At 33.1% G+C, this 53,366-nt stretch carries 45 protein-coding genes, 2 tRNA genes, 2 rRNA genes and 3 pseudogenes; 25 read left to right on the top strand and 27 right to left on the bottom strand.

Features of this window, described 5'->3' with window-relative positions:
- Positions 1 to 90, bottom strand: a pseudogene (locus BIY23_RS05585) (Rpn family recombination-promoting nuclease/putative transposase); the annotation flags it as partial.
- Positions 91 to 227: 137 nt separating this feature from the next.
- Here BIY23_RS05585 and BIY23_RS04410 point away from each other — a divergent pair.
- Positions 228 to 917 (top strand): TerC family protein, encoded by a 690-nt coding sequence (locus BIY23_RS04410; RefSeq protein WP_070065316.1) that lies wholly within the window; start codon positions 228 to 230, stop codon positions 915 to 917.
- A gap of 586 nt (positions 918 to 1,503) precedes the next feature.
- Here BIY23_RS04410 and BIY23_RS04400 read toward each other — a convergent pair.
- The 5 genes from BIY23_RS04400 to BIY23_RS04380 form a co-directional block, all read right to left on the bottom strand.
- A complete protein-coding gene (locus BIY23_RS04400; RefSeq protein WP_081326568.1) occupies positions 1,504 to 2,214 on the bottom strand; it encodes an exopolysaccharide biosynthesis protein in 711 nt (236 codons plus the stop codon).
- A gap of 32 nt (positions 2,215 to 2,246) precedes the next feature.
- A complete protein-coding gene (tatA, locus tag BIY23_RS04395; protein WP_070065314.1) occupies positions 2,247 to 2,414 on the bottom strand; it encodes a twin-arginine translocase TatA in 168 nt (55 codons plus the stop codon).
- A 72-nt stretch (positions 2,415 to 2,486) separates the two neighbouring features.
- Positions 2,487 to 2,933, bottom strand: a complete 447-nt coding sequence (gene ssb / locus BIY23_RS04390; protein ID WP_070065313.1) for a single-stranded DNA-binding protein — start codon at positions 2,931 to 2,933, stop codon at positions 2,487 to 2,489.
- A 79-nt stretch (positions 2,934 to 3,012) separates the two neighbouring features.
- Entirely contained in the window at positions 3,013 to 3,426 is a 414-nt protein-coding gene (ndk, locus tag BIY23_RS04385) for a nucleoside-diphosphate kinase (RefSeq protein WP_070065312.1), read from the bottom strand.
- A gap of 322 nt (positions 3,427 to 3,748) precedes the next feature.
- Positions 3,749 to 3,967 (bottom strand): hypothetical protein, encoded by a 219-nt coding sequence (locus BIY23_RS04380; protein ID WP_070065311.1) that lies wholly within the window; start codon positions 3,965 to 3,967, stop codon positions 3,749 to 3,751.
- A 297-nt stretch (positions 3,968 to 4,264) separates the two neighbouring features.
- On the opposite strand from BIY23_RS04380, the gene BIY23_RS04375 reads away from it, so the two are divergent.
- Both BIY23_RS04375 and hemH read left to right on the top strand, forming a co-directional pair.
- Complete coding sequence (locus BIY23_RS04375) at positions 4,265 to 4,846, top strand: hypothetical protein (RefSeq protein WP_222523874.1); 582 nt, start codon at positions 4,265 to 4,267, stop codon at positions 4,844 to 4,846.
- Complete coding sequence (gene hemH / locus BIY23_RS04370) at positions 4,839 to 5,780, top strand: ferrochelatase (RefSeq protein ID WP_070065309.1); 942 nt, start codon at positions 4,839 to 4,841, stop codon at positions 5,778 to 5,780. The genes BIY23_RS04375 and hemH overlap by 8 nt, the downstream gene beginning before the upstream one ends.
- 171 nt (positions 5,781 to 5,951) lie before the next feature.
- Here hemH and secA read toward each other — a convergent pair whose 3' ends face one another.
- Positions 5,952 to 8,585, bottom strand: coding sequence for a preprotein translocase subunit SecA (gene secA, locus BIY23_RS04365; protein ID WP_070065308.1), 2,634 nt, complete (start codon positions 8,583 to 8,585; stop codon positions 5,952 to 5,954).
- A 77-nt stretch (positions 8,586 to 8,662) separates the two neighbouring features.
- Here secA and nuoE point away from each other — a divergent pair, with 77 nt between their 5' ends.
- From nuoE to carB, 4 genes are all read left to right on the top strand, one after another.
- Positions 8,663 to 9,169 (top strand): NADH-quinone oxidoreductase subunit NuoE, encoded by a 507-nt coding sequence (gene nuoE, locus BIY23_RS04360; protein ID WP_070065307.1) that lies wholly within the window; start codon positions 8,663 to 8,665, stop codon positions 9,167 to 9,169.
- Complete coding sequence (gene tgt, locus BIY23_RS04355) at positions 9,162 to 10,331, top strand: tRNA guanosine(34) transglycosylase Tgt (RefSeq protein WP_070065306.1); 1,170 nt, start codon at positions 9,162 to 9,164, stop codon at positions 10,329 to 10,331. Before nuoE ends, tgt begins: the two co-directional genes overlap by 8 nt.
- Positions 10,332 to 10,396: 65 nt before the next feature.
- Positions 10,397 to 12,331 carry an ankyrin repeat domain-containing protein gene (locus tag BIY23_RS04350; protein ID WP_070065305.1) on the top strand — a complete coding sequence of 645 codons (1,935 nt, stop codon included), beginning with the start codon at positions 10,397 to 10,399 and terminating at the stop codon, positions 12,329 to 12,331.
- Between the two features lie 154 nt (positions 12,332 to 12,485).
- A complete protein-coding gene (gene carB, locus BIY23_RS04345; RefSeq protein ID WP_070065304.1) occupies positions 12,486 to 15,749 on the top strand; it encodes a carbamoyl-phosphate synthase large subunit in 3,264 nt (1,087 codons plus the stop codon).
- Here carB and rho read toward each other — a convergent pair.
- From rho to BIY23_RS04325, 4 genes are all read right to left on the bottom strand, one after another.
- A complete protein-coding gene (gene rho / locus BIY23_RS04340; RefSeq protein WP_070065303.1) occupies positions 15,746 to 17,158 on the bottom strand; it encodes a transcription termination factor Rho in 1,413 nt (470 codons plus the stop codon). The genes carB and rho overlap by 4 nt on opposite strands.
- A gap of 118 nt (positions 17,159 to 17,276) precedes the next feature.
- Positions 17,277 to 17,891, bottom strand: coding sequence for a cell cycle transcriptional regulator TrcR (locus tag BIY23_RS04335; protein WP_070065302.1), 615 nt, complete (start codon positions 17,889 to 17,891; stop codon positions 17,277 to 17,279).
- A gap of 132 nt (positions 17,892 to 18,023) precedes the next feature.
- Positions 18,024 to 18,130, bottom strand: a 5S ribosomal RNA gene (rrf, locus tag BIY23_RS04330).
- A gap of 56 nt (positions 18,131 to 18,186) precedes the next feature.
- Positions 18,187 to 20,976: ribosomal RNA gene (locus BIY23_RS04325) — 23S ribosomal RNA — on the bottom strand.
- A gap of 310 nt (positions 20,977 to 21,286) precedes the next feature.
- On the opposite strand from BIY23_RS04325, the gene BIY23_RS04320 reads away from it, so the two are divergent.
- The 5 genes from BIY23_RS04320 (at position 21,287) to BIY23_RS04300 (ending at position 28,045) form a co-directional block, all read left to right on the top strand.
- Positions 21,287 to 22,348 carry a methyltransferase domain-containing protein gene (locus tag BIY23_RS04320; RefSeq protein WP_070065301.1) on the top strand — a complete coding sequence of 354 codons (1,062 nt, stop codon included), beginning with the start codon at positions 21,287 to 21,289 and terminating at the stop codon, positions 22,346 to 22,348.
- Positions 22,349 to 22,388: 40 nt separating this feature from the next.
- The gene (locus BIY23_RS04315; protein WP_070065300.1) at positions 22,389 to 24,173 is read left to right on the top strand and encodes a ribonucleoside-diphosphate reductase subunit alpha; all 1,785 of its coding nucleotides are present in this window, start codon (positions 22,389 to 22,391) and stop codon (positions 24,171 to 24,173) included.
- Between the two features lie 322 nt (positions 24,174 to 24,495).
- Positions 24,496 to 25,761 (top strand): APC family permease, encoded by a 1,266-nt coding sequence (locus BIY23_RS04310; RefSeq protein ID WP_070065299.1) that lies wholly within the window; start codon positions 24,496 to 24,498, stop codon positions 25,759 to 25,761.
- Between the two features lie 52 nt (positions 25,762 to 25,813).
- Complete coding sequence (gene guaA, locus BIY23_RS04305) at positions 25,814 to 27,385, top strand: glutamine-hydrolyzing GMP synthase (RefSeq protein ID WP_070065298.1); 1,572 nt, start codon at positions 25,814 to 25,816, stop codon at positions 27,383 to 27,385.
- A 72-nt stretch (positions 27,386 to 27,457) separates the two neighbouring features.
- Positions 27,458 to 28,045, top strand: coding sequence for a hypothetical protein (locus BIY23_RS04300; RefSeq protein ID WP_070065297.1), 588 nt, complete (start codon positions 27,458 to 27,460; stop codon positions 28,043 to 28,045).
- A gap of 76 nt (positions 28,046 to 28,121) precedes the next feature.
- On the opposite strand, the gene BIY23_RS04295 is transcribed toward BIY23_RS04300, so the two are convergent.
- From BIY23_RS04295 to trxA, 4 genes are all read right to left on the bottom strand, one after another.
- Positions 28,122 to 29,315, bottom strand: coding sequence for a pyridoxal phosphate-dependent aminotransferase (locus BIY23_RS04295; protein ID WP_070065319.1), 1,194 nt, complete (start codon positions 29,313 to 29,315; stop codon positions 28,122 to 28,124).
- A gap of 140 nt (positions 29,316 to 29,455) precedes the next feature.
- Positions 29,456 to 31,870 (bottom strand): type I DNA topoisomerase, encoded by a 2,415-nt coding sequence (gene topA, locus BIY23_RS04290; protein WP_070065296.1) that lies wholly within the window; start codon positions 31,868 to 31,870, stop codon positions 29,456 to 29,458.
- A 99-nt stretch (positions 31,871 to 31,969) separates the two neighbouring features.
- Positions 31,970 to 32,043: transfer RNA gene (locus tag BIY23_RS04285), tRNA-Ile, on the bottom strand.
- Positions 32,044 to 32,048: 5 nt separating this feature from the next.
- On the bottom strand, positions 32,049 to 32,366 hold the full coding sequence (trxA, locus tag BIY23_RS04280) for a thioredoxin (RefSeq protein WP_070065295.1): 318 nt from the start codon (positions 32,364 to 32,366) through the stop codon (positions 32,049 to 32,051).
- A gap of 74 nt (positions 32,367 to 32,440) precedes the next feature.
- On the opposite strand from trxA, the gene BIY23_RS05295 reads away from it, so the two are divergent.
- The gene (locus tag BIY23_RS05295; protein ID WP_186820160.1) at positions 32,441 to 32,608 is read left to right on the top strand and encodes a hypothetical protein; all 168 of its coding nucleotides are present in this window, start codon (positions 32,441 to 32,443) and stop codon (positions 32,606 to 32,608) included.
- Positions 32,609 to 32,827: 219 nt separating this feature from the next.
- Here the strand turns inward: BIY23_RS05295 and BIY23_RS04275 are convergent, their stop codons facing one another.
- Complete coding sequence (locus BIY23_RS04275; protein WP_081326567.1) at positions 32,828 to 33,682, bottom strand: P44/Msp2 family outer membrane protein; 855 nt, start codon at positions 33,680 to 33,682, stop codon at positions 32,828 to 32,830.
- A gap of 201 nt (positions 33,683 to 33,883) precedes the next feature.
- Here BIY23_RS04275 and BIY23_RS04270 point away from each other — a divergent pair, with 201 nt between their 5' ends.
- Positions 33,884 to 34,867 (top strand): hypothetical protein, encoded by a 984-nt coding sequence (locus BIY23_RS04270; RefSeq protein ID WP_070065293.1) that lies wholly within the window; start codon positions 33,884 to 33,886, stop codon positions 34,865 to 34,867.
- A 431-nt stretch (positions 34,868 to 35,298) separates the two neighbouring features.
- On the opposite strand, the gene BIY23_RS04265 is transcribed toward BIY23_RS04270, so the two are convergent.
- From BIY23_RS04265 to BIY23_RS05575, 3 genes and pseudogenes are all read right to left on the bottom strand, one after another.
- A complete protein-coding gene (locus tag BIY23_RS04265; RefSeq protein WP_070065318.1) occupies positions 35,299 to 36,051 on the bottom strand; it encodes a DsbA family protein in 753 nt (250 codons plus the stop codon).
- 72 nt (positions 36,052 to 36,123) lie between these two features.
- Positions 36,124 to 36,265 (bottom strand): annotated as a pseudogene (locus tag BIY23_RS05580) (IS5/IS1182 family transposase); the annotation flags it as partial.
- A 50-nt stretch (positions 36,266 to 36,315) separates the two neighbouring features.
- Positions 36,316 to 36,481: pseudogene (locus BIY23_RS05575) on the bottom strand (transposase); the annotation flags it as partial.
- A gap of 190 nt (positions 36,482 to 36,671) precedes the next feature.
- Here BIY23_RS05575 and BIY23_RS04255 point away from each other — a divergent pair.
- Genes BIY23_RS04255 through glyS form a run of 3 tightly spaced genes read left to right on the top strand, consistent with a single transcriptional unit; the run spans position 36,672 to position 40,327 of the window.
- Positions 36,672 to 37,430: a phosphatidylglycerophosphatase gene (locus BIY23_RS04255; protein ID WP_070065291.1), complete on the top strand. Its 759-nt coding sequence runs from the start codon at positions 36,672 to 36,674 to the stop codon at positions 37,428 to 37,430.
- 3 nt (positions 37,431 to 37,433) lie between these two features.
- The gene (locus tag BIY23_RS04250) at positions 37,434 to 38,273 is read left to right on the top strand and encodes a glycine--tRNA ligase subunit alpha (RefSeq protein ID WP_070065290.1); all 840 of its coding nucleotides are present in this window, start codon (positions 37,434 to 37,436) and stop codon (positions 38,271 to 38,273) included.
- A 2-nt stretch (positions 38,274 to 38,275) separates the two neighbouring features.
- On the top strand, positions 38,276 to 40,327 hold the full coding sequence (glyS, locus tag BIY23_RS04245) for a glycine--tRNA ligase subunit beta (protein WP_070065289.1): 2,052 nt from the start codon (positions 38,276 to 38,278) through the stop codon (positions 40,325 to 40,327).
- A 14-nt stretch (positions 40,328 to 40,341) separates the two neighbouring features.
- On the opposite strand, the gene BIY23_RS05020 is transcribed toward glyS, so the two are convergent.
- The 6 genes from BIY23_RS05020 to BIY23_RS04220 form a co-directional block, all read right to left on the bottom strand.
- Positions 40,342 to 40,641 (bottom strand): phosphoribosyltransferase family protein, encoded by a 300-nt coding sequence (locus BIY23_RS05020; RefSeq protein ID WP_261722527.1) that lies wholly within the window; start codon positions 40,639 to 40,641, stop codon positions 40,342 to 40,344.
- A gap of 323 nt (positions 40,642 to 40,964) precedes the next feature.
- Entirely contained in the window at positions 40,965 to 41,681 is a 717-nt protein-coding gene (locus BIY23_RS04240) for a Bax inhibitor-1/YccA family protein (protein ID WP_070065288.1), read from the bottom strand.
- An 89-nt stretch (positions 41,682 to 41,770) separates the two neighbouring features.
- On the bottom strand, positions 41,771 to 42,034 hold the full coding sequence (locus BIY23_RS04235) for a DUF2188 domain-containing protein (protein ID WP_186820159.1): 264 nt from the start codon (positions 42,032 to 42,034) through the stop codon (positions 41,771 to 41,773).
- A 45-nt stretch (positions 42,035 to 42,079) separates the two neighbouring features.
- On the bottom strand, positions 42,080 to 42,343 hold the full coding sequence (locus BIY23_RS04230; RefSeq protein ID WP_070065286.1) for a DUF2188 domain-containing protein: 264 nt from the start codon (positions 42,341 to 42,343) through the stop codon (positions 42,080 to 42,082).
- A 10-nt stretch (positions 42,344 to 42,353) separates the two neighbouring features.
- The gene (locus BIY23_RS04225) at positions 42,354 to 43,016 is read right to left on the bottom strand and encodes a BON domain-containing protein (RefSeq protein WP_070065285.1); all 663 of its coding nucleotides are present in this window, start codon (positions 43,014 to 43,016) and stop codon (positions 42,354 to 42,356) included.
- Between the two features lie 466 nt (positions 43,017 to 43,482).
- Positions 43,483 to 43,941 (bottom strand): Hsp20/alpha crystallin family protein, encoded by a 459-nt coding sequence (locus tag BIY23_RS04220; protein WP_070065284.1) that lies wholly within the window; start codon positions 43,939 to 43,941, stop codon positions 43,483 to 43,485.
- A gap of 198 nt (positions 43,942 to 44,139) precedes the next feature.
- Here BIY23_RS04220 and fsa point away from each other — a divergent pair, with 198 nt between their 5' ends.
- Positions 44,140 to 44,778: a fructose-6-phosphate aldolase gene (gene fsa, locus BIY23_RS04215; RefSeq protein ID WP_070065283.1), complete on the top strand. Its 639-nt coding sequence runs from the start codon at positions 44,140 to 44,142 to the stop codon at positions 44,776 to 44,778.
- On the opposite strand, the gene BIY23_RS04210 is transcribed toward fsa, so the two are convergent.
- Positions 44,775 to 45,467 (bottom strand): hypothetical protein, encoded by a 693-nt coding sequence (locus BIY23_RS04210; RefSeq protein ID WP_070065282.1) that lies wholly within the window; start codon positions 45,465 to 45,467, stop codon positions 44,775 to 44,777. The two genes, fsa and BIY23_RS04210, sit on opposite strands and share 4 nt — an antisense overlap.
- A gap of 194 nt (positions 45,468 to 45,661) precedes the next feature.
- On the opposite strand from BIY23_RS04210, the gene BIY23_RS04205 reads away from it, so the two are divergent.
- The 5 genes from BIY23_RS04205 to BIY23_RS04185 all read left to right on the top strand — a co-directional run bounded on the left by BIY23_RS04205 (position 45,662) and on the right by BIY23_RS04185 (position 49,352).
- Positions 45,662 to 47,155: an Npt1/Npt2 family nucleotide transporter gene (locus BIY23_RS04205; RefSeq protein ID WP_070065281.1), complete on the top strand. Its 1,494-nt coding sequence runs from the start codon at positions 45,662 to 45,664 to the stop codon at positions 47,153 to 47,155.
- A gap of 33 nt (positions 47,156 to 47,188) precedes the next feature.
- Positions 47,189 to 48,361, top strand: coding sequence for an NADH-quinone oxidoreductase subunit D (locus tag BIY23_RS04200; RefSeq protein WP_070065280.1), 1,173 nt, complete (start codon positions 47,189 to 47,191; stop codon positions 48,359 to 48,361).
- A 79-nt stretch (positions 48,362 to 48,440) separates the two neighbouring features.
- A complete protein-coding gene (cutA, locus tag BIY23_RS04195) occupies positions 48,441 to 48,755 on the top strand; it encodes a divalent-cation tolerance protein CutA (RefSeq protein WP_070065279.1) in 315 nt (104 codons plus the stop codon).
- A tRNA-Gln gene (locus BIY23_RS04190) sits at positions 48,746 to 48,817 on the top strand. Before cutA ends, BIY23_RS04190 begins: the two co-directional genes overlap by 10 nt.
- A 124-nt stretch (positions 48,818 to 48,941) precedes the next feature.
- Entirely contained in the window at positions 48,942 to 49,352 is a 411-nt protein-coding gene (locus tag BIY23_RS04185) for a hypothetical protein (protein ID WP_148115231.1), read from the top strand.
- 218 nt (positions 49,353 to 49,570) lie between these two features.
- Here the strand turns inward: BIY23_RS04185 and recF are convergent, their stop codons facing one another.
- On the bottom strand, positions 49,571 to 50,635 hold the full coding sequence (gene recF / locus BIY23_RS04180; protein ID WP_070065277.1) for a DNA replication/repair protein RecF: 1,065 nt from the start codon (positions 50,633 to 50,635) through the stop codon (positions 49,571 to 49,573).
- A 58-nt stretch (positions 50,636 to 50,693) separates the two neighbouring features.
- Here recF and BIY23_RS04175 point away from each other — a divergent pair, with 58 nt between their 5' ends.
- Positions 50,694 to 51,917, top strand: coding sequence for an MFS transporter (locus tag BIY23_RS04175; protein ID WP_070065276.1), 1,224 nt, complete (start codon positions 50,694 to 50,696; stop codon positions 51,915 to 51,917).
- Positions 51,881 to 53,362: a serine hydroxymethyltransferase gene (gene glyA / locus BIY23_RS04170; protein ID WP_261722525.1), complete on the top strand. Its 1,482-nt coding sequence runs from the start codon at positions 51,881 to 51,883 to the stop codon at positions 53,360 to 53,362. Before BIY23_RS04175 ends, glyA begins: the two co-directional genes overlap by 37 nt.
- Positions 53,363 to 53,366 lie beyond the last annotated feature (4 nt).

Raw genomic sequence — 53,366 nt, 5'->3', positions numbered from 1 at the left:
GTGGATGAGTATATCCTTATTTTTCTCTGTACCAAAAACACGTTTGAATGCAATATTGTTTTTAATATCGAAGAATTTAGAAAGAGTCATAATAGCATGAGCGAATTATTAAATTTATTATATATACTCAGCGTAAGAAATTCAACTGTTTATTGTAATATGATGGTTTACTTGTACAAGTAAAAATTACTTAATTTTTTCAGTTTATATATAAAATAAAATTTTAAATGTTTTGGACATTACTGATACTTATATTGCTTGAAACTATACTTGGTATAGATAATATAATCTTTATTTCTTTAGCAATAGGCAAAGTTTCAAGGTCATTAAGAAAACTGGCGTGCATTATCGGCCTGAGTTTGGCATTGCTAATGCGTTTTATAGTATTATTCTTTGTGTCGTTTATATTATCTATGCAAAATCCTATATTTAGTAGTTTATCGATTGATATTTCAGTGAAAGACCTACTTATGATTGGTGGTGGATTCTTTCTTGTTTATACAAGTTTTATTGAGATACGTAATGAAATTTGTTTACCCAAACAAGAAAAAAAAGAAATCAATATCAAATCACAATTTTTTTTAGTGATATTGCACATTATACTGATAGATTTAGTTTTTTCTATAGATTCAATTCTCACCGCTATAGCGCTGACGCATAATATGCTGATTATTGTTGTAGCATTTACTTTATCTATATTGCAAATGTTATTTATATCTAATTATGTTATTAAATTGATACAGTCTTATCCAGGATTAAAAATTATCACTATTCTGTTTATTTTATTTGTAGGCGTATACCTTGTGCTTGATGGAATACATATAGAATTAGGAAAGGAGTATTTATATTTTGCTTTGATATTTGCATTGATTATAGAGGTAATAAGTAACATAAGGGAAAAACGGCTGAGAAGGTAGGCCTAAGGTTATGATATATTTAGTTTAATATTTACAAAAATGAAATAATTTATATGTAGCATATGCTTTTTATAATGTGGATTTAGTATGTCGAATACTCACAATAGTCAAAGCACCCGAGGAAGGTTATTAGATAAACTTGACAATGAAAATGCCCAAAAGTTATTAACTATTCTTAATGATGAAAATGCCAAAAGGTTATTAAATATTCTTAGTCATAAAAGCATTAAAAATGCAGATAATTTACTACACAATCTAGATAGCTTAACTTCTACAGTTAATACTTTACGTGGTCAAGTAGAGAATCTCAACAAAGATCTACCTAAATTGGCAAAGACTACTGACCTATATGAGTACGTAAAGAATGCAGATCTAGATAAAAAATTAACAGACAAGATAGATGGTTTGAAATTGGACACGAAGTATGCAAAGAATGCAGATCTAGATAAAAAATTAACAGAANTTGAATGCAATGTCGTTTTTAATATCAAAGAATTTAGAAAGAGTCATAACAATACTCATAAATTATTCACTTCATTGTATACTACAAATGAGGAATATTCAACTACTTATATATAAANNNNAATCATATGAAGCTTTTCAACAAAGAAAACGCCCCAAGTATAAGTTGGGGACCTTTTATTAGGATCACAAGGGTAAGGGTTAATCCACACAATGAGGCCAAAACACMCAAGATAGAAAGCAGCCCATCTTTACTCATAATGCCAAGTGAAATAAGAGTTGTGCCAATAGCAGGAATAAAGTTAGTAAGCGGTAATGGAAGAGCAATTGAAATTGCGCACATTAGCATTACAAAAGCTAAAATTTTTTCACCAGGACCATAAAAAATAAAAGACATCCTTGGTTTCATAAATCTCTCTATCTTTTTCAATGCAGGAGAAGTTTTTTCTACTACCAGAGCCAAAGTTGAACGTTGGAAAGACTTTTTTTCCAACCATTGTGGCATCCATGGAGAATCAAGCCCAAATAAAAGCTGCGCTGCAAATAAAACTAGAGGTATAGCAAGTATAGTAGTATAACCAGGTGGTACTGGAAGCGGTATAGACAAAGGTAAGGAAAATATAATGATTAAAATACCAAAACCGCGCTCATGTAAAGCTGCCTTAATTTCAAACAATGTAACCTTATCAGCACTACCATCACTAGCAACTTCTTGCAAAATATCAGATGCTAGCTTAGGCGATTTACCATCTTTTGACACAAGAACCCTGGATAAACTAATATTCTTATCATTACCATAATTATCAGCACAATTCAATAACCATTTGTAACACATGTACATGTGTTACAAATGTAATTCAGAAAAAGCTAACGATCTGGTTCATTAGATGATAATTTTTCAGAATCCTTAAGCTCCTGTTTAAGGCTTTTAATGCCTTTACCTAAATCACCCATCACTTGCGGTAACTTACCTGCACCAAAAAGCACTAGTATAATTACTAAAACTAGAAATAGTTGCCATGGCCCTAAAGTCATTTTTACCTCCTTGAATAAAATGAAATTATATATTAACTTTTAAATATTAAAAGTTGATATAAGTCAAGAGATTTAAAATGGTATTTCATCATCGATTTGCATATTTTCATCATATTTACCCTCCTCTTTACTCTCTTCAATATTCTGCTTATACTCACTACTTACACGTGAATCTAGCAGTGTCAATGCACTATTAAAATTATACAACACAATTTCCGTAGTATATTTTTCATTACCATTCTGATCAACCCACTTTCTAGTTCTTAAAGAACCTTCAATGTAGACCTTACTGCCCTTACGAGCAAAGTCTTTAATGATTTTTACCAATCCATCACTAAAAACTACGATATTATGCCATTCCGTCTTCTCAGACCTTACACCAGAAAGTTTATCAGTCCAGCTTTCAGATGTAGCTATTGGAAAGCTAGCCATTTCCTTACCATTTTGTGTGGTTCTAACTTCAGGATCTTTACCTAAATTCCCAATTAATATAACCTTATTTACAGTACCACTAGACATATTATTAAGTAAAATGTTAAATGATGGCTTATTAAAACCACCTTGTCAACTAATACACTTGTAAATCCTACCTAGGACTTTACAGCAATTGATACTCCGCAAAGAAAAAGGCTATTTCCTTATTAGCATTGTCTATGCTATCAGATCCATGTACTCTATTTTCACTAATATCACTAGCCAAATCACCTCTGATTGTTCCTTTAGCTGCTTGTTTTGGATCAGTATCACCCATTATTGCTCTATATTTGCTCACAGCATCTTTACCAAACAAAACTTGCACTATCACAGGACCAGAAGTCATAAACTTAACCAATTCTATAAAAAAAGGTCTTTCCTGATGAATATGATAAAATGATGCTGCTTGCTTTTCTGTTAATGATAGCATCTTTTGTGCTATTATTTTTAATCCTGAGTTCTCAATGTATGTATTAATTCGACCAGTGAGGTCAAGCTTTACAGCATCAGGTTTTAATATAGATAATGTCCTATCCATTTTTCTTGAAATTACATTACACGAATTATATTGATAATTTCAGTTTATGAAAGTCTTTTTTATCTTGTAAAAATAAATGTGAATTAAGCTATTATAAGTACATTAATATTAATCAAGGAGGCAAGACATGCCCACTAGGGAAATTATCAACAACTTCAGATCGTCCATTTTCTGGGGAGTGAAGTGGGTCTTTAACTTTTAGTTTGGCTTTATGTTCATATTTACTATACAGTCGATATCATGATTTCTATGACAATAATATTATTGTCATTAGTTATCGAGAAGGCTACCTACAGCAACAGCATAACAGAACGCCTTGCTTTTATGGTTCTAAGCTTGCAGCGATAGACAATTTTATACCATTTATTACAATGGTTGCTAGTGCATCAGCTATCTTTTTAATTACCTCTTTTGGTATCATAGAAGCAAGTAGGCTGCAGTGCATGCTTATATGCGCTGTATCCATGGCTATTGTGTGTGAAACCCCCTCTGTTTTACTTCTCAACAGATTATGAACAGGTTCTAAAGCTGATTTCATCATGGTTACCTGGGAGGCATGTATTCTTTTTTATTTCATGATTCAAGTCTTGCTAAGCTTGAATTTAAACGATATAATTCAAGCTAGATATTTATAGGTGGCAAAATGGCTGGTTGTTGTACAAAGAATTATATAAATACTTTCAAGACATCTATTTTCTGTGGAGTTAAGGGGTTTTTAAGTTTTAACTTAGCCCTTTTATCCTATGTATTATATCAACAACATAAGGAAGCACATTGTACATCCTGGTTTCGCGATGACACAGTACCACGTGATTGGAACATTTATGCTAAGTATGTGATGAAAAGAAATCTAATACCATTTATTGAAATGATCACTATAGTACCGCTAGTTCATTTCTGTATTACAAGCGCTGCACATCCTATGAAATATCTACTTATATGTGCTTTCCTAATGACTATCGTATGTTATATTGTTAGAACTTTTGATATACGTGAAAAGTCATGTGAATTATGGGGAGAATTATTTGGACGGACAAAAAGTCATGAAAATGAAATAAAAATAAAAGGAGATTCTCCCACTGACTACATTCGCCACCATGATAATCAAGATATACTGTTTTATAGTTCTGATGCTCTATTATGTTATTCTCCTAACGATGCAAATGGCTTCATCCCACTAATAAGAATAATTGTGAAAGCTATGCAGAGCTGTATATTATTAATGTTAGCTGCGATTGAATTACTAGAAACTATACCGAGTTTTTTTGTTGACATATTTTATGATAAGGATTTCAAATCTACAAGAAGCAATCTACAAGAATCACGTGTTTTAACAGATGYTARTATAAGAAACCTTCCTAGTTCAGAACTTWAGAATACCATTACTAAGTTTATGTGTATGTTTACACGTAGTGTCTAGAGCTGTAGTTTTATTGAATTTAGGTGGTCCTGATTCACTAAATGCAGTACATCCTTTTCTATTTAATTTATTTTATGATAAAAGAATAATTAACCTGCCAAATCCATTAAGGTTTGTTTTGGCAAAGCTCATCTCTAGTAAACGTGTAAAAACTACATTGGAAATTTATAAACAAATAGATAATAAATCCCCAATTCTAGAAAATACAAAAATTCAAGCAGCAACACTGGAGCAACAGTTAAATCATAAGAGAGATTATGAATATAAAGTATTTATCTCTATGCGCTATTGGCACCCATTTGCTAACGAAGTTATTAAAGATGTAAAACTCTTTAACCCAAGTATAATAATACTATTACCACTATATCCTCAATACTCTACTACTACAACATTGTCATCTATTGAAAATTGGCAAAAAGCTGCTAAAAAACATCACCTAGAGTGTAATACAAAAATAATCAATCATTATTACGACAATCAAGATTTTATTACAGCACATGTTGAGTTAATAAATCAGTATTACAGATTAGCCAGTAAAATCGGTAAACCTAGAGTTTTATTTTCAGCGCATAGTTTACCTATTAGCATAGTTAAAAAAGGTGACCCATATGTTAGACAAGTAGAAAAAAGCGTAGAATTGATAACAAAAAAACTAGATATAAATGATTTAGATTGGTCAATATGTTACCAAAGTAAGATAGGTCATAAAAAATGGCTAGAGCCCAGCACTAAAAATGAATTATTACGTGCAAAGGCTGATAACGTACCAATAGTTTTATCACCTATATCATTTGTTTCTGAACATTCAGAAACACTTGTTGAGCTTGATATAGAATACAAAAAAATTATAAAAGATGGATATTATTTCCGTGTTCCAGCACTTAACACACACCCTTTGTTTATCAAGTGCTTAACTAATTTATGCACTGCATAAACATATGAGGTGAGGCTTTGTGCAAATAACGCTTAGAAAACTTATGAGATCTCAAAAGCACTACTAAGAAAATACTACTAAATTATATATCAAAAATAAAAGCAACCAATAGATATTTGGCAATAATTTTCTGTTTTGCAAAAGGCCTAATAAAAGAACAAACTACAAAAATTAAACTTTATGTGCCACTATCATTCCATGGCAATGTTTATATTTCTTACCTGAATTACAAGGGCATTTCTCATTTCTTGATACTTTAGCAAAATTACTGTCCACAGACGGACGACTTATTGCATAATTATCTGCCAACTTAAAATGTGCCAACCTATGTATAGTTAATTCTTTCCACTTTTCTAACATTGACTCAAACATTAAAAAAGCCTCGCGTTTAAATTCATTGAGTGGATCTTTCTGACCCATAGCACGCAAGCTAATACTTTGCCTTAAACTTTCTAAAGTTGAAAGATGTTCCCTCCATAAGTAATCAATAGTCATGATCATTACTTGCCTTACTACTGTATTCCACAAATCTGTAATATTCTGACTGCTAAAATATCGTGCCCTTTCATCAAAAAACTCTCCTACTTTACTATTTATATAACTTAAAGCATCATTCTTATCTGTAAATTGTTTAAGAGCATCATAGTCAAATGTAATGCCATATCTTTTATGAAGTTCATTTATTATATCTGCAATATAGTCCTCATAATAACCAGCTTGCACAATGTTTTCTATAATATGATGGTTTACTACGCTATAGATCTCAAATAATTCATTTATTTCATTGCCTAATATATGATCTCTCTGCTGAAAAACAACATGACGTTGATCACTAATTACATCATCAAATTTTAGCAAAGACTTGCGTACATCATAATTTCTTGCTTCAACTTTTTTCTGTGCTTTTTCTAAAGCTCTGTTAATCCACGGATGATGTATAGCTTCATTATCCTTTAACCCTACTTTACGAAGGAAACCCCTTATTTTATCTGAACCAAATATTCTTAATAAGTCATCTTCCAGAGACAAAAAAAACTTAGATAATCCTGGGTCTCCCTGCCTACCAGATCTCCCACGCAATTGATCATCTATTCTTCTGCTTTCATGCCTTTCAGTGCCAATAACGCACAGCCCTCCAGCTTGTATAGCTATCTCTTTATCTCTTTTAACTTTCTCAATTATTTCTTGATATTTCTGTTCCTTATTTTCAGTCTTCACTCTACCAAGCCTTATCTTTGCTATCATTTCAGCACTACCACCAAGCTGAATATCGGTTCCTCGTCCAGCCATATTAGTTGCTATAGTGATATTACTTGGCACCCCAGCTTGTGCTATAATGTATGCTTCTTTTTCATGATAACGAGCATTCAAAACTGAATGTTTTAAAGAACGACTATGTAAAAGCTCAGAAAGCTTTTCTGATTTTTCTATACTTACTGTACCAACTAGCACAGGCTGCTGACGGTCATAACACTCTTTAATGAAATTTAATACCGCATTATACTTTTCCTCTTCTGTACCATAAATTTCATCATTTAGATCTATTCTCTTTACAGGCATATTTGTTGGGATTTTGATAACATTTAACCGATATATATCACGGAACTCCTCTGCTTCTGTGGCAGCCGTTCCGGTCATACCAGAAAGCTTGCGATACATACGAAAGTAATTCTGGAATGTTATAGAAGCCAAAGTTTGATTTTCATGCTGAATATCAAGATTCTCCTTAGCTTCAAGTGCTTGGTGCAGGCCATCAGCATATCTTCTACCTTCCATCATACGTCCAGTAAATTCATCAATGATCACCACTTTACCATCTTTTACAATATAATCTTTATTAATGGCAAACAACCGGTGCGCACGCAATGCCTGATCTATGTAATGAGTCATTATCATATTATCACTATCGTAAAGCGAAGAATTTATATTCATTAAATTGTAAGATTTTAATAGTTCTTCCACTCGTGATATACCATCCTCAGTTAAAAATACACCTCGACTTTTCTCATCTAATTCATAATCTGTCTCTCCAAGCTTAGTAACTATTGCGTTAACATGCTTATATATTTGGTTGTTATCATCAACTTGCCCAGAAATAATAAGAGGAGTACGTGCTTCATCTATTAAAATAGAATCTACTTCGTCTACGATTGCATAATTAAAGCCTCTTTGAACCATATCATCTTTTGAAAATTTCATATTATCTCGTAAATAATCAAAAGCTAGCTCATTATTCGTTGAATATACAATATCCGCATTATAGGCAACCTTTCTCTCTTCATTCGCAAGACTATCAGTAATAAATGCCACTGAAACACCTAAAGAATTATATAGTTTGCTCATCCATTCTGTATCACGCTTTACAAGATAATCATTTACAGTAACTACATGTACCCCTTTACCTTCCAGAGAGTTAAGGTACGCAGCCAAAGTAGCCACAAGGGTTTTGCCTTCCCCAGTTTTCATCTCTGCTATCATACCATTATGCAGCACTATCCCGCCAATTAGCTGAACATCAAAGTGTCTCATATTAAGAAATCTGCGTGATGCTTCGCGTACAACAGCAAAAGCAGGAACTAGCAGATCATTTAATCTTTCACCTTTTTGCAACCTTTGCCTAAATTCTTCTGTTTTGTTAAGTAGGTCTTGGTCAGATAAACTTTGTATTTCTAGCTCTAGTGCATTTATCTGTTGTACTATTTTTTCAAAAACTTTAATGACTCTTTGTGATCCAGACCTTCTTCTAATAACAAAGAATGATAATACAAAAATAAAAAGTATAACTATTACAAAAAACAATAACATACAGCTTTATATAAGGAAAGATTGCAACTACCGGCCCTTTAAGTATAATTAACCAAAATTTACGTAAAGTATAATAGATGGAAAAAAAAAAGGAAGATCAATTTAGGTTTACAGCGGAAAATCTCAAAAAGGCTAAGAATTTTATAAAAATGTATCCTAAAGGCAGAGAAAGTAGTGCTGTTATGCCTTTGCTCTATTTAGTACAAGAACAATGCGCGTGGATACCAGAATCGGCTATGCATTATCTAGCTAAACTACTCAATGTTCCTCACATGCGTATATATGAAGTGGCAAGTTTTTATACTATGTACAATCTTAAACCAGTTGGTAAATACTTGATACAAGTTTGCAGAACTACTCCTTGCTGGTTATGTGGTAGCGAAGAGATCCTTAATGCCATCAGAAAGAAATTAAACATTAATATTGGTGAAACAAGCAAAGACAATTTATTTACTCTTAAAGAAGTTGAATGCTTGAGTGCATGCATTAATGCTCCTGTTGTACAAATCAATAATGACTATTATGAAAATCTTACCCCTAAAAAAATATCAGATGTTATAACAAAGCTTTCCTCAGATGAGTAATTTTTCATTTATAATAATTAAGCAATCAGGTTCAGCAAGAGCAGGGTTAATAAATACTCCTCATGGCAGTATAGAAACACCAGCATTCATATTCTGTGCAACAAAAGGCGCAATTAAGGTTGCGGACACCGAAAGACTTGACGACGCAGGAACACAAATAATACTTGCTAATACATATCATTTAATGCTTCAACCAGGAGAAGATACGATCGCACAACTTGGTGGATTACATAAAATGATGGGTTGGAATAAACCAATGTTAACAGATTCAGGTGGGTACCAAATATTTAGCTTAGGTCACGGATCTGTTTCAGAGGAAATTAAAGGAATAAGAAGTAAGCAAAGAACGCTTCTCACAATAAATGAGGACGGAGCAGTTTTCCGTTCCTATATTAACGGTAAGACCTATTGTTTAACTCCTGAAAAATCTATACAGATTCAACAAAAATTAGGAGCAGATTTGATACTAGTTTTAGATGAATGCACCCCTTTTCATGTAAGTAAAGAGTATACAAAACAGTCTATGCGCATGAGTCACAAATGGGCTACACGTTCTTTACAAGAGTTTGAAAAAAGCAAGCAAGGAAAGCAAGTATTATATGGCATTAGTCAAGGCGGAGTGTATAAAGATCTACGTAAGGAGAGTTGTGAATTTATTAACAATGCACCATTCTTTGGTCAAGCAATAGGTGGCTCTTTAGGTAAAGACAAAAAACAAATGTATGAGGTGGTAGCTTATAACATGGAATATTTAAGACAAGATAGACCTACTCATTTACTAGGTATTGGTAGTATTGTAGATATTTTCCATGCAATAAATTTAGGTATAGATACGTTTGATTGTGTTCATCCAACACGTTTAGCTAGGCATGGCGGAGCACTAATCAAACCCAACAACAGATCATCACAATGTAAAGAGCATATCAATCTACGTAATAAGCAATTTGAACTAGATAATAACCCGATCGAAGACGATTGTTCATGCTTCACATGTAGAAAGCATTCAAGAGCCTATCTACATTATTTATTAAAAGCTAGAGAATTATTAGCCTACACATTGATCACTTACCACAATATTTTCTTTATAAACAAGCTAATGCAGTCTATAAGACAAGCGATATTAGACAATAGATTAAACCAGGAAAAAAGTAACTGGATATAGCTTTTTACTCTTTCTTCATAAAAATATGTATAATGTCTAATTAAGTTATATAAAATATACCTCATATGCCAGAAGTAATTAGTAACGGTGAGTCTAAGTCAATATCAAATATACTAAATACTAGTCGTGATAGATTTAAGACAATATTAAGTAAACTTGATAACGACCCTAAGGTTGATAAAGATAATTTTCTTGTAAAACTTCAAGACCAGTTATCTGCTGCATATCACGTAGGAATACACGTAAGAATAGAGGATTTGATTATTGAAGAATATGATTCGATTATTGAAGAATGTAAGGATAAGTATGGGTTGTTACACCTTGTTGCCCAAAATAGTTATATTAACATAGCAGATATACTCTTAGCACTCAGGGTACATGTTGATGTGCCAAGTCAATTTGATCATACTCCATTACACTATGCTATCAGATTTGAACAGAAAGAAATGATAAAATTCTTATTGAAAAATGGAGCACAGATCGACAAACAAAATGCAAATGGGCAAACTCCTTTACACTTGGCAGTGGGTAAAGAATATAAAATAGTAAAACCTGTTTTTAAAAAAGCAGCCAAACAAAATACACTTGACATACAAGACAAGAATGGCATGACTCTTTTGCATTATGCAGCAAGAAATAGTAACTATCAAGCAGTAGAGTTTCTACTAAAACACAAAGCAAAAGATAATATAATAGATGTAGATGGAAAAATTCCTCTAGATTATGCTTCTGATAAACAAATAAAAAAACTATTAGAAAGATATATACCAAAGAAAAAATCGGAGACACAGCTCCCACACAACAAAATCAAAAACGCAGTGCATTATGTAATGTCTCATGTAAGTAGTGGCAGTATCCTCTCTGTCCCACAGAATATAAATCAAAGCAATAACCAGCAATATACACAAGAAAAAAGCACAGGAAAAAAATGGGCTTCTGAAACCTTACAACAAGACAGCAACCAAATTGTAAAAGCAACAGATACAGAAAAAAAACCCATCATGCGTACTAATCATGGAGGTGCTAGCAGTACCACTTTAAAATATATGTCTCAGACAAAACAGCACGAAGAACATACTCAACAGAGCAATGATCAAGAAGAATATATACCTAGTACAAAACTAAGATACAAAAAAAACAATACAGATTTGTCCCAAGATCGCAACACCAAAACAACACGGAACAAAAAATTATCTGAAGTTTTCCACAGGGATAAAAGCAAATCTATCACTGACTTAAGCGATCCAATGTTGCAAAATGATAACCACAAAGACAGTACAGAACATAAACAAGAAAAACATAAGTCATCTATGAATATAAAAAGGCAATCTTTAAATCCTCTAAGTAACGAAGGTCAGAATAGCTTACTAAGTAACACATGCAATAGTAAATCCCAAATTTCTTTAAATGATCAATCACTATATAGTTCAGTAAATGCAACACCAAATGAACAACTTCCACATGAGCATCATAACAATCCATCAAATACTGGTGAAAGAAAACTTATAAACGATCATCAACAGTCTAAAAAAGATGATCATATCACTGGTCATCACAATAAACACGTAAGCATTAACAATGAACACTCTAACCAACCCTTATCTAAAAATCATAATAATACAAAGAGGACAAACTCTCCACAACAACATACAAACCAGTGTACTGTAAAGAAACCAAGCATATCAACTCAAGGGCGCGCCACCAAAAATACTCAACAAACTCCTACAATTTCTAGTAATAATGGAATACATCAGATACAAGACCTAAAACCTAAGAAATCTACAGGTATAACAAAACTTTGTACTATATTCACTATCATAGCTTCAATCGTTACCCTATTATTACTTATGCATTTTACTGCATTATCTGTACTAACAATCATTGGGCTAACCATCGCTTCTGCATTGGCTACTAATCTAGTAACCAATAAGATTTCAACTACGTTAAGTGAGCCAAATTGTAATAATACATTACATACAGAAGCAACCAAGCAACTATAGAAGATATAGTGAGACGTATTTTTCGCTTTTGTAGTAATTTTCTGTCTCGCAAAGAGGTCTATTACTTTTTGGGTTCTCTGTTTCATAGCAGTTTATACAAGAAATAATTCACATCAATACCAAAGATTGATAACATTAATAAAAATTAAGTAAAATGCCGAAACGCACAGATATAAAATCTATTCTATTAATAGGAGCCGGACCGATTGTAATAGGTCAAGCATGTGAGTTTGATTATTCAGGAACACAAAGTTGCAAAGTATTAAAAAGTGAAGGATATAAAGTTGTTCTAGTAAACTCAAACCCTGCAACCATCATGACAGATCCAGAATTTTCTGACGTCACATATATTGAACCAGTATTACCAGAAATAATAGCACAAATCATTATCAAAGAGAAACCAGATGCAATATTACCAACAATGGGAGGACAGACTGCTTTAAACTGTGCAATGCAGCTCGCAGAAAGTGGCCTATTAGATAAATATAACGTAGAATTAATAGGAATAACAAAAGAGGCTATCAAGAAAGCAGAGGATAGAGAATTATTCCGCAAATCTATGGACAAAATAGGGTTAAAGTATCCCAAAAGTGTTATTATCAAAAACCAAGACCAAATAAAAGAAGCGTTAGATTATATAGGATTACCTGCAATTGTACGCTCATCATTTACTCTAGGAGGTGCAGGGAGCGGGATAGCATACAACCGAGAAGAATTCTTTCATATAGTAAACAATGCTTTAAAAATCTCACCCACAGGTGAGGTCCTAATAGATGAATCCATTATAGGATGGAAAGAATATGAAATGGAAGTTATACGAGATTATAAGGATAATTGTATAATAATATGCTCAATAGAAAATGTTGATCCAATGGGTGTACATACAGGTGATAGTATTACTGTTGCACCTGCATTAACTTTACGTGACAAAGAATACCAGCAAATGCGTAACGCTGCCATAGCAGTATTAAAAGAAATTGGTGTTAACGCAGGTGGTGCAAATGTACAATTTGCAGTAAATCCAAAAGAAGATAGTAGTCTGGTCGTAATAGAAATGAATCCTAGAGTTTCTCGCTCTTCTGCCCTTGCATCAAAAGCCACAGGGTTTCCTATTGCAAAAGTTGCAACAAAACTGGCTCTTGGCTACTCATTAGACGAAATATGTAATGATTGTGCCTCGATAATCCCTGCATCATTTGAACCAACAATTGATTATATTGTCACAAAAATACCAAGATTTGAATTTGAAAAATTTAAAGGTACAAGCTGTGAGCTATCAACCTCTATGAAGTCAGTAGGAGAGGTAATGTCGATAGGACGTACTTTTAATGAGTCATTACAGAAAGCTTTACGATCCCTTGAAACTGGACTAACAGGACTAGATGAAGTATTTACAGAAAATATAGACATCGATTACATAAAATCCCAATTAGCCAAGTTACTACCAAATAGGTTATTAATTATTGCTGATGCCATACGCCATGGAATGAGTATAAATGAAATCAACTTAATTACAGGATACGATGTATGGTTCTTACAGAATATAGCACAAATTATCTCTGTGGAACAAAAAATTAAAATTAATGGTTTGCCTAATACTGCACACGAAATATTAGAGCTAAAAAAAATGGGCTTTTCAGATGCAAGATTGGCAAAATTAGTTCCTCAAGTCAAAGAAGAAGAGATCGCAAGCATAAGAAAAAAACTTAATATTAAGCAAGTCTATAAANGTATTNAACGTATTGACACATGTGCAGCTGAATTTAAATCCAGTACTGCTTATATGTATGGTTGTTATGAAAATAGTAGTTATTATATCACCGAGAAGTTCTTGGGCTATAGACCAGAGTGTGAAGCAGACGTTTCAGAACGCAATAAGGTTGTAATTTTAGGCAGCGGCCCAAACCGTATCGGTCAGGGCATTGAATTTGATTATACATGTGTACATGCAGTTTCTGCAGCTAGAGAGATGGAGTATGAAACAATAATGATTAATTGCAATCCAGAAACTGTTTCAACAGATTACGATACTGCAGACCGTCTATATTTTGCTCCATTAGTCGCAGAAGATGTTTTGGAAATACTTGAAAAAGAACAACAGAATGGTAAATTGATAGGCATAATAGTACAACTTGGAGGACAAACACCCTTAAAATTAGCAAAAATTCTTAATAAAAAAGGATTTAAAATTTTAGGCACTTCATTTGAGTCAATAGATCTAGTAGAAGACCGTATGAAATTTACAAATCTTGTATCACAGTTAAATTTAACACAGCCAATAAATGCTATATATTATTCAATTCATGATGCTTTAAATTGTGTAGAAAACGTTGGATTTCCATTACTAGTTAGACCATCTTATGTTCTAGGTGGCCAATCTATGTCGATACAATATAATATTGAAAGCTTTAAAGAATATCTTGTAACACATAAAAAAATTTTTGAATATGGCCCACTATTAATTGATAAATTTTTAATCAATGCTGTTGAAGTCGATGTTGATGCTATATCCGATGGAGAAAATATCTTTATTGCAGCTATTATGGAACATATAGAAGAAGCTGGTATTCATTCCGGTGATTCCACATGCTCCATACCTACCAGCACATTAAATGATGAAATAATTAAATTAATTAAACTACAAACTGAAAAAATAGCACGTATATTAACAGTAGTAGGATTAATCAATATACAATTTGCAGTTCAAGAAAATAATGTATATGTACTGGAAGTAAATTTAAGGGCTAGTCGTACCATCCCTTTTATTTCAAAGGTAATTAATATATCGATTGCAAAACTTGCAACTCAGGTTATTTTAGGTAATCAGGTAAACCAACAAGACAAATCTATTAATTATTTTGCCACCAAAATGGCTGTATTCCCATTCACACGTTTTTCTGAAAGTGATATTCTTCTAGGACCAGAAATGAAATCAACAGGAGAAGTTATGGGGATTGGGGCATCATTTGAAGCAGCACTTGCAAAAGCATATATGGCTGCGGGATACAGATTACCAACAGAAGGTGGAGCGCTTATTTCAGTAAAAGACGAAGATAAAGAATCAATACTTCCAGTAGCACAGATGTTAAATGAATTAGATTTTACAATCTATGCAACAAAAGGTAGTGCTTTATATTTAAATAGTAATGGCATTAATGCTATAGCTGTAAACAAAGTAAGAGAAGGTAGGCCACATATAGTTGATATGTTAAAAGATGGTAAAATACACATAGTAATTAACACTTCAAAAGGAATGAAATCAGTATCAGAAAGTAAAGATATTAGAAGAATTGCAATACTGCACAACATAGCGTACAGTACTACAATTGCTGGAAGTAAAACATTAATCATGGCAATACAGTATATTAAAAATAGCAAATTAGCAGTAAAGCCATTACAAGAATACTATGTTAATTAGCTATTCATAGAGTTAAAAAAATCAGCATTACTTTTTGTTAAAAGCAATTTATCGCGCAGGAACTCCATTGCTTCAACAGATCCCATTGGATTGAGTATTCTACGTAGAACCCAGGTTTTATTTAAGATAGCCTTGTTAATCAATAACTCTTCTTTCCTGGTTCCAGATTTTGTAATATCAATAGCTGGAAATATACGCTTATCTGAAAGCCTCCTATCAAGGATTATCTCAGAATTTCCTGTTCCCTTAAACTCTTCAAAAATAACATCATCCATTTTTGAACCAGTCTCTATAAGAGCTGTTGCAATTATTGTAAGAGAACCACCACTTTCAATATTACGAGCTGCTCCAAAAAAACGTTTTGGTCTCTGTAACGCATTTGAATCTACACCACCAGTCAAAACTTTTCCAGATGAAGGAACCACTGCATTATAAGCACGCGCAAGCCTGGTAATAGAATCAAGCAAAATTACTACATCTTTTTTATGTTCAACCATTCTTTTAGCTTTWTCTATAACTATTTCAGCAATCTGTACATGACGATAAGCAGGTTCATCAAATGTAGAACTAACCACTTCTCCTTGCACAGAACGTATCATATCTGTGACTTCTTCCGGTCTCTCATCTATCAGTAATACTATTAATTCTATTTCTGGATAGTTTATAGCTATAGAATGAGCCATTTGTTGGAGCAATATTGTCTTTCCTGTACGAGGCGGTGCAACTATTAATGCCCTTTGTCCCTTTCCAATAGGAGCCACTATATCTATAGTACGCATATTTATATTTTTTTTATCATCACCACTGCTATTATCTTCAAGTATCAAACTCTCTTCAGGATACAGAGGAAGTAAATTATCAAAATGCACATATTTCTTTGCTTGATTGACTTCAGTACAGTTTATACTGTGAACCTTAGTTAAAATAAAACATCCATCCTTCTGCCCAGAAGGCCTGATCTCTCCATGCACTATATCTCCTGTACGTAAGTTAAATTTTTCTACTTGACCCTTAGTAATAAAGATATCATCGCTACTAGGTGCATAATTTGCACTTGCTGAACGCAGAAAACCAAAACTCTCACTTTTCAACAAATTGTCATTTTTCGAATGTTCCTTTTTTATTGGCAATAATTCTACTACTCCACTTCCTGTAGTAATACCTCCATCCTCGCTCATTTTTTTCATCAAATTAAATATTATTTCATGCTTCAGCATCCTTCCATTGGTTTTGCCATTAGCTAAAATCTTTTTTGATTCAGCTAACTCCAGTAGCTCCTCTGCTGTTTTTTCTTTTAGTGCGCTTAAATCTAGTGTTTTGCTATTACTATCAAGTATGTCACTATATAATTGTTTATTTGTTTCAGCAATTTTTTCTTTTGCTAAAACGTTCTCATTCATTGTTACCATAATATAAATGTCCCTAAATACAAATGTTTCTATAATACTTCTTAGGTTCTGTAATTATTAAAGGGTGATAAGTCAGGAAAAGTTACATATTTATAATACATAAATAATTATACTAAAGTCAAGTCAAAATACAAAAGAAATGGATCATTTTAAAAATCTTATTTAGTCTTTCTTGCTTTTCTCTTTCCACCTCTGCATTTTCCACTTCTGCTTCCAAGTTCTTTTGGCTACACAAGCCTAATAATACAGGATCTTGAGGCTTAACATTTTGCATATTATAATAAGAACCATTTCTTATACGCTCTACAGTACAAGACGTTGTACTAACAAGCTTAGCTATTACGTTATTATCAAGCATAGGAAATTTTTTTATTAAATGATAAATTGCATCAGGTTTATCTCTACGTCTAGGATGTAAAATAAAACCATTAATCATCTTATTTTTTCTCCTTTTTAAATTCTTTATAATTAACTTTGGTACACGGTTTGGGTCACGTTGACAATCAGTAATATCTTTTTCCATAATCACTTCAGAAGCTATAGGATTATATTTCTCAATATATATCTCTTCATCAGCTATATCTTGTACTTCCTCAAGAGGAAGACTACAACACTGTGCTATTTGCTCAAAAGTTAGGCTTGTATTATCTACTAACCAAGCAGCAATGCGCATAAAAAACTGTTTATTTTTCTCACTAATTTCAGGAAATTCCATTGATTTTAAAGAAGCCATAAAATACCTTTTACTAACATGCAATTATACTCTGTTAATGTTAAAAAACAATAAACCCGCTTTGCTAAAACTTTAATTAAAAAGCTTTTTTAATTAAACTTATATGGAAAATTATGGAAAAATTCTTTATAAACCTGGCAGCGACCTACTCTCCCTTTTCAAGTACCATTAGCGCTAAAAAGTTTCACTTCCGAGTTCGAGATGGGATCGGGTGTTTCATTTTTGCTATAACCACCAGGCTTACAAAAAATTCTCAATTCTCTAATATTTAACACTGCATACATACATATGTCAAGTAAATAAATCAATCAGGCTATTAGTACTAGTTAGCTCCACATGTTACCATGCTTCCACATCTAGCCTATCAACGTGGTAGTCTTCCACGGCCTTAATTGGGAAATTTTTTTGAAGAGGGTTTCTTGCTTATATGCTTTCAGCAATTATCCCATCTATACATAGCTACCCAGCGATGCTATTGGCATAACAGCTGGTACACCAGAGGTATATCCATCTCGGTCCTCTCGTACTAGAGTCAGAGCTTCTCAAATTTCCTTCACCCACGGCAGATAGAAACCGAACTGTCTCACGACGTTCTAAACCCAACTCACGTATCACTTTAATCGGCGAACAGCCGAACCCTTGGGACCTTCTCCAGCCCCAGGATGTGATGAGTCGACATCGAGGTGCCAAACGGTGTCGTCGATATGAACTCTCGAACACCATCAGCCTGTTATCCCCGGCGTACCTTTTATCCGTTGAGCGATGACCCTTCCATACAGAATCACCGGATCACTATGACCGACTTTCGTCTCTGCTTGGCTTGTCAGCCTCGCAGTCAGGCAAGCTTATGCCATTATACTATCAAGCTGATTTCCGACCAGCTCTAGCTTACCTTCGCACGCCTCCGTTACTTTTTAGGAGGCGACCGCCCCAGTCAAACTACCCACCATACAATGTCCTAGTTTCAGATAATGAAACATAGTTAGATATCAAAAGTATAAAGGGTGGTATCTCAATGACGGCTCCATTGTAGCTAGCGCCACAACTTCAAAGCCTCCCACCTATACTGCACATTATACCTTTAATAGCAATGTAAAGCTATAGTAAAGGTGCACGGGGTCTCTTCGTCTAACCGCGGGTACCCCGCATCTGCACGGGGAATTCAATTTCGCTGAATTAATGTTGGAGACAGTGGAGAAATCGTTACGCCATTCGTGCGGGTCGGAACTTACCCGACAAGGAATTTCGCTACCTTAGGACCGTCAGTGTTACGGCCGCCGTTTACTGGGGCTTCAATTCAGAGCTTGCACCCTTCCTATTAACCTTCCAGCACCGGGCAGGCGTCAGACCCTATACTTCCACTTACGTGTTTGCAGAGTCCTGTGTTTTTAGTAAACAGTCGCTACTCCCTATTCTGTGCCACCTGCCAATAGTTGCCTAAAAACAGGTTACCCTTCTTCCGAAGTTACAGGTATAATTTGCCGAGTTCCTTCAACATCATTCTTTCAACACCTTAGTATACTCTACCAATCCACCAGTGTCGGTTTACGGTACGGCCTCATAAATATAAGTGCTATTTCCTGGAGCTTCTTTTAAGCATAAGCCAATCCAATAAGGCTCATACAAATACGAAACTCGTCACACTTAAGAGGTTTAGGAATATTAACCTAATTGCCATCGACTACTCCTTTACGGACTCGCCTTAGGGACCGACTAACCCTACGCAGATTAACTTAACGTAGGAACCCTTAGATTTTCGGTGAGAGTGTTTTTCACACTCTTTTACGCTACTTATGTCAGCATTCTCACTTCCGATATCTCCAGCAGTCTTCCCAGACTACCTTCACAGACTTACGGAACGCTCCGCTACCGCGCCTATTAAATTAATAGGCACCCACATCTTCGGTATACAACTTTAGCCCCGGTACATCTTCAGTGCAGAAAAACTTATTTTTAGACAAGTGAGCTGTTACGCTTTCTTTAAAGGATGGCTGCTTCCAAGCCAACCTCCTAGCTGTAATGGTTTTTCTACCCCCTTCCCCACTTAGCTGTAATTTTGGGACCTTAGATAGTGGTCTGGGCTGTTTCCCTTTTCACCACGGACTTAGCACCCGCAGTGTGTCTGCTGTACAGTTAATTATCAGTATTCGGAGTTTGGTTAGATTTGGTAAGATGATGAATCCCCCTAGTCTATCCAGTGCTCTACCCCTGACAAAATACATACAACGCTCTACCTAAATAGATTTCGCGGAGAACCAGCTATTTCCAAGTTTGATTGGCCTTTCACCCCTAATCACAACTCATCCAATACTGTTGCAACAGTAACTGGTTCGATCCTCCAGTGTGTTTTACCACACCTTCAATCTGGTCATGACTAGATCACTTGGTTTCGGGTCTAATCCATAAAACTCAACGCCCTATTCAGACTTGCTTTCGCTACGCCTACACTTAACAGCTTAAGCTTGCTCTATAGATTAACTCGCTGACCCATTATGCAAAAGGTACGCTGTCACTCTTATGTTATACGATCATAGAATTGCTTCTATTCAAGACAACAACAGAGCTCCAACTGTTTGTAAGCACTTGATTTCAGGGTCTATTTCACTCCCCTCCCGGGGTTCTTTTCACCTTTCCCTCACGGTACTTGTTCACTATCGGTCGTTAAGGAGTATTTAGGCTTGGAGGATGGTCCCCCCATGTTCAAACAGGATTTCACGTGTCCCGCCCTACTCGAGTGTTTAAAAACTTTCTACTTATACAGGACTATCACCTTCTCTGGTTGCTCTTTCCAAAGCATTCTAATTCTTATTTTTAAACCACTAGCCTGTTCCGCGTTCGCTCGTCACTACTAACAGAATCTCTTTTGATTTCTTTTCCTTTGGCTACTGAGATATTTCAGTTCACCAAGTTTACTTTTCACACTTATTCAGCATGAAATAACTAGCTTAAGCTAGTTGGGTTCCCCCATTCGGAAATCTGCGGATCAAAGCTTGTTGACAACTCCCCGCAGCTTATCGCAGCCTGCCACGTCCTTCATCGCCTCTTAACGCCAAGGCATCCATCAAGTGCTCTTTATAATTTATTTACATGATTACATGTAAAATATGCAGAGTTAAATATTATTAAAATTGAATTGAGATAAAATTATCTCTACCATAAAACTTGTCAAACATCTCAAAAATCACTTTTCTTACTTAAGATTATAAAATTAATAAATGTGTGTCAATGCTTTTTATACACAAAATATTTACTTATAATTTACCTATGTTAGCAACAATAAATGTTATTTTATAAATCAAGTTATGTGATATAAAATAAGAAGCATATGAAAATATTTTGATAAACTTTTACTAAAAATTCAATAAAATGATCAAACAATCGGAGTGTTTAAGTATATGAAAAGCAGTATATCTTTTCTTGGCAGTATTATTTTTAGTTTTATACGTAAGGTAATCAGTTTATTTAACATAAGAAAAACCAAACACTTGATCACTAATCAATGTAGCTTCCTTAATAAAGAAATAAAAACATTCATAACAAAATCTAAAAATTTATTAAACACCAATATCGAAGTAGGACTATATCATTTCTACAAGGGCAATATATCAGATGCAAAACTACGATTCTGGTTAATGAGTATATTTTGTTCTCATTTACCAATAGTATGGTATAATATTGGTAGATGCCATTTTGCAGCAGGCAATACTCAAAAAGCCTATAACTATTTCATCAAGGCACTTAAATTAGATAACAATTATAAAGAAGCTTCTTATTATATAGATAAAATGACAGATCCATCTTTAATAAGAGAAGTACCTGAAAATCTTATAAAACAATATTTTGATTATACAGGCGAGTACTTTGTTGAACATTGGTTGATTGCTAAACAATATAGAGGCCATGAACTTATATGTACAACAATTTCAAAAATCTTTGGCGATGATTCTGTCTCTAAACTAAATATACTTGATTTGGGATGCGGTACTGGAATATGCGGTCATTGTCTGAGAATACATAACGTTGGAAATCATATCACTGGGATAGACATTTCAAATAGAATGTTAAATATCGCTAGGGGATGCTTTATAAAAGGCACACCAGTTTATAATGAGTTGATTCATGTAGAAATGACAGATTTCCTTAAACAAAAAAAAAGTCATTTATACGATGTAGTCATCTTTGCTGAAGTTTTACACTATTTGTATGACTTCCAACCAAAACTCGAACTAGCAAAAAAAGTACTAGATAAAAAAGGTGGTATAATCTGTTTAATAAGAAGAAAGGAAGGTGATGACGTTAACTTTATAAACAAAGGAGATTATTTTTGCCACTCAGAAAATTATGTTAAAGATGTTGCAAGAAAAATAGATATGCAGATAAGCTATATAAGTTACTGCAAAATATACGGCAGCCAAGTTGATGGCATTTTATTTGTATTACAGCACCAACAAAGTTAAAGCTGAAAATTTGTAAAGAATATTTAAAAGGGATTTCTTGATGGATAAAATTGCTATTAATCATAAAATAAATAATAAACTAACTGATTTTGGGAAAGCAGTTCTATTAGATAGGTATTTAATAGAAAATGAAACTTATCAAGATCTATTCATACGTATTTCCAATTACTATTCAAACGATCTAGAACATGCAAAGCGTCTTTATTACTATATGAGTAATTTATGGTTTATGCCTTCAACACCAATACTGAGTAATGGTGGTACAAATAGAGGATTACCTATTTCTTGTTTTCTCAATGAAACAGAGGATAATTTACAAGGAATAGTTGACTTGTGGAACGAAAACGTTTGGCTTGCAGCACGTGGAGGAGGTATTGGTAGCTATTGGGGAAATCTACGATCAATAGGAGAAAGTGTAAAAGGTAGCGGTAAAACATCTGGTATAATACCATTTATTGTAGTACAAAATGCTTTAACACTCGCAATTAGTCAAGGGTCTTTACGTAGAGGTAGCTCTGCAGTTTATTTGCCAGTATCTCATCCAGAAATAGAGGAGTTTTTGGACTTACGTAAGCCAACAGGTGGAGATCCGAACCGTAAGGCACTCAATATACACCATGCAGTTATACTATCAGATCAGTTTATGTATGCTGTGGAAAATGATAAAGAATGGCACTTAATAAGCCCTCGTGATAATAAAGTTATTTCAACTTTAAAAGCACGTGATATCTGGATAAAAATTTTAACAACAAGAATTGAAACTGGAGAGCCATATATCATCTTTATTGATGCAATAAATAAAAATAAACCAGAATCCTATAAAAGATTAAATCTGGACATCAAAATGTCAAATCTATGCAGTGAAATCACTTTAACAACAGGTTATGATCATAAAGGGGAATCACGTACAGCTGTATGCTGTTTGTCATCTTTAAATCTAGAATATTATGAAGAGTGGAAAAACAATGAATTGTTTATAGAAGACGTAATGTATTTTCTTGATAATGTCTTAGAGGATTTTATAAAAAAAGCACCAGATGAAATGCACCGTGCACAGTATTCAGCTATAAGAGAACGTAGTATAGGTCTCGGTCTTATGGGTTTCCATTCATTTTTACAAAGCAAGATGATTCCCTTTGAGTCCGTGATAGCAAAACAATGGAATAAGAAAATATTTAAGTACTTACGCGAACAAACTGATAATGTATCACGTAAGCTGGCACTTATCAGAGGAGCATGTCCAGATGCTATAGAAATTAATTTATCTGAGAGATTCACACATAAACTTGCAGTAGCTCCAACTGCTTCAATTTCTATAATAGCAGGTAACACATCACCAGGCATAGAACCATATGCTGCAAATGTGTTTACCCAAAAAACTTTGACAGGATCATTTGTTGTTAGAAATAAATTTTTACAAAAATTACTAGCAGAAAAAAATCAAGATAATGATAAAATATGGTCTTCAATCTCAACAAATGAAGGCTCTGTACAACACATAGATTTTCTCAATGAACATGAAAAGCTAGTATTTAAGACAGCTTATGAGCTTGATCAAAGATGGATTATAGAACATGCAAGCGACAGAACCCCTTATATTTGCCAATCCCAATCAGTAAATTTATTTTTGGCTGCAAATGTACACAAACGTTATCTACATAGAATACACATGCTCGCTTGGAAGAGTGGACTAAAAAGTCTCTATTACTGCAGATCTAAATCAATGCAAAGAGCTGATAAGGTTTCACATGACATATTAAAGAGAAGTGAAATACTGGTACAAGATACAGACATTGATTACAATGAATGCTTGTCATGCCAATAACATAAAGCCTCTTTATCTTAGCACTACCAGAGCACTACCAGAGCTTTTTTTCATATAACCCTATACTAATAGAGTAGAAACCATAAGTAACAGACCTTTTGCGAAACAGAAAATTATTGTAAAAGTGTAAAAAATGTGTCTTTTTGATAAAATTTTTCTTGTTTTAAAAGCTATCCAACTTAATAGTTTTTTGGACAACCACAGAAAATCTTCTGAGCATTAATTTCGCAAAAGGTTAATATATCTTTTTAAGACGTGATTTATTAAATCTTGAATCAGTCAAAATTATTAATATAATCACAGTATCTTTGATATAAGCAATATGTCGTGTAAAATTGGTTTCTGGGCAATTTTTGCCATGGTTATAAGTAGCCAAATAGGTTCTGGAATTTTTATGCTACCAGTAAGCCTTGCTCAATATGGTATCTACAGTTTAGTAAGTTGGGCTATTGCAGGTTTAGGTGCTATCTCATTAGCTTTAGTATTTGCTCTGCTCTGTGCAAAATTTCCGGAAACTGGTGGGCCACATGTGTACGTAAAACATGCTTTTGGTAATATAGCAGCTTTTTTTACAGGCTGGACATATTGGGTGATTTCTTGGATCAGTACAACGGCCGTAGTAGTTGCAAGTATTGGGTTTCTTGCACCACTTTTCCAAGGTGATATTCAAAGTATACGCCTATATCTAGAAATGTTATTACTGATAACCATTACATTGATAAACTTGAGAGGAGTAACAGTTGCAGGCTCTGTTGAGTTTGTATTAATGATTATTAAAGTTGTTGCATTAATATTAATACCAGCACTAGCACTATTCCATTTTAATATAAACAATTTTATTGTAAGTAATGAAATGTCAAATCTTTCCATTCCACAGATTCTGGCTCGTTCCACTCTTCTAACTTTATGGTGTTTTGTTGGGGTTGAATCAGCAACAGCACCTGCTGGATCAGTAGAAAATCCTACTAAAACAATTCCTAGGGCGATATTATTAGGCACGATATCTGTTGCTATTATATATTTTATTAATAGCTTATCTATTATGGGGTTAATAAATGGTAATGATCTTGTAAATTCAAAAGCACCATATGTTGATGCCATTAAAATTATGTTTCCAGGTAATACGCATTTAGCGATTTCTATTATCGCATTTATTGTTTGTACTGGTAGCTTAAATGCATGGGTTTTAGCAAGTGGACAAGTTGTAATGGGCCTTGCAGAAGATAAGCTTATGCCACAATTTTTTACCGAAAAAAACCAGTACAACTCCCCTTTGTGGGGGCTGATTATCAGTTCATTAGGCACTTTAATTTTAATTATCTGTACGTCTGGCAGTAGTTTTTCTAAGCAGATAACATTAATTATTGACTTTTCTGTTGTATCATTTTTATTTGTTTATTTAATTTGCAGTGTTGCCTTGCTTAAATTTAGCATACAAGAAAAAAACTGTTATAAATTACTAGTTAGTATAACATCTGCATTATTTTGTTGCTATATAATAGCAGGAACTCCTTACATTACCTTAATGATAGCTAGCTTATTTACAATTAGTGGTATACCCCTTTACTTATTTATTTTACGTTCCTGAGGCTCTCGCGATTTAGGGTTTGCTTATAGGGAGTTTTGTCGTATACTAATAGATGGAACATGAGTTATCAAAAATTGCCATTATAGATTTTGGCTCACAATTCACGCAACTTATCGCAAAACGTATTAGAGTTATGAATGTGTATTGTGAAATATTCCCTCAGAATACAGATTTTAAAACGGTAAAAGAATTTAATGGGTTTGTTTTTTCAGGAGGACCAGAGTCAGTTAATAATTCTGAAAGTGAATTAGCAGCAGAGATTATAAAGCTCAACGAAACGATGTCTGTGCCAATACTTGGAATATGTTATGGTAAACAATTAATTTGTCACTATTTTGGTGCACAAATCAAAACAAATTTTAACCGAGAATTCGGTAAGACAAAAATCAAGATATTAAAAGAGTCTCCTATAGTAAATGGGGTATGGGATATAGGTGCTGAAGTTGATGTGATGATGAGCCATTCAGATAGTGTTAATACAATACCAGAAGGTTTTACTCTTATTGCATCTGGGGTAATAAACCAAACAGTAGCAATAATAGTCAATGAATCACGCAAGATATATTGTACACAATTTCATCCCGAAGTGAAACATACAGAGAACGGTATAGGGTTACTTTCCAATTTTCTTGATATTGCTCACTGCAGTAGAAATTGGACTATGCAATCATTTATAGATGAACAAAAGCAAAAAATCCAAAACATGGTAGGCAATCAAAAGGTTATTGCTGCTGTAAGTGGAGGCATCGATTCATCTGTTGCAACAGCGTTAACTTATCAAGCTATTGGGCCACAGTTGAATTGTCTTTTTATTGACACAGGATTATTGAGTAATAGTCAAAAGCAAAACATTAATATGCTTCAAGAATTTCCGATATGCTATATAGATAGATCAAATTTGTTTTTAAGTAGGCTAAATGGAATTACTAGTCCAGAGCAAAAACGTAAAATTATAGGAAACACTTTTATAGAAATATTTGAAGAGGAAGCAAAGAAACTAGGAAATATAGGTTTCTTGATGCAGGGCACCATATACTCTGATGTTATTGAATCTGGTCATGCATCAAATAATGCTAGTACAGTAAAATCTCATCATAATGTTGGTGGATTACCAGAAAAAATGCAATTAAAGCTGATAGAGCCTTTATATTACTTGTTTAAAGACGAGGTACGTATTCTTGGAAAAGAAGTGGGTCTTGTGCATGAAATAATCTCTCAACATCCCTTTCCTGGCCCTGGATTAGCTATACGTATAATTGGTGAAGTTACAGAAGAAAAAGTGCATATATTACAAGAAGTTGAAGAAATTTATTCTAATACAATGAAAAACTATAATTTATATGATGAGATATGGCAGGCGTTTGCTGTATTATTACCAATCAAAACTGTAGGCATTATGGGTGACAAAAGAACCTATAAGTATGTTTGTGCTTTAAGAGCTGTAACATCTTCCGATGGAATGACAGCTGATGCATTTCCATTTGAAGATAAAAATAAGTATTCACTAGTATTTTGGGATTTCTTACAAAATGTCAGCAACATTATCATCAACAAAGTAACAGGAGTAAGCAGAGTAGTTTATGACATTACTTCAAAACCACCTGCAACTATTGAATGGGAATAAAAGGCTATTGTGTAAGAATGAAAAGCATATTATGCTGTCTACATGAATAATTAGATTACAGGAGAAAATAATATGCCAAAGTTAAGCTTATATGATAAAAGTGTTATAGGGATAGCTGCAGTCATAGCTATAGCGGTGGTGGTAGCAGCGGTAGCATTGATAATGGTACCTATTACAATTACAGCTTTATTACTAAGTGCTACAGCTTTATTGCCTGCTATCAAAGGTGGAATTATTATGGCTCTTTATGGTGGAATTTATGCGGCTTTTTATGTTAAGCATATTGATGCTAATCGAGAAAATCACTACTTAAATAATTTGAATAGACATGCGGTTTGTTTAGTAAGGTGTGCAAGTATGATTGGTGCAGGTGTTTGCATAGGTGCAATGGTAGGTGTTGGTATGAATACGGTAACAGGTCCAAGCTTAGTTGTAAGCTTAATGGGTGCTGGAATAGGTGTAACTACAAATTCAAGTTTATTATCAGTGTTTTTTGGAGCTATAATGTTTGTAACGGCTTGTATGATATCTAGCTGTATTTTTGGAGCTATAATGTTTGCAATGGCTTGTACAGTATCTAGCTGTATTATAGCACCTTGCACTAATTTTCTTATTAACAAAATACGTAATACTGAAATTACACTCTATCCTATCTTTTAGCGCGAACACTTTTCCCTTTAATTTTTTACCTTAAAAGGAGTTAAAAGGAGAAGCGTAAAATAATTGGTAAAAACTTCTAGCTTACCTCTTGGCAAGCTCTAATAACACTATTGCATCCTACTTCTAGTTGAGGGTAGGATGCAGCGTAAGAAATTCTTATAAAATCTTTCATACCAAATGCAGTACCTGGCACTACAGCAACTGAATGACTTGCGAGCAGATATTCAGTAAAATCTAAATCGTTGTATATAACCGTTCCAGCTTTCGTTTGCATACCTAGTAACCCCTCACATGAAATAAACATATAAAATGCACCTTGTGGAACGGAAAATGACAACCACGGAGCCTTACTAAGTTGCTCTACAACAAAATCTCTACGGCTTTTAAAAATTCTTGTTCTTTCTTGCAGAAAGCTATGGTCACCATTTAGTGCTTCAATTGCTGCAGCTTGTGCTATAGAATTTGGGTTAGATGTGCTTTGAGATTGTAACATAGAAATAGCTTCTATCGCACGTCTGTTACCAGCTATATACCCTATCCTCCAGCCTGTCATTGCATAAGCTTTTGATACTCCATTTACCACAAAAACTCTATCATAAAGTAAGGGTTCTACTTGTGCAATGGTAAAAAATTTAATATCATACACTATATGTTCATAAATATCATCTGTAACAATATTAACATGTGGATATTCAAGCAATACTTGAGCTATATTTTTTAATTCGTCATAAGTATATACAGTACCTGATGGATTATTAGGAGAATTTATAATCAACCATTTTGTTTTATCTGTAATATTTTGCTTAAGTAACTCGGGCGTAAGCTTAAAGTTTTCTATACATTCAATTACTACTGGTATACCTCCAAAAAGACTTACCATATCAACATAAGAAACCCAATACGGAGCTGGAATGATAATTTCATCTCCATAATCAACAGTTGCCATAAACAAATTAAATAGTACTTGCTTAGCACCTGCACCTACACAGATTTGATCAGGCTCATATTGCAAATCATTATCTCTTTTCAATTTTGAAATAATTGCTTCTTTTAGTTCATACGTGCCATCAACTGCTGTATATTTAGTTTTACCTTCATTAATTGCATGAATAGCTGCTTTTTTTATATGATCAGGAGTATCAAAATCTGGTTCTCCTGCAGCTAAAACACAAATTTTTTTCCCTGCTTTTCTTAACTTATTCGCTTTATCGGTAATAGCAATGGTAGCCGATGGCTTTATTAAGGAAATTCTCTCTGCAAAACGTAACATCATGTTATAAGCTTCAATTATACGTAAAAAAATACATGAAATCGAATTTTAGTACAACCTATATTTAAGTATAGACCTTTTGCGAAACAGAAAATTATTGCATTGTTAAAATTACTACATTAACAATACAACAGAATCCATTAACGAACTGCTTTGATGAATTCAATAGCTTTTTCTAAATCTATGTCACCATCATTATTTTTGCCTAAAGCAACAGTTATTTTTCCACATTTTATATAATACCCATACTTTCCATTGCAAATCAAAACTTCCTCTCCTTGTGAATCAAAACCAAGAGATTTATGTGCATTGCTTGCAATAATTTGCAAAGCTTCACTTAATTGTAGGTTCAATACCTCTTTATACGCTTTTTTCAGAGAAAAATATCTATTCTCATAAAAAATATAATACCCAAAACGACCAAGACCTACTTTTATCTCCTTTTCTGTGTCTGGGTGTTTTCCAATGACCTTTGGCAGAGAACCCAACTCAATGGCCATATTTAGATCAATATTATCAACATTTATATCTTTTGGTATAGCAACTGCCTTTTTCTTATTCGATATATTATCACTAAATTGCAAATAAAACCCATATGGCCCTTTTTTAACTAATACCTCCTGGCCAGTTGTGATATCTACTCCGAGACTTTTAGAATTATTGACTACTTCTCTAGTATATTGACAATCAGGATAATTGGAACATCCAAAAAACACATCTCCACGTCCGATGTTTAATTTTAATCTACCAGAAGAACAGTCTGGACACTCTTGTTCTGTGTCACCTGATGCACAAAAATAGTTAATGATTAAATCTTGCATTCCATTTACGATTTCATCGTACTGCATTTGCTTTACAGAATCAGCATTATCAGAAAACGGTAGCCAGAATCGACCTAGCACTTCTTTCCAATATGCATTTCCATTAGATATTAAATCAAGCTCCTCTTCCATGTGAGCTGTAAAATCATATTCTACATAATGGCTAAAAAATTTTTTTAAGAAAATAGTCACAATTTTACCACGGTTACTAGGAATAAATCTTTTGCTATCTAGCGTTACATAGTCCCTATCCTGCAATACTGAAATAATTACTGAATAGGTTGATGGACGACCTATACCAATTTCTTCCATTTTTTTTACAATGCTTGCTTCACTATAACGTGGAGGAGGCTGTGTGAAATGTTGCTTAGGGATAACTGTAATTAACTTGCATGTTTCTCCTTCCTGCATAAGAGGTAATAGATTACTTTCCTCAGATTCTGCATTGTCACGGTAAACTTTATAAAACCCATCAAATAATATGCTTGATCCACTAGCACGTAGAGTGATTTGCTGATCATATGACCCTATTTCAATAGACACCTGATTTAATAGAGCAGATTCCATTTGACTAGCAATAGTTCTTTTCCAGATTAACTCATACAGTTTCAGTTGTTCTTGTGTTAAATATTCAGCAATACTACTTGGTGTTCTATTAATACTAGTAGGACGAATTGCTTCATGTGCTTCCTGTGCGTTTTTAACTTTTTTTACATGCTGACGTGGAGATTGAGGTAGATATTTTTCACCATACAATGTTTTTATAGATTTTCTAATTGCGCTAATTGCCTCATCTGCAATGTAAAATCCATCTGTACGCATGTAAGTAATTAACCCAACTGTTTCTCCACCAAGGTTTATACCTTCATACAGATTTTGTGCTATGCGCATAACGTTCTTCACACTAAAATGTAACCTATTTACTGCATCTTGCTGCAAGCTTGAGGTAATAAATGGTGGAAGAGGATTTCTTTTGACTTGCTTACTTTCTACTGAATTGATCTTATACTCTCTTGATTTAACCTGTTCAACTAGAGCTTTTGCATTTTCTTCATTATTAATATCAAATTTTTCCAATTTCTTATTTTGATAATGACTAAGTGATGCAAAAAATGTTTCATTTTTATTATTTTGGAGCTCTGTATTAATGCTCCAATATTCTTGTTGCAGAAATTTTTTGATCTCAAATTCACGTTCACATATTAGCCTTAATGCAACAGATTGTACACGCCCTGCAGATTTGCTACCTGGTAATTTTTTCCATAGCACAGGTGACAAGGTAAATCCTACTAGATAATCCAAAGCTCTACGTGCTTGTTGTGCATTTACTAAATCCATATTTATTTTACGTGGATTCTTTATTGCTTCTTTTACTGCATTCTTTGTTATTTCATTAAAAACTATCCTATAAATATTACTCTCGTTATTAATTATTTTTTTTTCCTTTAAAATCTCTACTACATGCCAAGCTATTGCTTCTCCTTCTCTATCTGGATCTGTAGCCAGATAGATATCTGATTCTTTATTTGCAGCTTTCACCAATTCTTTGATATATTTTTCTGCTTTTTCAATAACCACATATTTTATAGCAAAGTCATTATTTGGATCTACCGAACCATTTTTTGCTGGTAGATCTCTTACATGTCCAAAAGATGCAACTACCTTGAATTTATTATCCAAGTACTTATTTATCGTTTTTGCCTTTGCGGGTGATTCAACTACTAATAATGCCATAATCTTCTTCTAGTTACTTCAATCAAAAAGAATATGGTAAGAAATATACAATGAAAAGTAAAAAAATGCTTAAGATCTGTTCATTCATACATAAAAAAGTGGGACTGGTAGGACTCGAACCTACGACCAATTCGTTATGAGCGAACTGCTCTAACCACCTGAGCTACAGTCCCATATTTTACGCACTTATTGTATCATCAACCCAGGACAGCAAATCCTCGATAAATCCTGTATGTCGTGCAATTTCTTTACCACCTTTAAACATAATCAAAGTTGGTATTGACTGGATTCCATATTTGCTTGGTATTTCAGTACCATCTTCTACATTAAACTTACATACTTTAATTTTATCTTCCCTATCCTTAGCTAAACTCTCAATTTTTGGCATCAAAGTTTTACATGGCCTACACCATTCTGCCCAAAAATCCACTAATGTAAAGCCGACGTAATTGATAACTTCAGAATCAAAATTTTGATCGTTTACTATTCTACTCATAAAAACGTTTCCTGTACTATTATCATAAACTATAATTAATTAATAGGTAATTATCAACTATAATCTCAAGTACAATGAGTTTAATGTGGAGTAATGAAAATATGGCAACACAAGATTTAACCATAGCGACACTTGCAGAACAGTTAAATTATGAAGACTTACAGAACAGCTCTAATCGTATTTATGCAACTAGTGGACGTGTCGCATATATCGACGACTTGCCAAGAATAATATTGTTATAAATGACAGTAAAATTAGCAACGTTTTACTCAAAAATTATGTGAACGTTTGGTTCTAAAGTATAAGAACAACATAGAAAATTATCGCCAGTATATGGAAGCAGTTTTCAGGGAAATGTTTGAGCACGCTCAAGCACCAGTGCCAGCGTTACCCATGCTAGAAGAATTAATTACCAGTACGTGGGTATGAAAATAAATGTATTTGGGATACTGTGTGACACTTTAATTATGTAAACGAATAACAAGTCCCGCTTCCATACCATGTGTACCAAAAAAACTATGAGATAAAATAGTTGGGTTATCAACTTTTTGCTGCTGTGAAGGTGGCGACTCACCATCCACACCACTGTCCGAAGCTCGTCTATAAGTTTCAAATTTACTACTATTTCCCATAACATGAAAATACCTGTACCCAATATGTAGGTCTGTATCTTGGGTTATGCGGTAATTCAGCCCGACTTTTATTTGACCAGCAGGCCTTAATGATGATTTCTCATACATTTTTATCATTGTGCCACCAAGTCCACAGCCTGCATAAAGGCAAAAAGAAAAGCTTTTAATTTTCCAATAACAGTGGTAATTCACTATTACAGATACATTTTCTATACGATCATTATTTATTGTTACTCCATAGATTTGATTATCACTACTGCCTTTGTATCTTAAAATAAGGGCACCATTATTTAAATTGATATTAGTTGTTTTTACTAATGAATACATGCCTTCTAGTTCAAGAATGTGACCACGTATACGACCACCAAGCGCGATGTGTGCAGCAAATGGTGGAGTATAACTTGTTTGATATTTAGCTAATGGCTGACTTTCCATATTCTGTACTAATTTGTTTTTTAAAGTTGCATCATTAATAATGTTGCCCTCATGTCCTTTTATCTCAGGCAAACTTATAGTATTAAAAAACTGCCCATAATATCCATACTTAAAGTAAGGTTCTGTAACGATGTAACGTCCTTTAATGTCATGTCCTTTAATGTCACGTCCTTGTTCCCCACAAGCACAAAAACAAGCATGTGTAAATATAAGTGGAATCAGAGCTCCTAGTACCTTTATTTCCATCATATTATCCAGTTATTGTAATTGAGTTAGTTATAACCACTTTATTAGCATAAGTAAACACGGATGAATCTCGTAAATACATTAAGTAGTATAGCGAGATCATGGCATAGTTAGTATTTTTTTGAGGTGAAACCAGTCTTGTATATTGTATTATGTGTGTAATGTTGTATAATAACTAATATATAGTTTAAATAGTGTAGTAAAATGGTTAAATTTTTGCCAGAAGAGACGCCTATAGCAATGCTATGGCTTGTTAAGGATCCTGCTGAATTGAAGAGTGATCAGCTTCCCATGCCAGATAATGAGCGCTATCCTTATAAGGCAAGATTGCTCAATTGGGCAGATAGCGAACCACACCGCAGGATAAGATTTTATTATATTTCTACAGGCCTTACTTTAGAGCAAGAGCAGAAATTACTTGATTTGTCTAATCCAGAAAAAGGTGGAAAAAGTAACATAGAAGTTGTAGATTTTAATACTGAGTTTCAGGGTAGCTATAACCTTGATTTCTTAAAAAATGAGAATATACCTTTTGTTTGGAAAATAGATATTTTGCGTCTTATTCCTCTTCTTAAAGATGGACCAATGATTTATTTTGATTTTGATATTTTACCTGTCAAAAACAAAAAAATTGGCGAAATAGAAATGAATGATGTGGGATATAAAATGGCTGCATATAGAGGTAGCATGGAGAATTCGATTCTTGCTGTTGAATCAACAAATAACATTATAGTAACTGCAGTATATAATACTATTAGTGATTTAATTGATAATAAAGAACTTCTGGATATAGTGTTAAGCAAGAGACGACTTGTTGCGAACTGCGTACACTATAATCATGTAGTAAATGGATTACACATTGCAGCAGCTAAATACGTATATGAAAACAAAAATGAAGCTACACTAGAAAAATTAGAACAAGAGCTTAAAGAGTGGATTAAAAGAAATTTTGACACAATGAAAATGATTGATAATGATAACAGTAAAATAAATTTAGATATAAATGAATATTTTAGTTGCAAGGGAAATTTTGATATAAAGAACGATCTCAGTTGGACCGGAAAAAATCAGTGTAATTTATATGGCAATGATAATGGTAATAGTGAAATAAATGATATAGATATAAATATAAATGATAAAGCGCAGACAATTGATAATAACGAAATAAAACGAAATAAAGGGATTTAATAATAAACCTACTCATTATCATCCAAAAGATAATCAAGAAAGTATAAATATTAAAAAATTTAGTATTGCTGTAGTATTACTTATTGCTACTGTGGTATTATTTGCAATCATCACAGCAGCTATGATTCAACCTAGGTGTTGCATAGAGATAGTTGATAAGACATGCGAAGGACTTACTACATCATTATCCCTATAAGAAGTGTTTTTCGCTTCAACTACACAAGCTTTTATAGTATCAGCAATTGCCCCATTTTATACTTAACATACATCTCGTAGTGATCAGTGCATATGTAGTTAATTTGCTCTGATTTAAGCATAGTACTCCGTTACTTTGAACTCGCAACTTGCCTCTGTCAACAGATCTGCACCTTGTTTGATTTTTTATGCCCTACCACTATATCTTATACCTGTCAACTCCCTGTAGGAAGTCCTTATTTTGCAAGCTGTGCATCTATTTTTTTACGTAATATATTTAAATCAGTTGTACCTTCAAACAAACTATCACCTATTACTATGAAAGGTATACCGCCTACTCCTAGATCCCTTATTAAGCGTATGCTATTGTTCAACATTGGCTCAATTTTATTTTGATTATTCTCCATGGAATGATAAAAATCATTTTCATTAATCCCTATATTTCTCACTATATTTAAAATATCATCATTTGAAAATGTCCCTTTATGACTCAAAGCAGCATAATGAAAATCAAAGTATTTTTCTCTATCAATAAAATAAACAGCAAGAGCACTTTTTGCTACTTTTAATGAATTATCTCCCAGTATTGGTGCATCTCTAAATATATATTTGATTTTACCATCATTAATTAATTGTTTTACATTATCTTTTATAGTTTTACAATATCCACATGAATAATCAAAAAAGCCCACTGCCACAACATTGCTTTCCTCATTTCCAATATAAGGATAAGTGAAATCAAATATTTCATTTTTGTAATGTGCAATTCTACCGCTACCGTCACCCCTTTCTCGTATATTTTCTATAAGTTTTTCTACTATTTTATCAGTATTTTTATCTATATAATCATGTATCCTCCGTTCTATATGTTGATCAGTATATTGATCAGTAACAATTTTCTGCTTAGGAGACAGTTGTGTTACTACTATAACTACTACTGATATAATTGTGAAAGGCAATGCAAATATAAGAAATAAAGTTTTATTCATAAAATTATTCAAACCCATGTTGTTAATAGTAGACTAACTTTGAATTCAGTCAAAATTTTTCTTAGAACCTGTTTATAATCTTTTGAGAAGTAAAACAGCAAAGCTAAAACAACCATTTGCAGGCTAGTGTTGAGCTGTTTCTCGCAGTTTTCCATAATCGTCCAAAGGAGTATTCCACAACCCACCTTGTTGGCAGCACAACAAAAGAATGCAGTCTCAACAGTTGTACAAATCATCTCTCTTATCTTGAAGTAATCATAACAACTTTAGAAATTCTTTCGGTAACATTCCCCATTGGCAACCACTTTTCAGAACATACAACACTCCACAAAATACATCCCACATTCTTTGGTCTTGTCTTCTTTCGACAAGATTCAAGCCCTGGCAATATGATTGCCAACTGCTCTTTACTTATATCGCTTGGACTTATATTCTTTTCTTACCTTTTCTTTTAGATCGCGTACAGGTTCTAAGAGATTTTTCTCAATCATTCTTTAACTTATCTTAAATTTATGATGAATTTATTACCATTTCATTTTACATCAAAGTCACACAAATATTGATCTGTTAACTATGTTAGGTATAATGTCCTGAAAACTGGAATTTACAGGGAGGCTTATATGGCAAAATTGTCAGTATTTTTTGGAAAGATATTAGGGAAAGTTTTTCCTGGACAAACAGTAAGCTCCTTTTTAGGAGTAGGGTTCTTACCGAGTTGGCAAAATTACTGGTCTACTTTCTTGGTGTTGTTTACAACTGATACTATATTGCTTTTTACAATAAGTGGGAAATACTTACTAAGTACGATTGTAATATCTGATTCTGCTATAATGTTAGCTGCTATTTTTCTGAAAATAGCAATAGCTATGTTAATAGTTCAGGTAATAGGAATATTTGTTTTTCATGCTCAGGACCCTTCTGCAAATAGCAGTGAAAATATAGTGGTACAGATGGCAACAGGGCAGATTATGACTGTAGCATTTTCGATGCCAGCAATAGTATCAGTTCACTATGTTATTAATACACTTTATGGAGATGTGTGTAAGCAGATACTGCCATGTCCAACCTGGTTGAATGATTTTATGTATTTCTTGTTTTTCCTCATTATACCTTTCATATTTTTTAATATTGTGGAAATAATAAAGCCGTGGCCAATAAATTTTCTACAGTTAAATTATAATAATGCAATATCTATCACACTTGAGGGTATTGTTTATACATTTTATACAGTAGCTTTATTATATTTAACAGCATTTGTATTTTGTAACTTAGAAATGAATACAGCAATAGCTCTCAATACAAAAGTAATGCAGTATGTGTATAATGACTTATTAAGATTAGGTCACTATTTATGTAGTTTGTTTTCAGGGCAAGTATAGAACATGAATCTACAAAATATAATAGAAAATTTGCAGAATTTTTGGTCTAGGTATGGATGTACAATATTACATCCTTATACATCTGAGGTTGGTGCTGGAACTTTACATCCTGCTACAATTATCTCGTCAATCGACACAAAACCTGCAAAGATTGCGTACTTGCAGCCAGTTATTAGACCTACAGATGGACGTTACGGAGATAATCCCAATCGTTTATATCAGCATCACCAATATCAGGTTATTATGAAACCTTCTCCTAAAGATTTACAAGAGCTTTATCTTGCAAGTCTAGAAACAATTGGTATATTGACTAAGGATTATGACATTAAATTTGTTGAAGATGATTGGGAAAATCCAAGTGTTGGTGCATGGGGTCTTGGGTGGGAAGTTTTATGTAACGGTATGGAAGTAACACAGTTTACTTATATACAGCAAGTTGGTGGAATTGATTGTAGGCTAATTCCAGGAGAAATTGCATATGGATTAGAACGTTTGGCTATGTGTCTACAAAATATAGATAACGTTTATGAAATAATATGGGATGACAATGGTGTAACTTACGGAGATGTTTTCAAACAAAGAGAATACGAATTATCTTATTTAGCACTGGAATATCATGACACAAAGACATTACAACGACACTTTGAAGATACAGAAAAGTTGTGTCAGTTTCTTATTGCAAAGAAAATGCCTATAGCATCTTATGATCAATGTACTAAAGCTAGCCATTTACTTAACTTACTCGATGCAAGGGGTGTACTTGGAGCAACCGAACGTACAGCATATATTAGCCGAATTAGAGAATTAGTAAAGAAATTTTGTATTACGTATATGAGTAGATAGGTATGCCATCACAATTATTGTTTGAATGTTTATCAGAGGAAATACCTTCAAGAATGCATGGTTTAGCTGTCACCCAAGCAAAGAATTATATCGTTACTAATTTTAGCAAAAATAATATAAAATTTAAATTGGTAGAGGTTTATATAACTGCACGTCGTATTGTTCTTTTTGTTAAAGACCTAGATACTTCATTAGTAAAAAATAACGAAATTAAAGGTCCAAATGTTAATGCAGGACAAGATGCTCTGGAAGGCTTTTTAAAAAAAAATAAGAAAAACAAAGAAGACTTACTTACTCGAAAGATAAACGGTGAGGATTTTTATTTTATTAAAAAAAATTCAGATTCATTTGACATTAAAACATTTATAAAAAGCCAGTTAGAGGAAATGTTTAAAAATTTCTCCTGGCCAAAAAGTATGAGATGGGGAGAAAAAAAGGAAAGATGGATCAGACCGATAAAAAGTATATTATGCATGTTGGATAATGAAGTTATCCCAGTTTCTTTTGCTGGTATTACTGCATCTAATATCACTTCTGGTCATCGCTTTTTATCAAAGGATGAATTTCTGATAATCAGGTCACCTGCAGACTACTTGGAAGTATTAGAAGAAAATAATGTGATTCTTAACCAGGATAAACGCAAAAAATGTATAGTGGATCAAATCAATAAATTTGCACAAGATCATAGTCTGCAGCTCGAAAAAAATGAATATTTATTAAATGAGTTAACAGGATTAGTAGAGTGGCCAATAGTGTTATTTGGTAAAGTGAATCAAGAAAAATCTGTAGAATTGCCTAAAGAAGTAGTACTAAGCATAATAAACACACAACAAAAATATCTTGCTTTGGGAGATGGACATAAGATTTTTTATTTCGCAACAGTTGTCAATGTTAAAAATAATAGAGTAATTAAAGGGTATGAAAAAATATTAGAGGCACGTCTTGCAGATGCTCAATTTCTGATATCTCAAGATAAAAAACATGACCTAGATTATTATGTTAATAAATTAGATTCAATATTATTTCACACATCTCTCGGTAGTGTTAAAGAAAAAGTTAAGCGTATTACTGCTGTATCAAAATATATAGCAATATGGATTCCTCATGCTTCATTAATCAAGGTAGAACGTACTGCACACTTAGCAAAGGCTGATTTAGCAACATCAATGGTACGAGAATTTCCAGAATTACAAGGAATAATGGGGGGACATTATGCTCAAGAAGATGAGGAAATAGTAGAATCTATAATAGAACATTATAAGCCTATAGGACCAGAACAAGAATGTCCTAAAACTCCTTCAGCAATTGCTGTGTCGCTTGCAGATAAAATGGATAGTCTAGTTGGTCTTGTGATAGCTGGCGAAAAAGCTTCTGGGTCTTATGATCAATTCGGCTTGCGCAGAATGTCTATTGGTATTATTAGAATAATACTTGAAAATAATTTGCATATTCCTATTAAATTATTCATAGATAAATCTACATCTTTATATTCACGTACTACGTCTGGCATAATTGTTAATAAAAAGCAACTGGTATTTGAATTTCTTTTGGAAAGATTTAAATCAATAGTAAAAAAAGAAAATATTAGTCCAGATATTGTGAATTCAATATTGTGCCAAGAAAGTATTAACGACTTATCAATAGCAAAAGAGCAGATTGATATATTAAGTGATTACCTTAATTTACCTGAAGGTAGAAAAGTTCATGATATATATAAGAGAGTAGGTAATATAGTGAATAAAGCGATAAAAGATAGTAAAGATAATGATAGTAAATCTTACCGTAAAAGACTTCTATTAGATCATCAAGAAATCGAATTAGCGAACTATGCTGTCTCTGCTTATAAAAATATTAAACAGACAATGAAGAATCATCATTTTAAAGCTGCTCTTGATGAGCTTGTAGGTTTTGCACCATTTGTAGATCAATTTATGAATAATGTAAAAATTAATTGTGATTCAAATGTGTTGAGAAAAAATAGGTTAGCTTTACTTATCAAAATAATTAGCATTTTTCATTTAGTGGCAAATTTTAGTATGCTGAAAGTCAAGTAGAGCCTTTGTGAAAGTTATTGCTCAAGTAATATTTGCACTTCTTCATCGCTTACTTGAGAAAAGTTTTCATAAGCTTGTCCAACTGCATAAAAATCATCAAGCAGATTAATAAACACAACTTCTTCCGTTTCCTGTTTAAATTGATTATAAACTGCTTTTGACCCAACTGGCACTGCAACAACTACTTCTTTATGGTTATACTTCTCTAAAGCTTTTATAGAAGCTAGTATTGTAAGGCCTGTAGAAGCCCTATCATCAATTAAAATAACAATTTTATTCTGAAATTCAGGCGATTTTTGTTTTTGTCTATAAATCTTATTACGTCTATTAAATTCTTGTGTTTCTCTATTTATAATATCCTTTATTTATTGTGTTTTCTCTTATTCTTAGTTTTGCTATTAATTCGTGATCAACTATAACTGATTGATCAAATGCACCAATAGCTCATTCTTCATTAAATGGTACTCCCAACTTTTAATACATCTATTGGTAAATTTAAAGCCTTTGACACTTCATGGATTAAACTGACACACCTCCTCTTGGTGAAGCCAAGATAATAACGTCATTATTGTTATTATACTTAATTAATTTTTACTCGCTAATTTTCTTCCTGCATCACTACGGTGAGCAAAAACATTCATTCTTCTTTTTTCCTAGCAAGTAGACGAAGTAAATGAACGAAAATATTAATAAAATCAAGATAAAGCTGCAAGGCTCCAAATATAGCAATCTTAATTACTATTTGTTTATCATTAATATTATAAGTGTTATAAATAGATTTAATTCTTTGTATATCAAAAGCAACAAAACCAGTAAAAATAATTACAGCCACAACTGATATAGCAAAGTCTAAAGCTGTACTGCTTAAAAAGAGATTGACCAACCCAGATGTAATCAAACCAATAAGTCCCATAATTAAAAATGACCCTAAACTTGTTAGATCCGTTTCAGTAGTATAACCATAAAGGCTCATAAAACCAAAGATAGAAACAGCAATAAATATAGTACTGACCACACTTTCACCTGTATAAATTAGTAAAACAGAAGATAAAGAAATACCCATTAAGCTTGAGTATAACCAAAATAAAACTTGTGCTGTCACAACGCTAAATTTAGGTAAACCAAAACTAAAAGCCAGTGCAATAGAAAGTGGTGCTAAAGATACTAACCATCCAAATGGTGATATATTTATTATCCTGTCATCATGTATAACGTAAATTAAATTCATCATAGTACTGGATGAAGTCGTCAACAAAGCAAATACACCAGTAAGTAATAATCCAAGTAACATGTAGTTATACACTTGCAACACGTATGTCCTTACACCACTTGTATCAGTCAACTCATACTTCATAAGTACCTCCCTGTTCTATGAAAACATAGATAAGAGTAAAAAATTGCTTTCACAATCCTTTACTCTTATAATTTAATTAATATATAGCCCTAATGAGACTCGAAGTTTTCTACGACTTCAAATTTCCCATGTTCATCATGAATTACAACATGAGATTTAACATCTTCCCTTGCTGATTTTTCTCTAGCATCTCTTTCTGCTTCTTTTACAGCTTGTTCTTTAGTATCATAAACCCTAGGCTCATCTTTACTTCCTATCTCTTTAACATGCCATTTGCTATCATTTTTGCTAGGAGTTACATGGATAAAAACTTTACCTTCACCACTTTGTCTTTGAGTACTTCGCCTTTGCATAGTCATAACGACCTCCTATAATTTAAATTTACTAAAAATACCAAACTAAGACTTTAACTCCTCCTTAGCCTTGGTATATACTCTATTAATTTTATCTGCCACTTTCTTCACCCCTTTTTTGATGACCCCTTGATCATCACTTACTTTCACAACACACTCACTATCAACATTATTAGCTAGATCTTGAGCTCTCTTTATTGCATCCTCCTTATTAGAGAGAGCATCAATTTCCTTTTCCTTCACTTCCTTAACATGCCATTTATCTTGATCATAAACAACATGATAAGACAAAAAATAATGATTAGACATAAGAACCTCTTTACCAACCTATGATTAAATAATCCACTACATTAACAACCCCAGGAATAGACCATGCAGCTGTCCTTGCTTCCCGATCTTCATCAAAATTCCTCACTTTTCCCTTTAAAATAACTTTACTTCCATCAACTTCTACTTTTATGTTACTTGCATCTATACGTGCGTTGCGCTCGAATTCTTTAATGATTTTCCTCTTGACTTCAGATGAACTAACAACAGCACTAGGTTTCACTGTTACATCATTTGTAACATATGTTACACCATACAAATCCTGTACAGCATCTTTTGCACACTCTTTTTGGTAGTTATACTCAACTTTACCTGTAAGAGTGACATGTCCATTTTCTACAGCTACTTTAATCTGCTCATGTGGCACAAAAACGTTCCATTGCAAAGCATTCAAAGCAGCGTTAGCTATGTCAGCATCACCCCTCTTATGACTCGGTATGAGTTCTACTTCAATTTCATTTGCTACACCTTTAACCTTCGCAACTGTTTCTGCAGCTTTTTCAGCAGTATACTTTTCAGCATAACTCCTGACTTTGCCACCTAATATTACTATTCCATTATCCTTAATTGCAACAGTAATATTTGATTCATCAATGCCAGGTTCAAACTGCAACTTATCCATAACGTTGGTATATAATTCACCACTTGTTACCATAGACCCTCCATTAATTTATGTTAAGAGTTATAGATCAAATCATTCCTAATCGAATATAATCAATAACTCTTGTGTTTTAACTTAGCACTCAATTTTCATGTGTCAAGTACTTTTTTGATAATTTTTAAAAATTTTTAGACAGTGCAGTAAAGAGTAAAAGAAAGAGTAAAAGGATATTAATTGGCAGGTTAGATAAAAGAATCAGAGGTATATTAACACAAAAGTTTGAGGTATCATGAAAAGTAGCGATAGACCACGTTCATATATTTAACCTACGTAATTTTGAAGCATTTAAAAAATGCGTGTATACTAAATAGTATATAGCAATAAATATTACATACTCAACAACATATATACAGAAGAACAAGTAAATCGGTGCGAATCGATTTCAGATCGATTTAATCCCTCGATTTGTAACCGAGGGTTGTATATTTCAGAATATTTTAGATAACCTGTATAATTTAGATTAACCTATAGTGATTTTTTTCACGGATGATTGTGTCAGTTTTGGTGCTTTTATTTCCAGTACTCCATTAGTGAAGCTTACCGCGATATTATCCTTATCTATGTCAGAAGGTAAATTCACTGACCTATAAAATGAACCATATAATCTTTCCAAGCAATAATAATGTCGCTTGTCTTCTGACTTCTTTTCATACTTTTTCTCACCTTTAATTTGTAATGTATCACCAGCAATACTTATATCTATATTATCTTTAGATATACCAGGTAATTCCATGGATAGATGGTAACTGTTGTCAGCTTCATAAAAATCACAAACTGGTGATAAAATATTATTTTTGTCTAGAATATCAAAATCTCTAAAGAAGTGACTAAACATTCTATTAGCCATCCTCTCTAAATTTCGTAAATTTAAATTGCTAACATCATATAAATCTTTGTTCCACAAACTAGTATCTCTCATGTTATTTCTCCTTAAATAAAAAATTCATTACATGTTAATGTACAAAAAGTTGAATACAACAAAATTTCCACATTAAAAATTTTATTTTTACTCTTGATTATATTGCTTGCCATTCTTCTATTAAAAATTTTACAGAAAAATAGATCTTGACTATTAGCATAGTAGGTTTTATGGTCAAAGATAAATATAGGAAATATTATGGAAATTTTTCTTGATAGTGCTGATTTAGGTGAGATTAAAGAATGCATAGAATTTATTGATGGCATTACAACTAATCCTTCGCTTATTGCAAAAGCAGGTTTTAAAAATAAATACAAAGATTTAATAGGTGAAATATGCTCTACTGTAAAAGGACCTGTAAGTGTCGAAGTGGTAGCTCATACCCACACAGACATGATAAAAGAAGGTTTAGCATTAAAGAAAATCGCCGATAATATCGTAATAAAATTACCTTTGACCTATGAAGGATTAATTGCGTGTAAAGAATTATCTACCAAATATAATATAAAAGTTAACGTAACCTTATGTTTTTCTTCTGGGCAAGCACTGCTTGCTGCTAAAGCCGGTGCTTACTTGATATCTCCATTTGTTGGCCGTCTTGATGATATAAGTCATAATGGCTTGTCGTTAATAAAAGACATATGCACTATATACTCCAGTTATGTGTTCAATACTAAAGTTCTAGTTGCATCAGTAAGGAGCCCTACACACGTTATCGAAGCTGCAAAGCTTGGAGCTCAAGCTATCACTATAGCATCAAAAATATTGATGCAAATGATTGCTCACCCACTAACTGATAGCGGGCTTGCAACATTTGAAAAGGACTGGAATAATTAACGACCGCCAATGAATTGACTATTGTTAAATTCACATTCTACATTTAGTTGGCTCAATTCAAATTCTAAACATTTCGTTTTTATGTCTAAACATTTCATTTCTATACGTTCAAATAACCGTTGACCTTTGTTAGATAGTTGCTGTACACTATCAAGAACAAATATAGTTGGTTTAGTTATATAACGACTTCGATCAATTACTTTAGCATTATCAACTATACATTCACTTGTTCCACAAACTGCCTCAGCAATATCAAGTATACCTTTAATTATTCCATCAGCTGCCTCATTAATATATTTACCAACTGCATTATCATGGGACAAAGTAGCAATAGCGCCAATGAAAAATACTTGTGCCAAGAAACCTTGTATCCCACAAGTACAAATGAGCATTAGCTCTATAGCTACCACTGACATTATCCTTGTAATATAGTCTTCCTTGTATGAACCGTACCCAGACAAATGGCATAAAACAGCAAAACCCTTCGATAATGCTTCTGCACACACCGCACCTGCTAAAACTGCCCAAGATAATACTATGGCAAGAACTACACTTATTGACACCACATACAAAGCTGTTTTCAACATAACATAGGCCACATACAATGTAAATGCAGCTGCAGCAGCTGCTGCAGCTGCTAATGCTATATACTTTTCTTTCCCCTTCATACTTTTTACATGTTTTAACATATTTAAACCTCCTATATCCTATATAATTACTAAATTTTATTGTACACTGAAGCACAGTCTACTTGTTTATTGTACACTGAACTAAGTCAGCTTGAAGTATAAAGCACTAAAACCAGTTGTCAAATAAAATTTGACTTTAGCTATATTATTAATATAATTTTAATATTAATTTAAATAAAAAATAAAGGAAAGTTATGAATTGGCTATCAGAAATAAGGAAAGTTTTTTGGCCTATTGAATGGCATGAGAACAAGAAATTTTTACCTATGGTAATTATGATGTTTTGTATTTTGTTGAACTATTCTACCTTGAGGTCATTAAAAGACAGTTTCGTTGTGATGTTGATTGGTGAAGAATCAATAAGTTTTTTGAAACTTGGTTTAGTAACTCTGGCAGCAATAATCGCTACTATAGCTTATGTAAAGCTATGTAATACATTTAAACAAGAAAGCGTTTTTTATATTGTAACTTGGTTTTTTATTGCATATTTTTTACTTTTTACTTTTATCCTATACCCTTATCAAGACCTGATACATCCAAGTCCTGAAAAAATAGATATATTATTGGAAAAAACTGCAAAATATCCTTTTTTAAAGTGGCCCATTAAAATAGCTGGCAAATGGAGTTTGGCAACCTTTTATGTTATGGCCGAGCTTTGGGGCAGTATGATGCTTAGCTTACTGTTCTGGCAATTTGCAAATCAAATCACTAAAACTGAAGAAGCAAAACGTTTTTTCTCAATGTTTGGTATGCTTGGCAATGTAGCTTTGCCTTGTACTGGGCTAATTTTAGGCTATTTTTTAAGCGAAGGTGTGCAAGTATATATAAAACAAATATCTACAAAGTATTTAAAACTTACACCGTTTACACCAATAATGCTTATTATATCAGTAAGTTGCGTTATTATTATGGTAATGTATAGGTTAATGAATAAATATGTACTTACAGATCCAAGTTTATATGATCAAGCAGCAGATACGGGAAAAATAAAAAAAGGCAAAATAAAACTATCTATTATAGAAAGCTTTAAGGTCATCTTTACATCTAAATATTTAGGTTTAATTGCATTACTTGTTTTAGGTTATGGCATTTCAATAAATCTTGTAGAAATAGTATGGAAAGCAAAGCTTAAAGGGCTGTATTCCACTGCAGAAGATTATGCTAGGTATATGGGAAAATTTCAAGCATGGCAAGGAACTGCAACTATATTATTTATGATTTTAGGAAGTAATATTTTAAGGAAATTGTCATGGTTTACATCTGCTGTTATTACTCCTGTAATGATACTAGTCACTAGCATTATATTTTTTACCTTTATTTTCTTTGATAACGTATTTGCTATGTACTTTGTTTTTGAACCATTAGTGGTAGCTGCAACGGTAGGAACAATACAAAACGTGTTAAGTAAAGCCACTAAGTATTCATTATTTGATGCAACTAAAAATATGGCGTATATACCTATTGATCAAGACACTAGGGTGCGTGGTCAAGCTGCAGTAGAAGTAGTAGGAGGTAGATTTGGTAAATCTGGTGGTAGTTTTATTCAAATGTTATTCTATAGTTTTGGTTACAACGTTAGCAGAGCGTCTCCTTATTTTGCTGTAATATCCTTTGTTGTGGTAATATTATGGATATATGCAGTTAAATCGCTTAATAAAGAGTATCAAACTCGTATAAGTCACACATAATAGAAACAGTCAATATTGTATTAATTTGCACATATGCGTAATACAAAAACAATGACATTAAACTTTGGTCCACAGCACCCTGCTGCGCATGGGGTGCTGCGTCTGATTTTGGAGATGGATGGTGAAGTAGTTGAAAGGACAGATCCACATATTGGGCTCTTACATCGCGGCACTGAAAAATTGATAGAGTATAAAACATATCTTCAGGCCTTGCCTTACTTTGACCGTCTTGACTATGTATCACCAATGCCACAGGAACATGCGTATTCATTGTGTGTAGAAAAGCTTTTGCGATGTGATGTTCCTATTAGAGCAAAGTATCTACGGGTTTTGTTTTGTGAGCTTACACGTGTATTAAATCATTTGCTCGCTATTTCTTCTCAAGCATTAGATGTAGGAGCCATGACTCCTCTGCTATGGCTATTTGAACAAAGGGAAAAAATGCTTTCTTTTTATGAAAGAGCTTCAGGTGCAAGGTTTCATGCAGCATATATCAGGCCAGGAGGAGTTGCAGCTGATATTCCTGACTGTTTAGTTGAGGATATTGCAAAATTTATGGATGAATTACCGCAATATATAGATGATGTAGATAATCTTTTAACGGAAAATAGAATATGGAAGCAGCGTACAGTTGGCATTGGTGCTATGTCAATTCAGCAAGCGCTTGATTGGGGATTTACAGGTCCTATGTTAAGAGCTTCTGGGCTTGCCTGGGATTTAAGAAAAAGTCAACCATATGAGATATATGATCAACTAGATTTCCAGATACCAGTTGGCCACAATGGTGACTGTTATGATCGATATTTAGTCAGAATGGCAGAAATCAGAGAATCTATTAGTTTAGTGAAACAGTGCATAGACAAACTTCCTAGTGGTCCAGTAAAAACAGATAATAGGAAGATTTCCCCACCACCACGCGAAGAAATGAAAAAATCTATGGAAGCCTTAATTCATCATTTTAAGCTTTTCTCAGAAGGATACCATGTGCCGCAAGGTGAAGCTTACGTAGCTATTGAAGCACCAAAAGGGGAGTTTGGAGTATATATAGTTGCTGATGGAACAAATAAGCCTTATAGATGTAGGATAAGAGCTCCTGCTTTCGCACATTTGCAAGCACTAGATTGTATGGCAAAAGGTCATATGTTAGCTGATGTTACAGCAATTATTGGCTCGCTCGATATAGTTTTAGGTGAGATTGATAGATAAGGCATTTTCATAAAGATAAATTGCTTGATGAATTAATATTAGCAGACTATAATTATGTGGCATTTTTGCAGTAGTATAGATGAATGCTTTAGTTTTGATTTACGCAACTTTTGCAGATTCCCAAGAAGCTGAGAGAATTGCTATGGAATTATTACATGATAAGTTAATTGTATGTGCAAACATATTGCCTAAAGTAAACTCTATGTATTTATGGGAAGGTAAGATTAATAATAGTAATGAAGCAGTAGCAATCATGAAAAGTAGAAGTGATTTAACTGATAGGATTATAGAGAGAGTTGAAGCAAGGCATTCTTATAGTCAGCCTGTAGTTGCAGTTATATCAATAGCAGAAGCAAATAAATCTTTCATTGACTGGGTTAATATTGGGGTGTAGCCAAGCGGTAAGGCAGCGGTTTTTGGTACCGCCATGCGAAGGTTCGAATCCTTCCACCCCAGCTGTTGAATTGATAAAATGAGATCGCTTTTTTATAGATTAAGGCTGCTCTGTTATATATTGAGCAATTTTAAAGATACAACGATAAAATTATTTTTCTTTACAACATATCTCTATGCAGTGAGTGTGGCGCTAATATTTCTGAGTTATGGGTTTCAATATACTATGGAAACTATTTCTCCCTTACGAGCGTTTAGTGAATTATATACATATATTAAGATGTGTTACAATCACAGAAGTAACTTGGGATATGGTATACTTATCAGGACCTTACTTGCACTTTTAATTCCCAATCTTTGTTATAGGACACTTTTAAATATACAGTGGAAGCTTCTTATTAGGAAAGTTATGGTAAAATGTATAAGAACTGTAAGAAAAGAAAATAAAACGCTCTACAGCAAGGAAAATTATGTAGAATATGAGCATGATATGAAACTAGTCAATATGATAAAGCATCTTTTAATGCGTGACATAGAACAAACAATAGAAAAGAGGCTTCATGACATTTTTCTTTCTAAGAAACATAATAAAGATTAAAAAATTATTAGTATTAATTAATTTTAATAAATGGTTATTATTATAGTTTCTTGAGCATATCGTTTTCCTATAATAGTTTTTTTGCACAATACCCAATCCATCGCAAAATATACTAAAAAGTAGTCAATATAAGTAAATATCTTTTGCACAATAGAAAGTTGTTGCAAAAACATAAAATATGGTATCCTTTTAACAAAAATTTCTTGCTTTAATGAAACCTACAAATCAAAAAATTTGAAAAAGTCTCTATAATGGCAGAAATTATCTTGATCCACATCTGTTATCCAAGTTTGACATTTAATGTGTATTATTTCCTCAAGCAATAATTTTCTATGCTGTTCATCCAAATGAGACATAATATCGTCAAGCAATAATATCGGTGCTTTATTATAGTAAATACATCGCGCTTTTACGCTAGATAAAATAATAGACAATAATAATAATTTTTGTTCCCCTGTAGAACATAAATTGATAGGTATATTTCGTTTTTGGCAAAAAACCTGAAAATTATCATTATGTACGCCAAAACTCACCCTACCTGTTAATAAATCTTTTTCCCTATTTTTTGCTAAAAGATTTTGATAATATTTTACAGTATCATCCGAATTTAATTGACTAGTTATTTTGAGATTTGCTTTCGGAAAAGATACAGCAGTATTAATCACATTTTGTATCAGACTTAATACAGATGATCTCATATGAAAAATGTCAATAGCCATAGTAGCCATTATATTTTCAAGACTGCTTAACCAAAGTTTATCCAAAATACCATCTCGTAATAATTTACTCCTTTCATATTTAGCTTTTCTATATTTCATGTAAGCGGAAGTATAATTATTTTCAAACATTGAAGCTATCCGATCTAAAAACTTTAATCTTTCACTAGGAGATTTTATAAGTATATGATCCATCTGCGGAATGAACCATATAACATTAGATATTTTATATAAAGATAAGTAGCTGAGCTGCATCTTGTTATCTATTTGAACTAGTTTTTTGTTATAGCCTTTTGCAATACCAATCGAGTTAAATTCAACACCGTTAAAAAAATTGTAGTGTACCACCCAATCCTCATTAGCAAATTTGTTTTGCATCTCAGTAGTCTTTGCTTTTTTCATCCCATTGCTTTTAGCCAATAGAGAAATTGCCTCAAGTATATTAGTTTTACCGGTACCATTGTTACCGGCTATAACAACTGAAGAACCCCCGGAATCTAACTCAAAACTTAAATAATTCCTAAAGTTATGCAGCTTTAATTTATTTATATAACAATATGTAACCATAAAAAGTATTGTTTTTGATAATCAGAACACCTATAATACGGTTTTGAGGTAAAAGTTAATGTTAACGAGAAATGTTTTAATATGGTTTTTAGTATCATTGTTTTATGCATACCAGTATATATTACGTGTAATTCCTAACATAATCACATTTCAATTAATAGAGAAATTTAATATAAATGTTAAAGATATAGGACAATTTTCCAGTTTATACTATGTAGGTTATGCTTTAGCTCATATACCTGTAGGAATTTTTCTTGATAGATTTGGGCCAAAGATAGTGCTACCTATATGTATTGTTTTAACATTTACTGGCACATTACCTTTGATATGCTCTGATATATGGTACTACTCGGCATTGGGAAGAATCATTGTAGGGATTGGGTCATCTGCGTCAGCAATTGGAATTTTCAAAATATCAAATATGTATTTTTCAGTGGAAAAATCGGTAATGATGACAAGTTTATCAATAATTATAGGTATATTAGGAGCTATATTCGGTAGTGGCCAACCGTTAGACTATTTACTCAACACATTTGGCTTAGACTATGTAATGTACGTTTTTGTATTATTTGGTTGCTTGCTTGCTATATTACTATTCTTAATAACACCTAGAACTGAGCGCTCACAATCAAAAATTAGCATGAAAGATTTTAATGCAGTTTTTTTTAATAAGCATATTATTTTAATCAGTGTTTTAAGTGGTTTAATGATTGGACCATTACAAGGATTTGCTGATAAATGGACAAAAATATTCTTATGTGAGATATATGGGTTTTCTGAAACTCTATCATCTTCATTTACTTCTTTAATCTTCATAGGTCTAGGAGTTGGTTCATTCTTTTCAGCATATGTATTGAAAAAATACCCAAACAAACATTATGACATAATCATTATATCTGCATTTACAATGATTATAAGCTTTCTGTTGCTGTTTACTGGTAGTGGTGGAATATATTTAGTGCTGCTAACACTTTTTGTTATTGGACTTGGATCATGTTATCAAGTTGTTACGATTTATAAAGCAATAAGTTACGTAAATGCTAATTTAGTTGGTCTTGCAACTGCTATATCTAATATGATACTGATGGGTTTTAGTTGCTTTTTCCACAGCAGCACTGCAAAAATAATAAGCTTATATAGCAATAAAACTATTATGCAAGGGAGTCAGATATATGGATCTGATGTATTGATAAAAGCAATTTCTATTATTCCTATATGTTTATTGATAGCTGCATTAGGATTCATTTGGTTGAAAAAAATGGACAAAAGGAAGGCATTATGATAAATTTTTTTAAAGATATTAAAAAAGTTTTAGGCAGTCTAAAAGCCCTTGACAGTGAAGTCCAAAGCGCTCTGAACGTTGTATCTGAGTTTAAAACTCTATATACTGATTTAAAGAGTTTATATGGTGATGTACGAGATGTTTCAGAAATTCTAGGTACACTAAAAGAATTTCATAATGAAATTAAAAGCTCCTCAAAATTTTCAAGTGAATTAAAAATTGTTGATAATGAAATTTACAAGCAAATCGAACAAGAATTGCAACGTCAGAAGTCACAACTTCATTTAATCGCATCAGAAAATTTTGCAAGTAAAGCAGTCATGGAAGCTCAAGGTTCGGTATTAACTAACAAGTATGCGGAAGGCTATTCAGGTAATCGGTATTATTGTGGTTGCGAGTACATCGATAATATTGAGAATCTTGCAATAGAAAGGCTATGTAATCTATTTGATGTAAAATTTGCAAATGTTCAGCCTCACTCTGGATCACAAGCAAATCAAGCAGTTTTTGCATCATTACTTAACCCTGGTGACACTATATTAGGGCTATCCCTAGATAGCGGAGGACATCTGACACATGGTGCAAAGCCGAGTTTCTCTGGCAAATGGTTTAAAGCAATACAATACACAGTTGATCAGGCAACCTATATGTTAAATATGGATGCAGTAGAAAAACTAGCATTAACACATAAACCAAATCTAATTATAGCAGGTGCTTCTGCTTACCCAAGAACTATAGATTTTCAGCGCTTTCGTGAAATTGCAGACAAAGTCAATGCTTATTTACTAGCAGATATTGCTCATTATGCAGGGCTTATCGCTTCTGGTGAATATCCTTCCCCGATACCATATGCACATATTATAACTTCTACAACACATAAAACTCTTCGTGGTCCTCGTGGAGGGGTAATTATGACAAATGATGCAGTAATATATAAAAAAATTCAGTCTACTGTATTTCCAGGATTACAGGGAGGACCGCTTATGCATGTTATAGCTGCTAAAGCCATTGCATTTAAAGAAGCTTTAGATCCACAATTTAAAGTATATAGTAAAAAAGTCATAGAAAACGCTAGAATATTTGCTCAAGAGTTACAGACTTATGGATTTAATATTGTCACTGGAGGCACTGATTCTCATATAGTTCTAGTAGATTTAAGACCACAAAAGTTAACTGGTAAGGATGTAGTAAATAGCCTTGAAAGAGCAGGAATAATATGCAACAAGAATACTATACCATTTGACACAGAAAAGCCTACCGTTACTTCTGGATTACGTTTCGGTACAGCAGCAGAAACCACTCGCGGCCTTGAAGCAGAAGATTTTAAAAAGATAGCTAGCTTTATAAATGAAATAATAAATAGTTTGATTAATGGAAATAGCACAGATATTGAAAAAACAATCTCAGATAAAGTTAAAGAAATGTGCCTTAAGTTTCCAACGTAACTTT

Origin of the sequence: Wolbachia pipientis, assembly GCF_001752665.1 — a bacterium.
Classification (GTDB): Bacteria; Pseudomonadota; Alphaproteobacteria; order Rickettsiales; family Anaplasmataceae; genus Wolbachia; species Wolbachia pipientis_A.
Note: the sequence above shows the minus strand (reverse complement) of the source record. Positions and strands in the feature narration are given on the sequence as shown.

Bases quoted from the DNA above. Each gene is read 5' to 3' on its own strand.
- BIY23_RS04410 (WP_070065316.1), top strand. From the start codon at position 228: ATGTTTTGGACATTACTGATACTTATATTGCTTGAAACTATACTTGGT.
- tatA (WP_070065314.1), bottom strand. From the start codon at position 2,414: ATGACTTTAGGGCCATGGCAACTATTTCTAGTTTTAGTAATTATACTA.
- ssb (WP_070065313.1), bottom strand. From the start codon at position 2,933: ATGTCTAGTGGTACTGTAAATAAGGTTATATTAATTGGGAATTTAGGT.
- ndk (WP_070065312.1), bottom strand. From the start codon at position 3,426: ATGGATAGGACATTATCTATATTAAAACCTGATGCTGTAAAGCTTGAC.
- BIY23_RS04380 (WP_070065311.1), bottom strand. From the start codon at position 3,967: ATGATGAAATCAGCTTTAGAACCTGTTCATAATCTGTTGAGAAGTAAA.
- secA (WP_070065308.1), bottom strand. From the start codon at position 8,585: ATGTTATTGTTTTTTGTAATAGTTATACTTTTTATTTTTGTATTATCA.
- nuoE (WP_070065307.1), top strand. From the start codon at position 8,663: ATGGAAAAAAAAAAGGAAGATCAATTTAGGTTTACAGCGGAAAATCTC.
- tgt (WP_070065306.1), top strand. From the start codon at position 9,162: ATGAGTAATTTTTCATTTATAATAATTAAGCAATCAGGTTCAGCAAGA.
- BIY23_RS04350 (WP_070065305.1), top strand. From the start codon at position 10,397: ATGCCAGAAGTAATTAGTAACGGTGAGTCTAAGTCAATATCAAATATA.
- BIY23_RS04335 (WP_070065302.1), bottom strand. From the start codon at position 17,891: ATGGCTTCTTTAAAATCAATGGAATTTCCTGAAATTAGTGAGAAAAAT.
- BIY23_RS04320 (WP_070065301.1), top strand. From the start codon at position 21,287: ATGAAAAGCAGTATATCTTTTCTTGGCAGTATTATTTTTAGTTTTATA.
- BIY23_RS04315 (WP_070065300.1), top strand. From the start codon at position 22,389: ATGGATAAAATTGCTATTAATCATAAAATAAATAATAAACTAACTGAT.
- BIY23_RS04310 (WP_070065299.1), top strand. From the start codon at position 24,496: ATGTCGTGTAAAATTGGTTTCTGGGCAATTTTTGCCATGGTTATAAGT.
- guaA (WP_070065298.1), top strand. From the start codon at position 25,814: ATGGAACATGAGTTATCAAAAATTGCCATTATAGATTTTGGCTCACAA.
- BIY23_RS04300 (WP_070065297.1), top strand. From the start codon at position 27,458: ATGCCAAAGTTAAGCTTATATGATAAAAGTGTTATAGGGATAGCTGCA.
- BIY23_RS04295 (WP_070065319.1), bottom strand. From the start codon at position 29,315: ATGTTACGTTTTGCAGAGAGAATTTCCTTAATAAAGCCATCGGCTACC.
- topA (WP_070065296.1), bottom strand. From the start codon at position 31,870: ATGGCATTATTAGTAGTTGAATCACCCGCAAAGGCAAAAACGATAAAT.
- trxA (WP_070065295.1), bottom strand. From the start codon at position 32,366: ATGAGTAGAATAGTAAACGATCAAAATTTTGATTCTGAAGTTATCAAT.
- BIY23_RS05295 (WP_186820160.1), top strand. From the start codon at position 32,441: ATGAGTTTAATGTGGAGTAATGAAAATATGGCAACACAAGATTTAACC.
- BIY23_RS04275 (WP_081326567.1), bottom strand. From the start codon at position 33,682: ATGATGGAAATAAAGGTACTAGGAGCTCTGATTCCACTTATATTTACA.
- BIY23_RS04270 (WP_070065293.1), top strand. From the start codon at position 33,884: ATGGTTAAATTTTTGCCAGAAGAGACGCCTATAGCAATGCTATGGCTT.
- BIY23_RS04265 (WP_070065318.1), bottom strand. From the start codon at position 36,051: ATGAATAAAACTTTATTTCTTATATTTGCATTGCCTTTCACAATTATA.
- BIY23_RS04255 (WP_070065291.1), top strand. From the start codon at position 36,672: ATGGCAAAATTGTCAGTATTTTTTGGAAAGATATTAGGGAAAGTTTTT.
- BIY23_RS04250 (WP_070065290.1), top strand. From the start codon at position 37,434: ATGAATCTACAAAATATAATAGAAAATTTGCAGAATTTTTGGTCTAGG.
- glyS (WP_070065289.1), top strand. From the start codon at position 38,276: ATGCCATCACAATTATTGTTTGAATGTTTATCAGAGGAAATACCTTCA.
- BIY23_RS04240 (WP_070065288.1), bottom strand. From the start codon at position 41,681: ATGAAGTATGAGTTGACTGATACAAGTGGTGTAAGGACATACGTGTTG.
- BIY23_RS04235 (WP_186820159.1), bottom strand. From the start codon at position 42,034: ATGCAAAGGCGAAGTACTCAAAGACAAAGTGGTGAAGGTAAAGTTTTT.
- BIY23_RS04230 (WP_070065286.1), bottom strand. From the start codon at position 42,343: ATGTCTAATCATTATTTTTTGTCTTATCATGTTGTTTATGATCAAGAT.
- BIY23_RS04225 (WP_070065285.1), bottom strand. From the start codon at position 43,016: ATGGTAACAAGTGGTGAATTATATACCAACGTTATGGATAAGTTGCAG.
- BIY23_RS04220 (WP_070065284.1), bottom strand. From the start codon at position 43,941: ATGAGAGATACTAGTTTGTGGAACAAAGATTTATATGATGTTAGCAAT.
- fsa (WP_070065283.1), top strand. From the start codon at position 44,140: ATGGAAATTTTTCTTGATAGTGCTGATTTAGGTGAGATTAAAGAATGC.
- BIY23_RS04210 (WP_070065282.1), bottom strand. From the start codon at position 45,467: ATGTTAAAACATGTAAAAAGTATGAAGGGGAAAGAAAAGTATATAGCA.
- BIY23_RS04205 (WP_070065281.1), top strand. From the start codon at position 45,662: ATGAATTGGCTATCAGAAATAAGGAAAGTTTTTTGGCCTATTGAATGG.
- BIY23_RS04200 (WP_070065280.1), top strand. From the start codon at position 47,189: ATGCGTAATACAAAAACAATGACATTAAACTTTGGTCCACAGCACCCT.
- cutA (WP_070065279.1), top strand. From the start codon at position 48,441: ATGAATGCTTTAGTTTTGATTTACGCAACTTTTGCAGATTCCCAAGAA.
- recF (WP_070065277.1), bottom strand. From the start codon at position 50,635: ATGGTTACATATTGTTATATAAATAAATTAAAGCTGCATAACTTTAGG.
- BIY23_RS04175 (WP_070065276.1), top strand. From the start codon at position 50,694: ATGTTAACGAGAAATGTTTTAATATGGTTTTTAGTATCATTGTTTTAT.